50 protein-coding genes and 3 tRNA genes (1 of these 53 running past the window's edge) are annotated in these 56636 nt (G+C 65.9%); 31 read left to right on the forward strand and 22 right to left on the reverse strand.

From position 1 onward, the window contains the following. The coding region (locus BLS55_RS08445; protein ID WP_180365429.1) for a transposase at positions 1 to 203 on the forward strand (203 nt) is incomplete at its 5' end. Positions 204 to 469: 266 nt separating this feature from the next. Here BLS55_RS08445 and BLS55_RS08450 read toward each other — a convergent pair. From BLS55_RS08450 to BLS55_RS08520, 15 genes are all read right to left on the reverse strand, one after another. Next, positions 470 to 545: transfer RNA gene (locus BLS55_RS08450), tRNA-Ala, on the reverse strand. Between the two features lie 734 nt (positions 546 to 1279). Then, positions 1280 to 1606, reverse strand: coding sequence for a P-II family nitrogen regulator (locus BLS55_RS08455; protein WP_092154289.1), 327 nt, complete (start codon positions 1604 to 1606; stop codon positions 1280 to 1282). 27 nt (positions 1607 to 1633) lie between these two features. Further along, positions 1634 to 3004: an ammonium transporter gene (locus BLS55_RS08460; RefSeq protein ID WP_092154291.1), complete on the reverse strand. Its 1371-nt coding sequence runs from the start codon at positions 3002 to 3004 to the stop codon at positions 1634 to 1636. Positions 3005 to 3525: 521 nt separating this feature from the next. Next, on the reverse strand, positions 3526 to 4731 hold the full coding sequence (locus BLS55_RS08465; RefSeq protein WP_092154292.1) for an FprA family A-type flavoprotein: 1206 nt from the start codon (positions 4729 to 4731) through the stop codon (positions 3526 to 3528). Between the two features lie 181 nt (positions 4732 to 4912). Continuing rightward, positions 4913 to 5050, reverse strand: coding sequence for a rubredoxin (locus BLS55_RS08470; protein ID WP_092154294.1), 138 nt, complete (start codon positions 5048 to 5050; stop codon positions 4913 to 4915). Between the two features lie 30 nt (positions 5051 to 5080). After that, complete coding sequence (locus tag BLS55_RS08475) at positions 5081 to 5461, reverse strand: desulfoferrodoxin (protein WP_092154296.1); 381 nt, start codon at positions 5459 to 5461, stop codon at positions 5081 to 5083. A gap of 196 nt (positions 5462 to 5657) precedes the next feature. Then, positions 5658 to 6257 carry a 4Fe-4S dicluster domain-containing protein gene (locus BLS55_RS08480; protein ID WP_092154298.1) on the reverse strand — a complete coding sequence of 200 codons (600 nt, stop codon included), beginning with the start codon at positions 6255 to 6257 and terminating at the stop codon, positions 5658 to 5660. Beyond that, positions 6250 to 6633, reverse strand: a complete 384-nt coding sequence (locus BLS55_RS08485) for a hydrogenase maturation nickel metallochaperone HypA/HybF (protein WP_092154299.1) — start codon at positions 6631 to 6633, stop codon at positions 6250 to 6252. The genes BLS55_RS08480 and BLS55_RS08485 overlap by 8 nt, the downstream gene beginning before the upstream one ends. Positions 6634 to 6637: 4 nt before the next feature. Further along, a complete protein-coding gene (locus BLS55_RS08490) occupies positions 6638 to 7723 on the reverse strand; it encodes a hydrogenase large subunit (RefSeq protein WP_092154301.1) in 1086 nt (361 codons plus the stop codon). Continuing rightward, positions 7720 to 8256: an NADH-quinone oxidoreductase subunit C gene (locus BLS55_RS08495; protein WP_092154303.1), complete on the reverse strand. Its 537-nt coding sequence runs from the start codon at positions 8254 to 8256 to the stop codon at positions 7720 to 7722. Before BLS55_RS08495 ends, BLS55_RS08490 begins: the two co-directional genes overlap by 4 nt. 23 nt (positions 8257 to 8279) lie before the next feature. Next, positions 8280 to 8861 carry a 4Fe-4S binding protein gene (locus tag BLS55_RS08500; RefSeq protein ID WP_092154305.1) on the reverse strand — a complete coding sequence of 194 codons (582 nt, stop codon included), beginning with the start codon at positions 8859 to 8861 and terminating at the stop codon, positions 8280 to 8282. 2 nt (positions 8862 to 8863) lie between these two features. After that, positions 8864 to 9313, reverse strand: a complete 450-nt coding sequence (locus tag BLS55_RS08505; protein WP_092154306.1) for an NADH-quinone oxidoreductase subunit B family protein — start codon at positions 9311 to 9313, stop codon at positions 8864 to 8866. Positions 9314 to 9323: 10 nt separating this feature from the next. Then, on the reverse strand, positions 9324 to 10295 hold the full coding sequence (locus BLS55_RS08510) for a respiratory chain complex I subunit 1 family protein (RefSeq protein ID WP_092154308.1): 972 nt from the start codon (positions 10293 to 10295) through the stop codon (positions 9324 to 9326). After that, positions 10292 to 14026 carry a complex I subunit 5 family protein gene (locus BLS55_RS08515; RefSeq protein ID WP_092154310.1) on the reverse strand — a complete coding sequence of 1245 codons (3735 nt, stop codon included), beginning with the start codon at positions 14024 to 14026 and terminating at the stop codon, positions 10292 to 10294. Before BLS55_RS08515 ends, BLS55_RS08510 begins: the two co-directional genes overlap by 4 nt. Before the next feature lie 654 nt (positions 14027 to 14680). Then, positions 14681 to 15508: a nitroreductase family protein gene (locus BLS55_RS08520; protein ID WP_180365430.1), complete on the reverse strand. Its 828-nt coding sequence runs from the start codon at positions 15506 to 15508 to the stop codon at positions 14681 to 14683. Between the two features lie 272 nt (positions 15509 to 15780). Between BLS55_RS08520 and BLS55_RS08525 the strand changes: the two genes are divergently transcribed. From BLS55_RS08525 to BLS55_RS08535, 3 genes are all read left to right on the forward strand, one after another. Next, positions 15781 to 17961, forward strand: coding sequence for a hypothetical protein (locus BLS55_RS08525; protein ID WP_092154313.1), 2181 nt, complete (start codon positions 15781 to 15783; stop codon positions 17959 to 17961). Between the two features lie 235 nt (positions 17962 to 18196). After that, positions 18197 to 18373, forward strand: coding sequence for a hypothetical protein (locus tag BLS55_RS12110; RefSeq protein ID WP_092154315.1), 177 nt, complete (start codon positions 18197 to 18199; stop codon positions 18371 to 18373). Continuing rightward, on the forward strand, positions 18370 to 19128 hold the full coding sequence (locus tag BLS55_RS08535; RefSeq protein WP_373886025.1) for a ubiquinone/menaquinone biosynthesis methyltransferase: 759 nt from the start codon (positions 18370 to 18372) through the stop codon (positions 19126 to 19128). The genes BLS55_RS12110 and BLS55_RS08535 overlap by 4 nt, the downstream gene beginning before the upstream one ends. Here BLS55_RS08535 and BLS55_RS08540 read toward each other — a convergent pair. After that, complete coding sequence (locus BLS55_RS08540; RefSeq protein ID WP_092154317.1) at positions 19125 to 19319, reverse strand: DUF2065 family protein; 195 nt, start codon at positions 19317 to 19319, stop codon at positions 19125 to 19127. The genes BLS55_RS08535 and BLS55_RS08540 overlap by 4 nt on opposite strands. Before the next feature lie 45 nt (positions 19320 to 19364). Between BLS55_RS08540 and BLS55_RS08545 the strand changes: the two genes are divergently transcribed. The 4 genes from BLS55_RS08545 to BLS55_RS08560 all read left to right on the forward strand — a co-directional run bounded on the left by BLS55_RS08545 (position 19365) and on the right by BLS55_RS08560 (position 25522). Continuing rightward, positions 19365 to 20678 (forward strand): nucleotide sugar dehydrogenase, encoded by a 1314-nt coding sequence (locus BLS55_RS08545; RefSeq protein ID WP_092154319.1) that lies wholly within the window; start codon positions 19365 to 19367, stop codon positions 20676 to 20678. Positions 20679 to 20682: 4 nt separating this feature from the next. Further along, positions 20683 to 21435, forward strand: coding sequence for a futalosine hydrolase (mqnB, locus tag BLS55_RS08550; RefSeq protein WP_092154321.1), 753 nt, complete (start codon positions 20683 to 20685; stop codon positions 21433 to 21435). A gap of 8 nt (positions 21436 to 21443) precedes the next feature. After that, positions 21444 to 22409, forward strand: a complete 966-nt coding sequence (locus BLS55_RS08555; protein WP_092154323.1) for a polyprenyl synthetase family protein — start codon at positions 21444 to 21446, stop codon at positions 22407 to 22409. 116 nt (positions 22410 to 22525) lie between these two features. Further along, positions 22526 to 25522, forward strand: coding sequence for an AIR synthase-related protein (locus BLS55_RS08560; protein ID WP_092154325.1), 2997 nt, complete (start codon positions 22526 to 22528; stop codon positions 25520 to 25522). 422 nt (positions 25523 to 25944) lie between these two features. On the opposite strand, the gene BLS55_RS08565 is transcribed toward BLS55_RS08560, so the two are convergent. Continuing rightward, positions 25945 to 27090 (reverse strand): polysaccharide deacetylase family protein, encoded by a 1146-nt coding sequence (locus BLS55_RS08565; RefSeq protein WP_092154327.1) that lies wholly within the window; start codon positions 27088 to 27090, stop codon positions 25945 to 25947. A 236-nt stretch (positions 27091 to 27326) separates the two neighbouring features. Here BLS55_RS08565 and BLS55_RS08570 point away from each other — a divergent pair. Beyond that, positions 27327 to 27402, forward strand: a tRNA-Val gene (locus BLS55_RS08570). A gap of 9 nt (positions 27403 to 27411) precedes the next feature. Beyond that, positions 27412 to 27488, forward strand: a tRNA-Asp gene (locus BLS55_RS08575). Positions 27489 to 27681: 193 nt separating this feature from the next. On the opposite strand, the gene BLS55_RS08580 is transcribed toward BLS55_RS08575, so the two are convergent. Further along, positions 27682 to 30006 (reverse strand): heavy metal translocating P-type ATPase, encoded by a 2325-nt coding sequence (locus BLS55_RS08580; protein WP_092154329.1) that lies wholly within the window; start codon positions 30004 to 30006, stop codon positions 27682 to 27684. 84 nt (positions 30007 to 30090) lie between these two features. On the opposite strand from BLS55_RS08580, the gene BLS55_RS08585 reads away from it, so the two are divergent. The 3 genes from BLS55_RS08585 to BLS55_RS08595 all read left to right on the forward strand — a co-directional run bounded on the left by BLS55_RS08585 (position 30091) and on the right by BLS55_RS08595 (position 33129). Further along, the gene (locus BLS55_RS08585; RefSeq protein ID WP_092154330.1) at positions 30091 to 30288 is read left to right on the forward strand and encodes a heavy-metal-associated domain-containing protein; all 198 of its coding nucleotides are present in this window, start codon (positions 30091 to 30093) and stop codon (positions 30286 to 30288) included. Between the two features lie 227 nt (positions 30289 to 30515). After that, positions 30516 to 31835 carry a M14 family metallopeptidase gene (locus BLS55_RS08590; RefSeq protein ID WP_257243192.1) on the forward strand — a complete coding sequence of 440 codons (1320 nt, stop codon included), beginning with the start codon at positions 30516 to 30518 and terminating at the stop codon, positions 31833 to 31835. 292 nt (positions 31836 to 32127) lie between these two features. Next, positions 32128 to 33129 (forward strand): NAD(P)H-dependent glycerol-3-phosphate dehydrogenase, encoded by a 1002-nt coding sequence (locus BLS55_RS08595; protein ID WP_092154332.1) that lies wholly within the window; start codon positions 32128 to 32130, stop codon positions 33127 to 33129. Between the two features lie 304 nt (positions 33130 to 33433). Here BLS55_RS08595 and BLS55_RS08600 read toward each other — a convergent pair whose 3' ends face one another. Continuing rightward, entirely contained in the window at positions 33434 to 33910 is a 477-nt protein-coding gene (locus BLS55_RS08600; protein WP_092154333.1) for a hypothetical protein, read from the reverse strand. A 224-nt stretch (positions 33911 to 34134) separates the two neighbouring features. Here BLS55_RS08600 and asnS point away from each other — a divergent pair, with 224 nt between their 5' ends. Then, positions 34135 to 35499, forward strand: a complete 1365-nt coding sequence (asnS, locus tag BLS55_RS08605; protein WP_092154335.1) for an asparagine--tRNA ligase — start codon at positions 34135 to 34137, stop codon at positions 35497 to 35499. Between the two features lie 223 nt (positions 35500 to 35722). Here asnS and BLS55_RS08610 read toward each other — a convergent pair whose 3' ends face one another. Then, the gene (locus BLS55_RS08610) at positions 35723 to 36310 is read right to left on the reverse strand and encodes a Crp/Fnr family transcriptional regulator (protein WP_180365431.1); all 588 of its coding nucleotides are present in this window, start codon (positions 36308 to 36310) and stop codon (positions 35723 to 35725) included. 353 nt (positions 36311 to 36663) lie between these two features. On the opposite strand from BLS55_RS08610, the gene BLS55_RS08615 reads away from it, so the two are divergent. Continuing rightward, on the forward strand, positions 36664 to 38112 hold the full coding sequence (locus tag BLS55_RS08615; RefSeq protein ID WP_092154339.1) for an aryl-sulfate sulfotransferase: 1449 nt from the start codon (positions 36664 to 36666) through the stop codon (positions 38110 to 38112). Between the two features lie 254 nt (positions 38113 to 38366). Next, on the forward strand, positions 38367 to 38798 hold the full coding sequence (locus BLS55_RS08620; protein WP_092154341.1) for an OsmC family protein: 432 nt from the start codon (positions 38367 to 38369) through the stop codon (positions 38796 to 38798). Positions 38799 to 38896: 98 nt separating this feature from the next. On the opposite strand, the gene BLS55_RS08625 is transcribed toward BLS55_RS08620, so the two are convergent. Beyond that, on the reverse strand, positions 38897 to 40432 hold the full coding sequence (locus BLS55_RS08625; protein WP_092154342.1) for an outer membrane homotrimeric porin: 1536 nt from the start codon (positions 40430 to 40432) through the stop codon (positions 38897 to 38899). A 320-nt stretch (positions 40433 to 40752) separates the two neighbouring features. On the opposite strand from BLS55_RS08625, the gene BLS55_RS08630 reads away from it, so the two are divergent. The 11 genes from BLS55_RS08630 (at position 40753) to BLS55_RS08680 (ending at position 49765) form a co-directional block, all read left to right on the forward strand. After that, positions 40753 to 42087 (forward strand): MFS transporter, encoded by a 1335-nt coding sequence (locus tag BLS55_RS08630; RefSeq protein WP_092154344.1) that lies wholly within the window; start codon positions 40753 to 40755, stop codon positions 42085 to 42087. A 46-nt stretch (positions 42088 to 42133) separates the two neighbouring features. After that, positions 42134 to 42958 (forward strand): thioredoxin domain-containing protein, encoded by an 825-nt coding sequence (locus tag BLS55_RS08635; RefSeq protein ID WP_092154346.1) that lies wholly within the window; start codon positions 42134 to 42136, stop codon positions 42956 to 42958. Between the two features lie 101 nt (positions 42959 to 43059). Further along, positions 43060 to 44439: a dihydrolipoyl dehydrogenase family protein gene (locus BLS55_RS08640; protein WP_092154348.1), complete on the forward strand. Its 1380-nt coding sequence runs from the start codon at positions 43060 to 43062 to the stop codon at positions 44437 to 44439. Positions 44440 to 44449: 10 nt separating this feature from the next. After that, positions 44450 to 44830: a glycine cleavage system protein GcvH gene (gene gcvH / locus BLS55_RS08645; RefSeq protein ID WP_092154350.1), complete on the forward strand. Its 381-nt coding sequence runs from the start codon at positions 44450 to 44452 to the stop codon at positions 44828 to 44830. 159 nt (positions 44831 to 44989) lie between these two features. Next, a complete protein-coding gene (locus tag BLS55_RS08650; RefSeq protein ID WP_092154352.1) occupies positions 44990 to 46024 on the forward strand; it encodes a flagellar biosynthesis protein FlhF in 1035 nt (344 codons plus the stop codon). 29 nt (positions 46025 to 46053) lie between these two features. Continuing rightward, a complete protein-coding gene (locus BLS55_RS08655; RefSeq protein WP_092154353.1) occupies positions 46054 to 46866 on the forward strand; it encodes a MinD/ParA family protein in 813 nt (270 codons plus the stop codon). Positions 46867 to 46989: 123 nt separating this feature from the next. Further along, a complete protein-coding gene (locus BLS55_RS08660; RefSeq protein WP_092154355.1) occupies positions 46990 to 47763 on the forward strand; it encodes a FliA/WhiG family RNA polymerase sigma factor in 774 nt (257 codons plus the stop codon). A gap of 44 nt (positions 47764 to 47807) precedes the next feature. After that, complete coding sequence (locus tag BLS55_RS08665) at positions 47808 to 48188, forward strand: chemotaxis response regulator CheY (protein ID WP_092154357.1); 381 nt, start codon at positions 47808 to 47810, stop codon at positions 48186 to 48188. 120 nt (positions 48189 to 48308) lie between these two features. Next, the gene (locus BLS55_RS08670; protein WP_092154359.1) at positions 48309 to 48971 is read left to right on the forward strand and encodes a flagellar basal body-associated FliL family protein; all 663 of its coding nucleotides are present in this window, start codon (positions 48309 to 48311) and stop codon (positions 48969 to 48971) included. Between the two features lie 48 nt (positions 48972 to 49019). Then, the gene (locus BLS55_RS08675; protein WP_092154361.1) at positions 49020 to 49337 is read left to right on the forward strand and encodes a hypothetical protein; all 318 of its coding nucleotides are present in this window, start codon (positions 49020 to 49022) and stop codon (positions 49335 to 49337) included. Further along, a complete protein-coding gene (locus BLS55_RS08680; RefSeq protein ID WP_092154363.1) occupies positions 49334 to 49765 on the forward strand; it encodes a hypothetical protein in 432 nt (143 codons plus the stop codon). The genes BLS55_RS08675 and BLS55_RS08680 overlap by 4 nt, the downstream gene beginning before the upstream one ends. A 98-nt stretch (positions 49766 to 49863) precedes the next feature. Here the strand turns inward: BLS55_RS08680 and BLS55_RS08685 are convergent, their stop codons facing one another. Beyond that, on the reverse strand, positions 49864 to 51609 hold the full coding sequence (locus BLS55_RS08685) for a 3-phosphoshikimate 1-carboxyvinyltransferase (RefSeq protein WP_092154365.1): 1746 nt from the start codon (positions 51607 to 51609) through the stop codon (positions 49864 to 49866). A 525-nt stretch (positions 51610 to 52134) separates the two neighbouring features. Here BLS55_RS08685 and aprB point away from each other — a divergent pair. From aprB to BLS55_RS08705, 4 genes are all read left to right on the forward strand, one after another. After that, positions 52135 to 52623, forward strand: a complete 489-nt coding sequence (gene aprB, locus BLS55_RS08690; protein ID WP_092154367.1) for an adenylyl-sulfate reductase subunit beta — start codon at positions 52135 to 52137, stop codon at positions 52621 to 52623. A 37-nt stretch (positions 52624 to 52660) separates the two neighbouring features. After that, positions 52661 to 54649, forward strand: coding sequence for an adenylyl-sulfate reductase subunit alpha (gene aprA / locus BLS55_RS08695; RefSeq protein WP_092154369.1), 1989 nt, complete (start codon positions 52661 to 52663; stop codon positions 54647 to 54649). A 217-nt stretch (positions 54650 to 54866) separates the two neighbouring features. Then, the gene (locus tag BLS55_RS08700) at positions 54867 to 56102 is read left to right on the forward strand and encodes a CoB--CoM heterodisulfide reductase iron-sulfur subunit A family protein (RefSeq protein ID WP_092154371.1); all 1236 of its coding nucleotides are present in this window, start codon (positions 54867 to 54869) and stop codon (positions 56100 to 56102) included. 5 nt (positions 56103 to 56107) lie between these two features. Further along, a protein-coding gene (locus BLS55_RS08705) for an FAD-dependent oxidoreductase (RefSeq protein WP_092154373.1) crosses the window boundary here: on the forward strand, positions 56108 to 56636 show its beginning. It continues 1745 nt past the right edge of the window; the window shows 529 of its 2274 coding nt (coding positions 1-529); it begins with the start codon at positions 56108 to 56110; the stop codon falls past the right edge of the window.

Consider the following 56636-nt stretch of genomic DNA (forward strand, 5'->3'; position numbering starts at 1 on the left):
CCGCCGCGCACTGGCGGCATATTCGGACAAATAACCCGCTCGAAAGGCTGAATCGTGAAATTCGGCGGCGAACGCGGGTGGTGGGGAGCTTTCCCGATGGGCACGCGGCCTTAATGCTGGTAGCGGCCCGGCTGCGCTATATGGCGGGCCAGAAATGGGGCACACAGCGGTATCTGTGCATGTCCAGGGAGGAAGCAGAATAGCGTCGGCGCTGTCACGGCCCTTGCAGCCGCGGCATCTTTGAATGTACCGCTCGCAAGGCCCGCGCCAGCGCCTTAAGGCAGACCCAAAAATCCTGACCACGCGGGCCGCTACGAAATGTGCGAAAAATTCTGGACACTACCCTGCCGTTTTGCTAGCTGTTTTCATTTAGATAACTAACTGTTCGGGATTACTCACCATTGAAAAGTGATTATTTGCATAGCAAAAACCCCCGATCATTTTCCAATGATCGGGGGTTTTCGAAATCTGGTGGAGCTGGACAGAATTGAACTGACGGCCTCTTGAATGCCATTCAAGCGCTCTCCCAACTGAGCTACAGCCCCACGGCGAGAGAAACAATGCCCAAAAGGCGTCGTTCTGTCAACAAATTTTTGCAAAAAAATGTAATTCCCCTTTGAGGGCGGCAGGTTGGGAAATTGCCGCGAGCGGCGCAGGGCCGCAGCCCCAGGTGCGGGCAGGCCGTCTGCTGGTACTGTTCAGAATTTTTGGTAGTGTCCAGAATTTTTAGCATATTCAGTAGCAGCCGGTCAGTGTCGGTTTGGCGTTGCTCTGAGGGGGCGGCGCAGGGCTCCAAACTCGTATGGCGCAGGCAGGCGTCGGCTGCGCGCGCCGCGCAGGGCGCTTTACGGCCCTGCGCGGCGCGGCCCCCGCCGTTCCGTCCGCAAAAAAGGGGAGCCGGCAGATTTCCGGCTCCCCTTGCAAGGTGCCCCGGCTTGCGCCGGGGTGTAGGCGCAATGGTGGCGCAACTGCCGTTTGGGGGCGCTGTGGCAGGCCGCCTGTCTTCCCGCGCGATGGACGCCGCCCAGGGGGGCGTCCTGCTTGCCTTGGGGGCAGGCGTTCAAGGGAACAAGCCCTACGGCTTGCAACGTTGCAAGTCCCTGGCGGCTGCGTAGCAGAGGCCCGCCGTGCAGGCGTAAGCGCAATGTATTTGCGCTGTTGAGCGCCGGACCGAGCGTGTTGCAACCTTTGAGAATGCTATGCTCAAAGGCCATCTGCTTCTAGAAGGGCAGCCCCCTTACGCCTCGGTGAGAAGGGGGCTGCCGGTCCGCATGTACGCCTACATGCTTTCTCCTGTCCTGATGCGGTAGCTTTCCGCCATATCCAGGACAAACACCACGCCGTCGCCTTCCTTGCCCGTGCGCGCCCCGGTCATGATGGCCTCCAGGGCCGCCTTGGCCTTCTCTTCCGGCACGGCCAGCTCGATGCGGACCTTTTTCAGCAGGTTCACCTCGGTGGAGATACCGCGGTAGAGCTCCACATAGCCTTTCTGCCGGCCGGCTCCCAGGATGTTGGTGATGGACATGGCGTAGATTTCGTGTTGGTACAATTCCTGTTTTACAGCCTGGAGGCTTTCAGGACGGGTATAGACGATAATGAGCTTCATGGCGTTGTTCCTCCGCGTGCGCTGCGCTTATTCGTTGGAGAAGATCTGGAAGCCGCTGTAGGCGTCGGCTTTGTGTTCGGTGATGTCCAGACCCTTGAGTTCTTCCTCCTGGCTGACGCGCATGCCGAAGAGGGCGGAGACGATTTTGAACATGATGAAGCCCATGCCGAAGGCCCAGGCAAAATAAACGACCACGCCCAGCATCTGGATGAACAGAAGTTTGATGCTGCCGCCGTAGAGCAGGCCGGTGGCCGTGCCGTAGCCGGGGGCCGCAAAGAGGCCCACCATCAGCGTGCCGAAAGCGCCGCACACGCCGTGCACGGAAACCGCGCCCACGGGGTCGTCCACCTTGAGCACCTGATCGATGAAGAGCACGGAGTAGACTACCAGAATGCCCGCCAGGAAGCCGATGATGATGGAGCCCACGGGCGAGACTTCAAAGCAGCCCGCCGTGATGCCCACCAGGCCCGCCAGGCAGCCGTTGAGGGTCATGGAAGGATCGGGCTTGCCCGTCTTGAACCAGATGGTGAACATGGCGCCCAGGGTGCCCGCGCAGGCGGCCAGGCAGGTATTGACGGCGATGTAGCCGATGGTGCCGTCCGCCACGGTGGTGGAGCCGCAGTTGAAGCCGAACCAGGCAAACCAGAGGATGAACACGCCCAGGGCCGCCATGGGCAGATTGTGGCCGGGGATGGCGCGGGCCTTGCCGTTTTTGTCATACTTGCCCAGGCGCGGGCCCACCACGATGGCGCCGGCAAAGGCGATCCAGCCGCCCACGGAGTGCACCACAGAGGAACCGGCAAAGTCGATAAAGCCCATGTTGCCCAGCCAGCCGCCGCTGCCGCCCAGCAGCGAATTCCACGACCAGTGCCCGCTGATGGGGTAGATGAAGGCAGAGACCAGGGCGCTGCCGATGAGGTAGGAGCTGAACTTGGTGCGCTCCGCAATGGAGCCGGAAACGATGGTGGCCGAGGTGGCGCAGAACATGGCCTGGAAGAACCAGAAGGTCAGGTTCCACATGCCGTCGGCGGTGCTGGCGTCCGCGCCGCCCAGGAAGAAGAGCGAGCTGCCGATAAAGCCGCCGTGGGAGCTGCCAAACATGAGGCCGAAGCCGATGGCGAAGAACAGGATGCCGCCCATGGCAAAGTCCAGCACGTTCTTCATAATGATGTTGGCCGCGTTTTTGGCCCGGGTAAGGCCGCATTCCACCAGCGCGAAGCCCGCCTGCATAAACATGACCAGGATGCCGCCCAGCAGCGTCCATAAGGTGTTGCCCGCAGCCTGGGGCATGAGCGCGGGGGCTTCCTCAGCCGCGTGAGCCAGTTCCGGCAGCAGCAGGCACAGGCAGAGCGGAACGCCGATCCCCAGTTTCCGCCCGATGGTGCATAAACCCTTCATGACAGTCCTCCCGAATAGGTGTGATGGATGAGCCTCTGCCCATCCTTAAGCATAAAGGCTGCCAAAAAGGATTTTTTAAAAATATAATAATTTTATTTAGTTATATGTTTGTCTCCGGGCCCCATGAGACAATATTGTTTTTTGCGCGCAAAAAGTAGGATTTTTTTGTCCCGCTGCCGCGGCTTTGACTGGCCGCGCGCGAGCGCAAAAAAGCCCATTGCCGGGCAGAGATGCGGCGCGGGGCCGCCTTCTGACCGACAATGGGCTCTTTGCGCCCCGGGCTGTTCGCCTTTGTTGCCGCGCCTGGTTTGCGCGGGCCGCAAGGTCCACGGCCTCTGCGCATGACCTTGCCCAAAGGCGGGGCCATGCGCCGCCGGGCGGAGAGGCTGCGTGCCCGGTTTGCGCGGTCTGGGCAGAAAGCCTCCGGCTTCAGCGCGGGGGGCTGGGCGCAGCGCCTTGCCGCGCCGCATCCGGCCCAGGGCGGGGGCCGCGGCCGGTGGGACGTTTACGCCGGAAGCGCCTTAGCCCTGGCACTTCTTTTTGAGCGTCTCGCCCACGGTTTTGCCCAGCTGATGGCAGGCGGCCAGGGCCTCGTGGTCGGGCCGCCACATGCATTTGACGGGTTCGCAGGGCATTTCCATGTGCATGGCGGCCAGCTGTTCCTGCAGGAATTTGGGGCCCTCGCCGGACCAGCCGAAGGAGCCGAACGCGCCGCCCACGCGGTTCTGGGGCCGCAGGCCCTTCATGTAGGTGAGCTGCGCGGCCACCAGGGGCAGCACGGTGTTGTTGTGGGTGGGGGAGCCCGCCAGCACCGCGCCGCAGTCGGCGAGCTCCGTCATGACGGCGCTGTGGTGGTTATGCTTTACGGACATAAGGCGCACGGGCACGCCCGCCTCTTCCAGGCCGCTGCCCACGGCGTAGGCCATGGTCTCCGTGGATTGCCACATGGTGTCGTAAAAAATGAGGGCGCGCTGCTGGGGCTTCTGCTCGGCCATGGTGCGGTACATGTCGATAATGGCGCGCACGGCTTCGGGCCCGCGGTGGATGAGGCCGTGGTCCGGGGCGATCATGTCCACGTCCAGGCTTTCCACAATGGGCAGGGCCTTGAGGGTCATGGGGGAATAGGGCAGCACGATGTTGTAGTAGTATTCCTTCACCCGCCGCCAGAATTCGCCCATGTCGCCGAATTCGTCCACAAAACGGGCAGAGCTCGCGATGTTCTGGCCGAAGATGTCGTTGCTCACCAGGAGCTTTTCTTCAGGGATGTAGGAGACCATGCTGTCCGGCCAGTGGAGCATGCGGGTTTCCTGAAAGACCACGCTGCGCTTGCCGAGGCTGATGCGGTCGCCGGTTTTGACGGCCTGCACGGGCCAGTCCTTGGCATTGAAGTAGCCGGCCAGGGATTTGAGGCCCGTCTGGGAGACGAAGATTTTTTCGGGCTTGCAGCGCTCCACCAGAACTTCCAGCGAGCCGGAGTGGTCCAGCTCCAGGTGGTTGCAGATGATGTAGTCCACCTTCTGTGGTTCCAGCACCTGGGCCATGCGGCAGAGCAGCGTGCTGTGGCAGCCTGGGGCCACGGTATCCAGCAGGGCGTTTTTTTCGTCCTTGATGAGGTAGGCGTTGTAGGTGGAGCCGTCGGGCGAGCGGGAATAGCCGTGGAAATCCCGATGGTCATAATCCACAAAGCCGACCCAGTAAATGTCTTTTTTGATCTCTACCGGTTGCATCTAACATCCTCCGGGTATGGTCGCGTAACGAAAAAATCCCCCGCCGGGCCACAAGGGCAGGGCGGGGGGAAATGCCGGACAGCGATACGGCCCTGCGCGCCGTGCGGTACAAAGCGCGCATCCCCGCGCGCCGCCCCGGCGACCGGGGCGGGCATGCCGCACCGCGCGGGCTTCTGCAAGGCTAGGCCGGGTTGAACTGGTCTTTGCCCACGCCGCACACCGGGCAGCACCAATCTTCGGGCAGATCTTCAAAGGCCACGTTGTCGTTTTCGGCGGGGTCATACTCGTAGCCACAGACACCGCAAACATACTTTTGCATGGGGGTTTTCTCCTTCAAGCTCGGTCAGGCTCAGTTTTCGGCCTTCCAATGGCCGTGCAGGTTGCAGAACTCGCGGGCGGTCACCTTGGCGGCGTCGATGGCGAAGAAGGCCTCGGGCGCGTCGCCGGGATTGAGAAACTTGGTGTAGCTGCGGCCGTCGGCCAGCAGCTCGATCCATTCAATCCAGTGCTTTTCTTCCATGGGATGGGGCACGCTGCCCACCTTGACCTTGTAGCCGCCGTCCACCTTCTCGATGACCGGCACATGTTTTTCCAAAGCGCCGTCGGTGGCGCCTTCTTTCATGAGCTTCATGGGCTCGCCGCAACAGACGATGTCAGCGCCGCCGCCGTGGAGCACTTCCACAATGTTGCCGCAGTGAACGCACTTATACACTTCCAGATGCTTGGGCATGGTTTCCCTCACTTTGTTTGGGCCGCACGGGCCTGGTTGGGATGCCGTCGGCAGGGACAAGCGCCCGTTGGAGGCCTCGTCCGCCGAAGAACAGTTTGTATAAAGTCGCGCCTGATGTAAAGCCTTTTTTATGGGTATCAGTAACTATTTTTAATGGGCGCGCTTTACCCCGGCACAGTCGGCCGCAGGGGGCGGGCTAAGCCGCAGGCTGGGCTTCCCCGGCCGGATCCGCCGCTTTGGCGGGCGCAGGCTTGACCGCCTTGGCGGGCGCTGGCGCTTCCACTACGGAGCCGTCGGCCAGCACCAGAGCAAGCGCGTGGGCCGGGCAGGCTTCCATGCAGGCGGTGATCTTTTTGCCGTTTTCCATGCGCCAGGCCCGGCACATGTCGCAGCGCACGGCCACCTCGCGGCGGGAGCGCTGGGCAATGGTTTCGCCGCCTTCCGCATCCACGTCGGGCATGCCGATGGTGTCCATGCTGATGGTGCCGTAGGGGCAGGCGGCGATGCACATTTTGCAGGCCAGGCAGTACTGCACGCGCATGATGACGCGGCCTTCCTTGTCCTGCTGCAGGGCGCCCGCGGGGCAGACGTTGACGCAGGGCGCGGGGTTGCACTGGTGGCAGCGCACGGTGGTTTTGAAGCCTTCGGCCTTGACCACCTGCACGCGGGCCACCATTTCGTCGCGGTGCTTCATGGCCTCTTTGAAGGATATACCGTGGTGGGCGGCGATACAGGCCACCTCACAGCGCCGGCAGGCGCGGCATTTGTCTGGTATGACCTGGATGTGTTCAGTCATGGTCCGGTTCCTCGGCGGCGACGTGCAGAGCCAGGAGGGTAAGGCCGTGGCCGCCGTCGCAATGGATGTTTTCGCCACCGCAACGGGGGCAGGCAAAGCGCCGTTGCGTCAGGGTAAAGTTGTGGCCACAGGTCTGGCAGCGGCAGGGCAGGGGGGCTGTCTCCAGCGCCAGCCGGGCCCCTTCCGCCGGGGTGCCTTCGGCAAAAAGCTCGAAGCAGGCGGTAAGGGTCTGCGGCTCCACGCAGCTCAGCAGGCCCAGTTCGCAGCGCACTTCCTCCACGCGGGTCACGGGCGCTTCGGGGTGGGCCGCGTTGTGCTCCCGCACGGCGGTAAGGGTCATGTCCAGCAGCCCTTGCACCAGACTCGCCTCGTGCATGGGCTCAGCGTTCCGTGCAGGAAACGCAGGGGTCGATGCTGTTGGTGATCAGGGCCACGTCGGCCACCTTGCAGTCGCGCATCATAACGCCCAGGGCCTCCCAGTTCATGTACGAGGGCACGCGCCACTTGAGGCGGGCGGGGATGTCCGTCTCATTGGTGCGGATGTAGTAGAACACCTCGCCGCGCGGGGCTTCGGTGCGGGCGCAGGCCTCGGCCGTGCGGATCTGGCGCATGGGCGCGGTCAGCGGGCCTTGGGGCAGGCGCTCGATGCACTGGCGGATAAGGGAGAACGACTGGAATATTTCGTGCAGGCGCACCATGGTGCGGGCGTGGACGCAGCAGTCTTCCCGCACCACAGAGGCGAAGTCCAGCTCGCCGTAGGCGGCGTAGGGAGAATCCTTACGCACGTCGATGCGCACGCCGGAACCCCGGGCCACCGGACCCACCACGCCCAGGCGCACGGCGTCCGCCTTGGGCAGCAGCCCAAGGCCCCTGGTCCTGGCCAGCACCATGCTGTTGGTGTCGTAAATCTCGCGGATTTGCTCCACCTGGGGTTCGATTTTGTCCACTGTTTTGCGCATATAGTCCAGCAGTTCCCTGTCCACATCGTATTTGACTCCCCCGATGCAGTTGGCGGCGAGATTCATGCGGTTGCCGTAGACGGTTTCCTTCAGGTCTTGCATCACTTCACGCACTTCCATGACGTGCATGAACAGGGATTTGAAGCCGATGATGTGCGCCTGGATGGCCGTATTGAAAAGGTGGGAGGCCACGCGCTTGATTTCCTCGGCCAGCACGCGCAGATAGCGCGCCCTGGCGGGGATGGTGATGCCCAGCACGTTTTCCACGGCCATGCAGTAGGTAAAGGAGTGGCTGTTGGAGCAGAGGGAGCAGACCCGCTCCGTAAGGGTGACGTTTTTGACCAGGTTGCGCTGGCTGGCCAGGGCCTCCATGCCGCGGTGCACATGGCCGGAGGTCAGCTCCACATGGCGCACGGTTTCGCCTTCCACGGCAAGATGGAAGTAGACGGGTTCCTCCAGGGCCACATGCACAGGGCCCAGAGGCATGTCGAAGGTGGAGACGCTCATGAGTGGGCCCCCTTTTCTTTGAGGATGCGTTCCCAGAGATCGGTGGTGCAGGCCCCGTTCATCATAATGGAGAGGGGCACGGCCTCGTTGAGGATGCCGGCGTCCAGCTCTTCGTCCAGGAACAGGCGGCGCGGGTTGGGATGCCCGGTGACGTTGATGCCGTAAAGCTCCATCATTTCCCTTTCGTGCCAATCGGCGTTGGCGAAGAGGGGCGTGATGGAAGGCACGGTGGGCCATTCGCCGTTGAGGGTCACGGTGAGGTTGTAAACCACGCCTTCCAGCTCAAAGTGGTAGCAGACTTCCTGCATGGGTTCGCTCAGCTGGCGGCGGTTGTAGGCCGTGGTCATGCACAGGCGCGCGCCTGCGTTGTGCAGCAGGGCCGCGGCCTCCAGCAGGGTGCGCGGCGTGCCCAGGCGGAACCAGTGGAAGGCGTTGCCGAAGCTGTCGGCGCTGTGATAAACGGCCTCCGCCTCCGGGCAGAGGGCGCTGAGGCCCTCAATAACGGCGGCGTTGCCCTTGATGGTTTCTTGCATATGCTCTCCGCGGGTCCGGCCCGCTAGTCCTTGGTGGGTGCGGCTGACGTGACGGGAATCTCCGCCGGTGCGGCGTCCGTCCGCGGCGGCAGCCGGCAGGCGTTGCGCTTGGCGTCTTCAATCTGGCGGCACTTGGGGCAGAGGTGGCGCGTCAGCTCAGGGTCTATTTCGCTGTTCTGCGCGTAGAGGCGCTCGGCCAGCTTTTTGGGCAGGGGCCGCATGAGCGCGCCGCAGTGGGCGCAGGGTTCGTATGTGATGGTGTGCTGCTCCAGACGCCGGTATTTTTCCGACTCCGGATGGGCGGAGTGCCAGTCGTTGGTGATGCTCATGGCCCCGGTGGGGCAGTAGTGACGGCACGAGGCGCACAGACAGCAGGAATTCTGCCAGATGGTGATGGTAAAGCCCGTGCCATCGGGCAGCTGGGTGATATTGATGGCTCCGGCCGCGCAGTAGTGGCGGCAGGTGCCGCAGCCCATGCAGAGGTCCGGGTCTACCCTGGCCCGGCCGCGCAGACGCGGCGGGGTGAAGGTTTCGCCAAAGGGAAAGGGATCGGTGCTGGGGCCTTCCAGCAGGTTGTGGAAGAGCACTTTCAGAAAGCCCGCCATAACTATGCCTCCAGACCCAGTTTTTTCATCCAGATGGCCCTGGCCTGCACCACGCCCTCCAGGATGGCCTGGGGCCGCGGCGGACAGCCCGGCACATTGACGTCCACGGGGATGTAGCGGTCTATGGGGCCCTCAATGGAGTAGCCCTCGCGGAAAACCCCGCCCGAAATGGGGCAGATGCCCACGGCCACGGTAACCTTGGGATCGGGAATCTCGTTCCAGACCCGCAGCACCTTGTCCCGCACCCGCGTGGTCAGCGGCCCGGTAATGAGCACGATGTCCGCATGGCGGGGGCTGCCGCAATAGCGACAGCCCAGGCGCTCCACATCGTAGCGCGGGATGCAGGCGGTGGTGGCCAGCTCCACGTCGCAGCCGTTGCAGGAGCCCGCATTGATGCGGAAAAGCCACGGCGAACGCACCGAAAGTTTTTTGAGAATGTTGTCCAGGGACACGGGGGCCTCCTTACAGTACCCAGACCAGGACGAGGCTCAGCAGGGCCAGGCCCGTGGGCACCGTCACATAGAAGCGGAAGGCCTGGTCAATGCGAAAGCGCCCCGTGGCCGACTTGACCAGTGTGAGCGACAGCAGCATGAGGGCCAGACACTTGAGCAGGAACCAGAGCAGGTTCACGGGCCACAAATCAGAGATAGTGCCGGGAAAGAAAAGCGCTACCCCCAGCCCCAGCACCACAAAGGTCTTGAGGGCCGAAGTGATCTGAAACAACGCCAGCAGCGGGCCGCCGTACTCCAAAAGCGGGCCTTCGATGATTTCCGTTTCCGCTTCCGGGATGTCAAAGGGGGCCACGCCCATGGTGCCGGGCAAAAAGATGAGGTAGGCGAGCAAGGCGGGCAGCATGGCCGGGTTGAAGCCCAGGGAGCCCGCCTCCTGCTGCCAGGCCACAATGCGCAGCAAAGAGAATTCCGCCCCCCAGGCCCCGCCGTTGAGGGCCTTGCCCACCAGCATGGCCACAGAAAGCAGAATCATGAGCAGGGGCGTTTCATAGGCCAGCATGAGCAGCATCTCGCGCGAAAAGCCCACGGCCCCGAAGGGCGAGCTGGAGGCCGAGCCCCCCAGCATCAGGGCCATGGCCGGGATGGGCAGCAGGTAAAAAAGCACCAGCAGGTCGCCCATGTTGAAAAGACCGGCATAAACCCCCGGCACGGGAATGAAGGCCGCGCACACGGCCATGCCCGTGAAGCCGAACACCGGGGCCATAAGAAAGGCCGAACGGCAGGCGGTTTTGGGGATCAGCGTCTCCTTGGTGAGCAGCTTGGCGATGTCCAGCCAGGGCTGGACCAGGGGCGGGCCCACGCGGCGCTGCAGGCGGGCCTCCACCCGGCGGTCCAGACCTTTGAAGAACATGGCCACCAGCAGGGCAAAGGCCCCGCCGGGAAAGAGGCACATATGCACGATGGCAAGCAGGGTGTCGCTCATGAGCGGTTCTCCTCGGCGGGCGCGTTGCCGCCCAGCAGGCGGGGCAGCCCGCCGTAGATGCTGGAGGGCTTCATGCGGCTGGTGGCCGTTTCCGGCGGCATGCCGCAGGTGTGGACGTCAATTTCACGCAGGCGGGTAAAGCGCAGCACAAACCAGCGCCCGCCCAGAAAGGCCAGGGCCATCATCACGCACATGCCCGTGGCGTTCCACGCGCCCGTGCCGGAAAGCACGCCCGAAAGCCCCACGTTGAGCGGCGCAAGGCCGTATTCCAGCAGAATGCTGTTGATGGGGTAAAGCGCCAGGCCGGGGAATACGCCCGTCAGCACGCAGCCCGCGGCCAGAATGCCCATGGGCGCGCGCATGACGCGCGGCGCTTCCTCAATATGCTCCAGATCCGGGGCGGGCTGACCCAGGAAGGCCGCGTGCAGGAACTTGGCCACATAGGCCAGGGTCAGCACGCTGCCCACCAGAGAGAGCAAGGCCAGGAAGGGCTGGCCCGCGTTCATGAGGGCGTGGTAGATGAGCCACTTGGACGAAAAGCCGCTGGTGGGCGGCACGCCGACCAGAGAGAGCCCGGCAACGGCAAACATGCCCAGCGTGAAGGGCATCTTGCGGCCCAGGCCGCCCAGGTCGTCCAGGGTTTCTCTGTGGCTGGCGAACATGACCGCGCCGCAGACAAGGAAGAGCAGGTCTTTGAAGAAGACGTGGTTGACCACATGCAGCATGCCGCCCGCGTAGCCCAGGGCCCCGCCCGCGGCCACGGCCAGCACCATGTAGCCCAGCTGGCTCACCGTGGAATAGATGAACATGAGCTTGATGCCGTTGGTGCGCAGCGCCTGCACGGCGGCCATGATGATGGTGACCCCGCCGATCCACATGACCGCGGTGCTGATGACGCTCTGCTCAAAGCCGGAAAGGATCCCGGCCAGGGCAAAGCCGCCGCCCAGCAGCATAAAGAGCTTGATAAGGCCGAGGATGGCGCTCTTCAGCAGCACGGAGGAGATGTAGCCGGAAACGGGCGTGGGCGCGAGGGCCGGGTGCATCTGCCAGTCAATGCGGAAGGGCAGCTGCGCTGCCTTGAGCACAAAGCCCGCGGCCAGCAGGGCCATGCCCAGCCAGGCGGCCCAGGGCGGCAGCAGGGGCGCGCCGCCGGTCAGCAGGCTGGCGTTGAAGGGCGTGGCCGGGCCCAGCACGCACAGGCCCACGAACAGAAAGCCCGCGCCGAAGACGTTGAAGCTGAAGTATTTGAAGGCTTCCCGCAAGGAGGCTTTGTCCCCTTCATGGGCGATGGCCAGGTAGAGCGTCCAGGAGCTCATAATTTCCCAGAACAGAAAGAAGCTCAGCAGGTACTGGCTGGCCGCCATGCCCACCAGGCCGCCGCACATGCAGGTGAAGGCGCAGTAGAAGCGCCACTGGCGACGGCTGTGCTCCATGTAGCCCAGGGCGTAGACCATGTTCAGCGCGCCCAGCAGGGGAACCAGCAGGGCAAAGCAGAAGGAGAGCGTGTCCAGCTGGCGGCCGAAGACCGCCACCAGCAGGGCTGTGAGCAGCAGCACGCCTGCGCTGGCCTTGCCGGCCTTGATGCGGTCGCGCCGGAACAGGGCCGGCAGGGCCGCGCCGAACACGGGCGTCAGCACATATACGGGCCAGGAAACCCGCATGGCCAGCAGCGCGGCGGCGTCGCCCGCGGCGGGCGCAAAGACCATGGAGGCCACAGGGGCCACCAGCTGCGCGGGCAGCTGCGGGGCCAGGCCCAACACAAGGCTCGTGCCCGCCAGGGCGATCAGGGCGATCTGAATGCTGCGCGGGGCTTCGGTTACGGCGGGCAGGTGGGCGGGGCGCTCCTCAAAGACCAGGGTTTTGAGAATGCGCGTATAGTAGATCAGCCCCACCAGGGATCCGGCCAGAATGAGCACGGCCAGCCAGACGTGCCCGGAGGATACGGCCGCCTGGATCATCAGGTATTTGCTGTAGAAAGCGCCGAAGGGCGGCAGCCCCATAATGCTGATCAGGCCCACGCCCATGCAGGCCACGGTGACCGGCATCTGCGTGCCCAGGCCCTTGAGGTCTTCCAGCTTGCGGCTGCCCGCCCGCAGGATGAGCGCGCCCGCCCCGAGGAAGAGCAGATCCTTCATGACCGCGTGGTTGAGCATGTGCCAGAGCGCGCCCGTGGCGGCCAGCCAGGTGCCCAGGCCCAGGGTCAGGGTGATTTCGCCGATCTGCCCCAGAGTGGAGTAGGCCAGCATGCGTTTGATGTCGTCCTGGTACAGGGCCATGATTTCGCCGTAGACCAGGGTGGCCGCGCCCAGGGCCACCAGGCCCGTGCCCAGCCAGGAAAAGCCCAGAAGGCCGGGCATGTCCAGCGCGCCGGGCTGCACAAAGAGCACGGCCACAATGCCGAAGACGCCCATCTTGGTGATGACGCCTGACAGGGGGCCGGAGACGGACGAAGGCGCGGCGGGGTGGGCGTCGGGCAGCCAGGAGTGCAGGGGCACCAGACCGGCCTTGACGCCGAAGCCCGCCAGGCAGAGCAGCAGCGCGCCCTTGAGCAGCGCCGGGGAAAGGCCCTGCCCCAGCAGGAGCAGGCCGGGCAGCATGAGCAGCGCGCCGCCCGCGCACATGACGTAGTATTTGACGCCCGCGTCGTGGGCGGCGCGGGTGCCTTCATGCACTACCAGGAAGTAGGAGGCGAAGGTCATGAGCTCCCAGTAGCCGTACATGCCCGCCACGTCGGCGGAGGAAACAATGCCCGCCAGGGAGGCAAAGGTCAGCAGCAGGAAGAACCAGTAGCGGCCCTGGTGCTCCCCGTGGATGTAGCCCAGGGAGTAGACGGCCACCACCAGACCCACGCCGCAGAGCATGAGCAGAAAAAGTTTTGCCGTGGGCGGCGCGGGCACAGCCAGAACGGCGGCCAAGGCCAGGGCGGCGAAGGCCGCGCCTACCTTGGAGGCCCAGGGCAGACGCGCCAGAAAGGCGAACCCCGTGAGGAACGCGCCCAGATAATAACACCAGTAGGCCGGGTGCACGGGGCTGTGCGGGGCGGCAAACCCGCCGGAGGCGAAAAGCTCCGTTATCGGGCCGCGCCCCAGGCCCAGCAGGGCCACGGCGCAGGCCGCCAGCAGCGCGGGCAGGGCGGAGCCGCGCGCGGCGCCCAGGGGTTCCTGCGGCGCGGTTTCGGGCGCGGGCTCCAGAACCGCCACGCGCACGGCCGTCACATACAGCCAGATGAAGACCGTGGTGGTGGCCGCCGCCGCCAGCAGCACGACCAGACCGCCGGGCAGCGCGTCCAGAACGCCCGCGCTGATAAAGGCGCGGGCTTCGGGCATGAGGAAGGGCGAGCCGCCCACGGCGGCCAGCAGGCCCAGGCCGAAGGCCGCGCCCGTCCAGGGACGGCGCGCGCCCATGCCGCGCAGGTCTTCCAGTTCCGGACAGGACGGCGCGTCGGCCGGGTCGGGCCGGACCGGGACGACGCCGCTCTGCAGCCGGGTCAGGGCTGTCCAGGCCAGCAGCCGTGCGGCCAGCTGGAAGAGGACAAACAGCCAGAAGCCCGTGCGCGCGGCCCCGCCGCCGGCCAGAAGAGCCAGAGAGGCCAGGGCCGCGTCGTGCAGCGCGCCCCAGAGGATGAGCCGGCGCGGCAGGCGGCGCTGGCGCACGGCCTGCGCCGTGGCCCAGAGCATGAGGGCCGTGGCCGCCAGCAGCGGCAGCGCGACCGTGAACAATGATGCAGTCATACGTTTGCCCCGTGGGTTGCGGGTCTGTAGGCGTCCGCCGGCCTGGCCGGAAGCGCCGGGTTGACGGTATGGCAAGCATACCAGGTCGTGAAAAAAGTTACGAATGAACTGAGCCAGCCTTAGCGTAGTTTGTCAAACCTTGCAAGGGTCTATTTTGATAAATTTTTTAACGCGGTTGTTGTTGCGCGGACTGTTGTCCTCCCCAGGCGGTGCGGGGGCAGAGCTGCGTGTCCGGCCTTGGGGGCTGCGGCTTGAGTGGTGCATCTGTTCCTTTCGGAACAAATGTTTGAGCATACAGTCAATATAAAGCACATTGCTAAGAATAATGCAACTAATTTTTGAAATTCAAGGATATGAGCAAATTATGTGAACAGGCGTCATTCCCCTTCGGGGGGGGGGGCGGGTTTCATGGAGGTTTTCCCTCGCTGTCGGCCGTTGCGACGCGCGCGGCGGCGCAGAAACAACGCTGGGGCAACAAGCGGCAAATCCCGTACGCGGCGGCGCAGGAAGTCCGGGGCGCCGACCTCCTGCCCTGGGCCGGGCCGTCCTTACGCCGTGCGGCCTGATCCGCGGGGCCTTTTTTGCGGCGCGGCCTTCATGCCTGGCTTCCCCGGCCGGAATATCCGTATTCCAGCCAGGGAAGCTGCAGCCGGGCTACAGCCAGGTCAGGTCCAGGGGCTTGCGTTGGGGCCGGGCGCAGGGCCTGAACAGTGGGCGGCCCATGAGCTGCACGGCGCAGGCGGCTTCCTGGGGCCCGATGCCCAGGAAATCCCGCACGGGCCCGCCCGCCGGGTGGCGCAGGGCCAGGCAGACATAGCCGCCCCAGCAACAGCCCACGCCGTGGCCCTGGGCCGCCAGTTCCAGATATGCGGCGGCAATGGCCGCATCGCTCATGCCCCAGTTCCAGTCGGCCGGGGCCACGGCAATGACGGCCTGCGGCGCGTCGCGGACGATGACGTCCGTGCCTCTGTCCCAGGCGCGGGCCAGGCTCTCGGCGTGGCAGGCCTTGGCCATGGCCGCGTCTTCCTGGGGCAGGCGGCGCATCCAGTCGATAACCAGCTCCGCCAGGCGGCGGGTCTGGGGGCGGGCTTCCAGCACAATCCAGCGCAGGGCCTGGGCGTTTTTGGCCGAAGGGGCAAAGCGCGTGGCGTCCAGCAGGCGCAGCAGCAGATCGCGCGGCAGGGGGGCTTCCTTAAAGACGCGCACGGAGCGGCGGGAGAAGATCAGCTCCTCCACCTGTTCCGGGGCGGGCTGCAGGTCGCGGCGCAGGGGCGGGCACTGGGCCGGGTCCAGGCCGGGCGCGGCGCAGGCCCCGGTGGGGCAGAAGGCCATGCACTGGCCGCAGCCGATGCAGAGGCTTTCCTGGTGGCTGTTCATGGAGGGATAGTCGCCGGGCGCGGCAAGAATGATGTGCACAGGGCAGACCCGCGCGCAGATGCCGTCCTTGCGGCAGCGTTCCCGGTCAACGACAAAATGATTCATGGGGATTCTCCTGAAAGATTGCCGGACGCCCGTCAGCGCGGCGTCCGTGTTCTGGGTATAACGCCGCCCGGCACGGAGGGAAAGCCCCGCAACACCAGGCCGACGCGCTCCGCGCCGATACGCCCCCGGCGCAGGGGGAAAGCCCCGGCCCCGCGGCGCAATTTGCGTCTTTTGCCATAACCTGCTACGAAAAAGCGTCGTTTCAGGGTGCGGAGCGATGCTTCCCGCCACGCTTCGGCTTCCCGCCGGAGCCATACTCTATGAGGTTGCGCATGGCCGCCCAAAATTCCACTGCAAATACTGAAGAAATCATCGACCTCACCGAGCTGATCGAAAAAGGCGTTGTGCCGGAAAACGGCCCGGAAGGGGCCGCGCAGGCCCGCAAGCCCGCGCCGCACGCCCATGAGGCCGACGACCTGGAGGCCCATATGCGCGGCCTGAACGATCCGACCTTGCCGGCTGAAGCCGCCATCGACGATCTGCTGGCCCAGATGGAGGCCCACACGGAGGATACGCCCTCCGTGGCGGCGGGCGGTCCGCCCCCGGATCACCTCGTGGATCCCGATGAAAAACTGGATATGCCCGGCCTGGGCGATGTGGACCATCTGCTCCAGTCCCTGGACATGCCGCCCCAGCCGCCGCAGGAGGCCGACGCCCCCGGCGCGGCCAGCGCGGCTCCGGCCGCGGAGGGCCAGGACGCGGACAGCCTTATGGCCGTGGACGCCATGCTGGACTCCATGCACGGCCAGCCTTCCGGCGCGCCCGCAGGGCAGGCCCCTGACGCGGCGGCGCCGCAAGCGGCAATGCCCGACCTGGACGACCTGCTGGCCGCCGGAGCGGCCGGATCTGCCCCCGGCGTGCCGGGCGACCTCTCGGATCTGCTGGAAGAGGCCCTGTCTCCGGAAGGCCCGGCCTCTCCCGCGCCGTCTGCCCCCGCGCCCGCGGCTTCGACTGCTGCGGCCCCCGCGCCGGTCGCATCCCCCGCCGCCACTATTTCCGCGGGCGAGCTGGACGACCTGCTGGCCGCCGCCGCTGACGACATGGCGGCCGCCCCGTCGCCCGTCGTTCCGGCAGATGCCGTCCCGTCGCCCGCTGCACAAACGCCCGTTGCGCCCCCTGCCACCGCACAGGCGGACCCCATGGCGGATCTGGACGCGCTGCTGGCCGAGGCCGCCGCGCCTGCTCCGGAAGCCGCCGCGGCCGCCGCGCCCGGACAGGGCGCGGACCAGCCCCTGCCCCCCCAGGAGGAAATCCGGCCTGAGGCGCAGGCTGCGGACCTGACGGCAGACCAGGGGGCTGGCCTGGATCTGGATGCGCTCTTGGCCGAGGCCGCCGCGCACCTGGACGCCGCCTCTCCGGCCGCCGCGCCCGCGGCGACGGAACCGGCAGCGTCGCCCGCCGCGCAGGAATCTGTAATGCAGGAGCCCGCCGTGGCACCGGAGCCCGCGGCAACGGCAGCGCAGCCGCAGGCAGCGGCCCCGGCTGCGCCGGAACTGCCCGCCGCCGCGCCCGCGGCGGATGCGTTTGCCGCAGCGGAGGAACTGCCCGCCGCTGCAGCCCCGGCGGATGTGTCCGCCGGGGAGAAGGATCTGCCCGTGCCGGAGGCGGAAGCGCCCTTGCCCGCCGTGGAAGCGGCAACACTGCTCCCTGAACCGGAATCCGCGCCGACGGAACAACCGGCGGCCCCGGCTGCTCCGGATTCCACGGCCGCATTGTCGGGCGCGCCCGCCGCCGCGCCGTCCCTGGCGGCGGAAGAGGCGCAAGCCGTGCCGGAAGCTGCGGACCAGACGCAGGAAGTCTCACCGCCCCCGCCTGTGGGCGCCGAAGCCGCCGTTGTGGCCGTGGCCGCTACCCAGGCGGCGGAAGCCTCGGCCCATGCGGCGGAGGCTTTTGAGCAGGCTTTTTCGGCCTCTTCCCGCGCCGCGGAAGCCGCGGAAGCCGCCGCGGCCCTGGCCCAGCGCCTGGAGCAGTGCGAAGCGGCCCTTCAGGCCGCGCAGGAGCGCCTGGCCGCCCTGGAAGCGGCGGCGCAGCAGGCCCCGGTCGGTCTGGGCGAAGAACAGGTCGCGGCCCTGCTGGACGAGCGGCTGGCCGCGCAGGCTCCTGCGCTCACGGAAGGACAGGTCCGCGCCTTGCTGGTCGAGCGCCTGGCGGCCCTCAGGATGGAACAGCCCGCTCCGCTGACCGAGGCGCAGGTGAACGCGCTTCTGGACGCCCGTCTGGCCGCAACGCCGCAGGCCGCGGCATTGACCGCAGCGCAGGCCGACGCCCTGCTGGACGAACGTCTGGCCCCGCTGACGGCTTCCCTGCGCGGGGTCGACGCCCGGCTGGACGCCCTGGAGCGGCGGCTGGACGCGCTGGAGCCCCAGTTCAACGAGCGGGTGGAAAAGGCCGCCGCGGCTGCGGCCGCGCGCATTTTGCGCGAAGAGATTGCCCGCCTGCTGGCCGAGGCCTGAGGGCGCGGCGGCGGAGCGGGCGCGCCGCCCGGCCTTGCCAAGGTCGGGCGGAACGCATATGCTCCAGCGCGTTCCGGCGCATTTTTGTCGCGCGAGCGTTTTTTTGCACAAAAGGGCGGGGGCTTGTGTTTCCGTTCTTTTACCCGTCCAGGCAATACCCGTTGTGGGTCTCGGCCATTCCCCGGAGGACGGGGTTTTTTCCGGCGCGCCCCGTGGGGCCGTAAGCCGAGGTGGTATGGACAAGGATCGCAAGGAAGCCCTGCAGGTGGCCAAAGAGCTGACCGCCAAATTCATTGAGACGCGCACCGTTTCGCCCGGCAATTTTGCCGAGGTCTTTCCGGCGGTTTATAAGGTGGTCTGCGCCGCCATTGGTGTGGATGCCGGCCCGGACAACGGCGGGAAACGGGCGTGAGCGGCGCGTATCCTCACGAAGCGCGCGGCGGCGATCCGCGCGGGGCTGCCCCCGGCACGCCGCACGATGCGGCCGTGGCCGGCATGTTCGGCCGCATTGTGCCCTTCTACGATCTGCTCAACCGGGTGCTCAGCCTGGGGCTTGACCGCTACTGGCGGCATGTGCTGGCGCGCAACGTGCGCCTGGGCGCAACGGGTTTGGTCCTGGACCTGGCCGCGGGCACCCTGGACGTGGCCCTGGCCGTGCGCCGCCGCTATCCCGGGGCCTGCGTGCCGGCCATGGATTTCTGCCCGCCCATGCTGGCGCGGGGCCGCCGCAAGCTCCGCGGGGCCGACGCCCGCAACATCCTGCCCGTGGCTGCCGACGCCAAGCGTCTGCCCCTGCCGGATTCCTGCGTGGACTGCGTGACCATGGCCTTCGGCATTCGCAACATCCTGCCGCGCGAGCGGGCTTTTGCCGAGATGCTGCGCGTGCTCCGGCCCGGAGGGCGGGTCTGCATTCTGGAGTTCGGGTCCGGGCGGGAACGTATCTGGGGCGGCCTGTACAATCTGTACCTCAACCGCGTGCTGCCGCGCGTGGGGCGGATTTTTTCCAAAGATCCCGCCGCGTATGCCTATCTGGCCGCCACCATCCGCCAGTTTCCCCCGGCAGCGGCCCTGGAGCGCGAGCTGCGCGACGCGGGCTTTGCCCGCGCCTGGCACGAAAAGCTCACCTCAGGCATCGTCTGTCTGCATGTGGGCGAAAAAGGACGTTAACGCGCCAGGGCCGTCAGCAGCAGGCCCACGGCCACGGCGGCCAGGCCTGCGGCGCGCAGTCGGCTTTCGGGCTGGCTCATGAGCGTGCGCAGGGCGCGGCGCATGCCGCCGGGAAACAGCGCCCAGCACAGGCCTTCCAGCACAATGGCCAGGCCCAGGGCGCGCAGAAAAAGGGCAAAATCAAACCGCATGCTTCCGTGGTGACGGAAAAGCGCGGATTTGTAAAGGACCGCACTATGGTGACATTCGAGGATCTTTGCGCGGGCAGGGCCACCCTGGCCGTGGTGGGCCTGGGCTATGTGGGCCTGCCCTTGGCCGTGGCCTTTTCCCGCCACATGCCCGTGCTGGGCTATGACTGCAGCTCCCGGCGCATTGCCGAGCTCAAGGCGGGCCGCGACCACACCCGCGAGGTGGACCACGAGCGCCTGGCCGCCGCCGCAGTGCGCTATTCCGCCGATCCCGCCGACCTGCGCCAGGCCGACGTGGTGGTGGTGGCCGTGCCCACGCCCATCGACACCCACCGCTCGCCCGACCTGACCCCCGTGGTGGGGGCCAGCGCCACCGTGGGGCAGAACCTGCGCCCCGGCTGCGTGGTGGTCTACGAATCCACGGTCTACCCCGGCCTGACCGAGGAGATCTGCGTGCCCATCCTGGAGCGGGAATCCGGCCTCAAACTGGGGCGGGACTTTACCGTGGGCTACTCGCCGGAGCGCATCAACCCCGGCGACAAAGTCCACACCGTGGAGACGATCGTCAAGATCGTTTCCGGTTCGGACGCGGCCACCGCCGATCTGCTGGAAAAACTCTACGGCTCCGTGGTGCGGGCGGGCACCCACCGCGCCTCCAGCATCAAGGTGGCCGAGGCCGCCAAGGTCATTGAAAATACCCAGCGCGACCTCAACATTGCCCTCATGAACGAGCTGGCCCTCATTTTCGACCGCATAGGCATCGACACCCTGGAGGTGCTGGAAGCCGCGGGCAGCAAGTGGAACTTCCTGCCTTTCCGTCCCGGCCTGGTGGGCGGGCACTGCATCGGCGTGGACCCCTACTACCTCACCTATAAGGCCGAGGAGCTGGGCTTCCACCCTGAGGTCATCCTGGCCGGCCGCCGCATCAACGACAATATGGGCAAGTATGTGGCCGAATGCGCGGTAAAGCGGCTCATCAGGAGCGGCCGGGTCATCAGCGGCGCGCGCGTGGGCATCCTGGGCTTCACTTTCAAGGAAAACGTGCCCGATCTGCGCAACACCCGCGTGGTGGACGTGGTGCGCGAGCTGGCGGACTACGGCGTTACCGTGCTGGTGAGCGACGCCGAGGCCGACCCGGAAGAAGCCCTGCGCGAATACGGCCAGACCCTGCTGCCGCAGGAGGCCCTGTGCGATCTGGACGGCCTTATCCTGGCCGTGGGGCACAAGGCCTATGCCGGGTTGACCCCCGCCGCCGTGAAAAGCCTTTTTGCCGCGCCGGACAACGCCGTGGTTCTGGACGTGAAGTCCTTTTTCGACGCCGCGGCCATGCGCGCCGCGGGCATAGACTACTGGAGGCTGTAGCCACGTGACCCTGCTGCTCTGCGCCGCCACGGCCCGTGAACTGGCGGGCCTTGCGCCGGGCTTTGCCCCGCCGGGGCTGCCGCCCCTGGAGCGCACGGGCGCGGGGGCAGCTGCCGCCCCTTGGCCGGAAATGCGCCTCTGGCCTCTGCCGTTGCGGCGCGGCCGCGCCCTGTGCTGCCTTACGGGCGTGGGGCCGCTCAACGCGGCGCTGGCCCTGGGCCTGGCCCTGGAACGGGCCGCGGCCGAGGGCACGCCCATAAGCGCGGTGTGCAACGCCGGGCTTGCCGGGGCCTTTGACCTTGCGGCCGCGCCTTTGCGTTCGCTCTGGCTGGTGCGGGAAGAAATCTGGCCGGAATACGGCCTTAACGACGGCCGCTCCGTGGTGGCCGGGGCTTTTGGCTTTCCTCTCTGGCAGCCGCCTGAGGGCGCGCCCGTGCGCGACCGCCTGCCCCTGGCCGGAGCGGACGCCCTGGGCACGGGGGCGGAGGCGGCGGTTTTTCCGTCCTGCCGCTCCGTGACCGTGGCAGGGGTGACGGCCAGCCACGAGCGGGCGGCCGGCTTGCGCCAAAGCTATGGCGCGGAGCTGGAGAATATGGAAGGCTTTGCCGTGGCCTATGCCTGCGCCCGCGCGGGCCTGCCCTGCGTGGAGGCGCGCTGCGTTTCCAACAAGGCGGGGCCCCGCGCCGGGGATGAAAAAGATTTTGCGGGAGCCCTGCGCGCCCTGGCCCAGGTGCTGCCCGCCCTCAACTGCAACTGAGTAGCGTCATGATCCAACTGAAAGCGCGTCTGGCCCTGGAACTGCCCGCCATCAACCGGGCCCTGGGCCGGGCGGTGGAAACCCTGCCCGCGTCCGTGCGCCCTGTGGCCCGGCACATTTTCGACGCCGGGGGCAAACGCCTGCGGCCTGTGCTTACCGTGCTTACGGCGCGGCTTCTGGGCTGCAGGCGGGACGACCTGCAAGACCTGGCCGTGACTCTGGAAATGCTCCACGCCGCCACCCTGCTGCACGACGACGTGCTGGACAATGCCGTGAGCCGTCGGGGCCAGCCCGCCGCCCACACAGTCTATGACGTGGGCACGGTCATTCTGGCCGGGGACGCCCTGCTGGCCGGGGCCAACGCCATGGTGGCGGGCTATGGCGACACGCGCCTGACGCGCTGTTTTTCTGAGGCCACCAGCCGCACGGCCGCGGGCGAGATTCTGGAAATCGAGGCCCAGGGCCGGGTGGACGTGGGCGCGGCGGAGTATGAGGAAATTATCCGCGGCAAGACGGCCTGGCTCATCCGCGCCTCCTGCGAGATGGGCGCGCTGGCCGCCGGGGCCGAGGCCCCTCTGGCGGCGGCGGCCGCAGCCTACGGCGAAAACTTGGGCATGGCCTTCCAGATGGTGGACGACGCCCTGGACTTCGCCCCGGAGAGCGTCACCGGCAAGCCCACGGGCGGCGACGTGCGCGAAGGCAAGCTCACCCCGCCCCTGCGCCTTTACCGCGAAAGTTTGGCGGAAACGGAACGCGCCGCCTTTGACGCGGCCTTCTGCACGAGCCTGATGACGGAGGATGACGCCGCCGCCATTGCCGCGCGCATCCGCGAGGCGGGTTTTGACGCCCAGGTGCGCTGCCAGGCCGAAGGCTTTCTCCATGCGGCCCGCGAGGCCCTGCACGCCCTGCCGGATCGGCCGGAGCGCGGCCTGCTGCTGCAGATGGCCGACTATGTGCGGGACAGAAAAAAGTAGGCCGGGCCCAATTTTTGCGGGGCTGCCTCCGGCGGCCGGGGGGCCGTGCCCCCTTGCCCCCTTCCCCGCAACACGCATCCAACAATTCTTTTCCTGCATTCACGAGGAAGCGAGCCATGCTCTACAGGGTGGAAACCGGCCCCCACGCCGGAATGGACGACACGCAGGGCCGCAAGACGGCCCAGCGCTTGCGTAAGGATCTCAACCTGGCCGTGGCCGAGGTGCGGCAGACCAAGGTCTTTACCGTGGACGGCCTGGATGCCGCCCAGGTGCAGCGGCTGCTGGACGAAGGCGTGTGGCACGACCCCATCCTGCAGCAGGCCGCGCTCACGCCCCTGCCGTTGGCGCAGCCCGCCCAGTGGTTCGTGGAAGTGGGCTTCCGCCCCGGCGTCACGGATAACGAGGCCCGCACGGCGCGGGATACGGCCGCCCTGGTGCTGGGCCTGCCGCGCGAGAGCCTGCGCGTCTACACCTCCGTGCAGTACCGCCTCAGTTCGGACGCCGCCGCGCCCCTCGGGCGCGAGCAGGTGGAGGCCCTGGCCCGTGATCTGCTCTGCAATACGCTTATCCAGCGCTACCGCATCAAAAGCGCGGCGGAGTGGGCGGCGGAGCCCGGCTTTGCGCCGCAGGCGGCTGCTGTTACCGGCACGGCCGACGCCACAGTGGAAACCATCGCTCTTTCGGGCATGGACGACGCGGCCTTGCAGCAGGCCAGCCGGGAAAACACCTGGGCCCTGAACCTTGCGGAGCTGCACCGCATCCGCGCGCACTTCACCGGGCTGGAGGAAGCCGCCCGCCGCGCGGCCCTGCAACTGCCCGCCGACCCCACGGACGTGGAAATGGAAGTGCTGGCCCAGACCTGGTCCGAGCACTGCAAGCACAAAATTTTCGCCGCGCGCATCGAGTATACGGATGCGGATACGGGCCGCCGCGAGGTGGTGGACAACCTGTACAAGACCTGCATCCGCGACGCCACGGCCATTCTGCGGGAGCGCATGGGCGCCAATGACTACTGCAAATCCGTGTTCAAGGACAATGCGGGCGTCATTGCCTTCATCAACGGCTACGATGCCTGCATCAAGGTGGAGACGCACAACAGCCCTTCGGCCCTGGATCCTTACGGCGGGGCGCTCACGGGCATTGTGGGCGTGAACCGCGACCCCATGGGCACGGGCATGGGCGCGGAGCTGGTCTGCAATACGGATGTTTTCTGCTTTGCCTCGCCCTTTTACGACCAGCCCCTGCCCCCGCGCCTGCTGCACCCCCGCCGGGTGCTGGAAGGCGTGCGCGAGGGCGTGGAGCACGGCGGCAACAAATCCGGCATCCCCACGGTCAACGGCTCGCTGGTTTTTGACGAGCGCTTTCTGGGCAAGCCGCTGGTCTTCTGCGGCACTGTGGGCCTGCTGCCGGCCGAGATCAACGGCCGCGCCGGCTGGTACAAGAAGGCGGAGCCGGGCGACGTCATCGTCATGACCGGCGGGCGCATCGGCAAGGACGGCATCCACGGGGCCACCTTCTCCTCCGAGGAACTGCACGAAGGCTCCCCGGCCACGGCCGTGCAGATCGGCGATCCCATCACCCAGCGCAAGATGTACGACTTTATCCTGCGCGCGCGGGATATGGGCCTTTACCACGCCATTACGGACAACGGCGCGGGCGGCCTTTCGTCCTCCGTGGGCGAAATGGCCGAGGATACGGGCGGCTGCGTGCTGGACGCGGCCAAGGCCCCCCTGAAGTACGACGGCTTGCGGCCGTGGGAAATTCTGCTCTCCGAGGCGCAGGAGCGCATGACCCTGGCCGTGCCCCCGGACAAGCTGGAGAGCTTCCTGGAGCTGGCCGCCCGCATGGATGTGGAAGCCACCGCCCTGGGATATTTTACGGAGTCCGGCTACTTTGAAGTGCGCTACGGCGAGCGGGTGGTGGCCTCCCTGGATATGGACTTCATGCACAACGGCGTGCCCCAGCTGCGTCTGGAAGCCCAGTGGCGCGCGCCTGAGGCGCGGGACGTCCGCGTGGATGTGGCCCAGGTGGAGCAGGGGGCCTTTCTGCAGCGCATGCTGGGGCGGCTGAACATCTGCTCCAAGGAATACATCGTCCGCCAGTACGATCACGAGGTGCGCGGCGGCAGCGTGATCAAGCCCATGGTGGGCGTCAAGCGCGACGGCCCGTCGGACGCGGGCGTGCTGCGGCCCCTGCTGGAATCGGACGCCGGGCTGGTTGTTTCGCACGGCATCTGCCCCAAGTTCAGCGACTACGACGCCTACTGGATGATGGCCAACGCCATGGACGAGGCCATCCGCAACGCCGTGGCCGTGGGCGCCAACCCCGACGCCCTGGCCGGGGTAGACAACTTCTGCTGGTGCGACCCGGTGGCGAGCCCCGCCAATCCCGACGGCCGCTACAAGCTGGCCCAGCTGGTGCGGGCCTGCCGCGCCCTGCGCCAGTTCTCCCTGGCCTTCGGCGTGCCCTGCATTTCGGGCAAGGACTCCATGAAGAACGACTACACCGGCGGCGGCGAGCGCATCTCCATTCCGCCCACGGTGCTCTTCTCCGTGCTGGGGGTCATGGGCAATGTGACGGCCGCGCAGACCTCGGACTTCAAGCGCCCCGGCGATCTGATCTACCTTTTGGGCGGCACCTGGCGCGAAATGGCGGGCAGCGAGGCCGCCGACGAGCTGGGCCTCAAGGGCGGGCGCGTGCCCCATGTGGACGCGGCCGCGGCCCTGCCGCGCTACCGCGCCGTCAACGCGCTTATGGGGCAGAAAGCCATTGCCGCCTGCCACGACTGTTCCGACGGCGGCCTGGCCGTGGCCCTGGCCGAAATGTGCATCGGCGGCCGCCTGGGGGCCGAGGTGGATCTGAACGCCGTGCCCGCCCTGGAGACCATGAACCTCACCGAGCTGCTCTATAGCGAATCGGCCAGCCGTCTGGTGGTCAGCGTGCGGCCCGATCTGGGCATGATTTTTGACGCCCTGGGCCAGTGGCAGCTCTGCGCCCGCATCGGCACGGTCACCGAAGACGCGCGCCTGACCCTGCGCAGCGGGGACAGCGCGCTCTGCGCCGTGCCCGTGGAGGATCTTACCAAGGCCTTTAAGCGTACCCTCGACTGGTAGTCCGTCCCAGAGGCGCAAACGCAGCCTTGCTGCGCGGGCAGCGCTGCAGTAAGCCCTTTGCTTGCCCTTGAGAACGCAGTTCTCAAGGGCAAGCAGCGTTTATACGGCATTTGCTGCGGCTGCGCGGCAGACGCCCGACGTGGAGACGTAAGCGCAGTTTATTTGCGCTGTTGCGCGCTGGAACGAGCGTTTCGTAATCTTTGGGCACGCCTGTTCTCAAGGGCAATCTGCTCTCAAGGGCCGTCCCGCCGGCAGGCAGGGGGCCCTTCTGCGTGGGCGGGCTCCATCCCCCGACCGGGCCTTGCCGCTGCAGCGGATGCGGCGCTGCCAGACAGCAGGAGCGCCCCGGCCACAATGGCCGGGGCGCTCGGTGGTGCTTCCCTGTGGGGGGAGGAACAGCAAGAACTGTTACAGAGAAAAAATCAGGAAAGGGAACCGCTTGCGGCGTGCGCGGCGGGCAGGGTCAGGCCTGAGGCCGGGGTGGAAGCCGGGTGCGGGTGGAGATCCAGGGGCCGGGCCTGGCCGGAAGACCCGGCAGGGCTTTGCCCAGGCCTGGCGGGGCCGGCCTGCGCGGCGGAATCGGCCTGACCCGATGCCTGGGGCTTATCCGCCTGGGGCGTTTGCGTCTGGGGCGTTTGCGTCTGGGGTTCTGCCGTCTGCGGGCCTTCCGCAGCGGGGGCGTCGCGCCACGGCCAGGGGCGGCTGCTGCGGGCCAGGGGCACGGGCGTGGAGCCGGCGGGGTAGCTGGACGTGGGAAGCTCTTCGGCTTCGCGCACGCCGCGCACCTCGTGGGCGGCCACGGGCATTTCCGTGCCGCCGGGCAGCGCGTGGGGCGTCTGCCTGGTCATGAGCAGGCCCGGTTCCGGGTCCAGCAGCCCCTCCAGGTAATCGCTCACCGTGACAAAGCGCTGGCAGCCGCCGGCGCGCAGGTCGCGGATGATGCGGGGCAGATCGTCCACCGTGCGTTTGTGCGTGTCGTGAAACAAGAAAACGCCGCGCAGGGTTCCGGGCTGGTACACGGTGCCCAGGGTGGAGCGCAGGGTGGCGTAGTTGGCGGGCAGGCGCTGCCAGTCGCGGCTGTCCAGCGACCAGAGCAGCACCGTCAGGCCCTGCTCCGCGGCCACTTTTTCCGTATAGGCGTCAAAGGCCCCGTAAGGCGGGCGCAAAAAAACCGGGGCGGCCCCCAGGGAGCGCAGGATGGCGTCGGTGCGGCATATTTCCTCGGTCTTGCGCTCCGGGGAAAGCAGACGCAGGTTGGGGTGGGAGTAAGAATGGTTGCCCACCTCATGCCCTTCGGCCAGGATGCGCCGCACAATGTCCGGGTGGCGCTCCGCCTGGCTGCCCAGCAGAAAAAACGTGGCGGGAATGCCGTATTCCGCCAGCATGTCCAGCAATTGCGGCGTATTGACGGAGGGGCCGTCGTCAAAGGTGATGGCGCAGAGGTTTTCGCGCATGGGCTGGCGCATAATGACGACGCCGTCCACCACCTTGGCGGAGGCCGCCTGTGCGGTCAGCGTCAGCAGCCCGAAGCAGGCCGCCATCCCTATATATTTGCAAAGCGCTCGCATACCCGGCCTCGAAAAAAAAGCGTCGGGCGGGGGAAAACCCGCCCACGGGGCAGGTCTAGCACTCCCCACGGCGCTCCGCAAGGCGGTGCGGTGTCTTTTGGCCGCCTGCGGCGCAGATCGGCCCGAAATAACCTGAAAAATGAAGGGAATAAAACGGCAAAAAAGTTTAAATTTTTTTACTTGGCAAAATTTTCTTGACGGCAGGGGTCTTTTTGCATAGAAATCGGTCTCCGGGCGGGCAGTTAGCTCAGTTGGTAGAGCATCGCCTTCACACGGCGGGGGTCACAGGTTCAAGTCCTGTACTGCCCACCAGCCCACTACGGAGCGGTAGTTAAGACGGTTATAACGCCGGCCTGTCACGCCGGAGGCCGAGGGTTCGAGTCCCTTCCGCTCCGCCAGAAGTCAAACGCGGCACTGCGATCACATCGCGGTGCCGCGTTTTTCGTTTGTCCGCCGCCTGCTGCCATGCCGAAGGTCGGGTCTACACCAAAGACCGGGGCAGGCGCTTTCAGCGGGCCCTTTCCCGACACTTTTTGGCTCTGCCTCAAAGACCGGGGCATAGTGGTCTTTGAGGCAGAGCCGCAATCCCCGCTACCCTTGGATGCGGAACCAGCGCAGGCGCAGGGCGTTGCTGACCACAGAGACGGAGGAGAGGGCCATGGCGGTGCCGGCGATCATGGGGGAAAGCATGGGCCCGCCGAAGGCGTGCAGCAGCCCGGCGGCCACGGGCAGGCCCAGGATGTTGTAGCCGAAGGCCCAGAACAGGTTCTGGCGGATGTTGCGCATGGTGGCGCGGGAAAGGGCCAGGGCGGTGAGCACGGCTTCCATGCCGTCGCGCATCAGCACCATGTCGCCAGCTTCGGCGCTCACGTCCACGCCCGTGCCCACGGCCATGCCCACATGGGCCGCGGCCAGGGCCGGGGCGTCGTTGACGCCGTCGCCCACCATGCCCACAATATTGCCTTCCCCTTGCAGGCGGCGCACATAGTCCGCCTTTTGCGCGGGCAGCAGGCCGGCGGCCACCTCGTCCACGCCGGCCTTGGCGGCCACGGCGCGGGCCGTGCGTTCGTTGTCGCCGGTGAGCATGACCACGCGCACGCCCATGCGGCGCAGGCGGCTTACTACAGAGGCGGATTCGGGGCGCAGAGCGTCTGCCAGGGCCAGAACGGCGGCCAGGCGGGCCTCCGCCCCTGCGCCCAGAGCCAGCAGCAGGGGCGTCTGCCCGGCTTCGGCCAGGGCCGTCAGGCGGTCCAGGACGTCCTGGGGCACGCTCAGGCCGCGTTCTTCCATAAAGGCGCGGTTGCCCACGGCCACATGTTCCGCGTTCACCTGCCCGGCAATGCCCAGGCCGGGGCTGACCACAACGTCGTCCACCAAGGCGGCGGGGAGGTTACGCTCCTTGGCGGCGGCCAGAATGGCGTGGGCCAGGGGGTGTTCGGAGCGGGCTTCCAGGCTGGCGGTCAGGGTCAGCAGGGCGTTTTCGTCCTTTCCTTCCGCGCCGGGCAGCGCGTCCAGCCCCGTAAGCACGGGTTTGCCCGTGGTGAGGGTGCCGGTTTTGTCCACGGCCAGCACGCTGATGCGCCCGGCCTGCTCCAGGGCCGCGCCGTTCTTGATCAGCACGCCCAGTTGCGCGCCCCGGCCCGTGCCCACCATGATGGACATGGGTGTGGCCAGGCCCATGGCGCAGGGGCAGGCCATGACCAGCACGGCCACAAACACGGTGAGGGCAGTGGTGACGGGTTCGTTGCTCAGAATAAGCCAGGCCAGGGCCGCCAGCACGGCCAGCAGCATGACCGCGGGCACGAAGTAGAAGCTCACTTTGTCCGCCAGGCGGGCAATGGGGGCCTTGCTGCCCTGGGCTTCGCGCACCAGGCGGATGATGCGGGCCAGGCGCGTGTCGCGGCCTACGGCTTCGGCCCGCAGGGTCAGGGAGCCCTCGCCGTTAACGCTGCCCGCCACCAGCTTGTCGTCCGGGGCCACGGGCACGGGCATGGATTCGCCCGTAAGCAGGGAAACGTCCACGGCGCTGCGGCCCGTAAGCACCACGCCGTCCACGGGCACGCGCCCGCCGGGCTTGAGCAGCAGGGTGTCGCCCGCCCGCACCTGGGCCAGGGGCACCTCCCGCGGGGGCTGCGCCGCGTCGGCGGGATCCAGCAGCAGGGCCGTCTGGGGGGTAAGGCTCATGAGCGCGCCCATGGCGTCCCCGGCCTTGCGCTTGGCCGTGGCCTCAAGAAACTGCCCCAGCTCGATCATGGTAAGCAGCACGGCGCAGGATTCATAATAGAGATTCATGGCGCGGGTTACGGGCTCCGAACCGGCCAGGCCCAGCAGGGTATTGCCCAGGCTGAACAGGAAGGCCGCGCCCGTGCCCACGGCCACCAGGCTGTCCATGGCCGGGGCGCGACGCAGCAGGGCGGCGATGCCGTCCTTGTAAAAATGGCGGCCCAGCCAGACCACGGGCAGGGTCAGAAAAAACTGAACCAGCATGAAGGTGCGGGGCGCGCTGTGCGGCGCAAGCCAAGCGGGCAGGGGCAGGCCCGCCATGTGCCCCATGGAGACCGCCAGCAAAGGCACGGCAAAGCAGGCCATGGGGATGAGGCGGCGCAGCCGGGCCTGGATGTCGGCCAGGGTGCGGGCTTTGTTGGCGGCGAACTCGGCGGCGGCGTTGTCCTCGGCGGCGGGAGAGGCCGTAAAGCCCAAGGCGGCCACGCGCTCCACAAGATTTTTGCTGACGGCCTTTTCTTCGCCCGGTCTGGCCCAGACCTCCGCTTTGGCCGTGGCCAGGTTGACGCTGATTTTATCCACGCCCTCCATCCGGCCCACCACCCGCTCGATGCGGGAGGAGCAGGCCGCGCAGTGCATGCCCCCTATGTCGAAGCGCAGGGGGCAGGCCCCCGTATCCTTGCTGGCGCTCATGCTGACCTCCGGCTTGTCATTGGCTGTGGCGGCGCGTACACTGCCGTCATCTGAAAATGAAAATTGTTTCCCAAGGAGGATACGATGAAAACCCTGAAAGTCAATGGCATGCGCTGCGGGCACTGCAAGGCCTCGGTGGAGGAAGCGGCGGGCAAGATCGCCGGCGTGAAGAACCCCCAGGTGGATCTGGAGGCCAAGGAACTGCGCTTTGAGGAAAGCGCGCCCGTGGATATGGCCGCCCTGCGCGCCGCCATCACTGACATCGGCTTTGATCCGGAATAGCCGCCGTCTTGCCGTTTGCCGCCGAATATCGTAGGTATCGGCAATCACCACCGGGCTCGGCGGCCGCGTTGCCGCCGGGCCGCAACCACGGCGACGGCATGCGGCACTTTTGGCACACACGGTTGCGCGGCGCGCGCACGGCGCGCGCACGGCGCGTTCTTCCGGCAGCGGCGGCGCTGCTGGCATTTTTTTGCTGTCTGTGGGCCCGGCCCCTTGCGGCGGCCCCCGTGCCGCCGCTGGATTTTACGCTGACGCGCCTGGGCGATGCAAGCGGGCCTGTGGCGCTGGTGGTGGGCGGCATCCAGGGCGACGAGCCCGGCGGCTTTTCCGCCGCCACCTTACTGACCACCCACTACACCATCCGCAGCGGCGGCCTGTGGGTAGTGCCCAATCTCAATTTTCCCAGCATCATCAAGCGCTCGCGCGGGCTTTACGGCGATATGAACCGCAAATTCGCCCGCCTGGACGACCGCGACCCGGAATACGGCACCGTGCGCCGCATCCAGGACCTTATCCGGCACCCCAGGGTGGTCCTGGTGCTCAATCTGCACGACGGCAGCGGCTACTACCGCCCCGTCTATGAGGACAGGCTGCGCAACGCCGCGCGCTGGGGGCAGTCTGTGATCATTGATCAGGAGCGCCTGCCCGGCGTCTTCATGGGCGATCTGGCCCGGGAGGCGCAGGAGGCCGCGGCCGCGGCCAACAAGGGCCTGCTGGACCCCGCCCACCGCCTGCATGTGCACAATACCCGCACGGCCGAAGGCGACCGGGAGATGGAAAAGAGCCTTTCGTACTATGCCGTGCGTCAGGGCAAGGCGGCCTTCGGCCTGGAAGCCAGCAAGGAATTTCCCGTGGAGCTGCGCGCCTATTACCACCTGTGCATGGTGGAATCCCTGCTGCGTCAGGCCGGGGTGGCTTTTACGCGCGGCTTTGAGCTCAGCCCTGAGGGCGTGCGCGGGGCCCTGCTGGAGAATCTGGGCGTTTCTTTTGCCGACAACAGGATTTTTCTGCCCCTGGAGGACGCGCGCCCGACCATCAATTATCTTCCCCTGCCCAAGGAGGCCCAGGCCACGGCCGTGCCTTCCAAGCCCATCATGGCCGTGCTGCCCTGCGAGCGGGACGACGGCCAGTACTGCGTGCACTACGGCAACCGCATGATCACCCTTATCCGGCCCGAATGGCGGGAGGTGGACACCAGCCTCAGCGGCGTGCGCGCGCGGGTGGACGGCAAGGATGTGGACGTGCCCTTTGGCCGGGTGCTGGACGTGCGCGCGGAATTGCTGGTGCAGCCGCAGGAGGGCGTGCGCGTCAACGCCATCGGCGTGGACAGCGGCGAAAAGGACGAAAGCGGCCTGACCCTGCGGCGCAAGGATTTTCTGCCCCGCTTTTCTGTGGACCGGCAGGGGCGCATCTTTCGGGTGGAGGTTTATCGGGGCCAACGCTGCAGCGGCATGTTCCTGGTGCGCTTTGCCGCCGACGCCCCCCGGCAGGCGCGCGCGGCCCCGCTGCCCGACAGGCCTGGGCCGGAATCCGCTTTGGGCTTCTGAACCGGCGGCAGGGGCAGGGCGGGCGGCCGGGTTTCCGTTGCGGAGTCTTGGCCAGGTAACCAATTATGGCGCGAAATCCGCGCACGGTCCCGCATTGCGGGGCTTGCGGCGGGGCGCAGGCCGCGCTGGGCGCGCTGCGCGCCGTTGCGGATGCACCTTTGCAAAGGCAGTATGCTCTGCGGTCGCGGTCCGGAAGGGCCGCCACCGTTCCATCAAACCAGACAAGGTCGGGGGCGGCGTGGGAAAGGGGCCTCCTTTCCCCGAAGCTGCCTCCGCAACGCTACAAATCGCCATGAAAACTACTGTGCAGCGCATCTGCGTGGCCGGGGGCGGCAGCTGGGGCACGGCCCTGGCCCATCTGCTGGCCGTCAAAGGCCACAGCGTCACCCTCTGGCTGCGGGACGCGGCCGTGGCCCAGGCCATCAACCAGCGGCATGAAAACCCGCGCTATCTGCCTGGCCGCGCCCTCAGCCCGCGCCTGACGGCCGGAACGGATCCGGAAGCGCTGGGGGCCGACCTGGTGGTGCTGGCCGTGCCCACCCAGCAGTTGCGCGCCTGGCTCACGGAGCGGGCGGGCTTTTTCCGCCCCGGCGCGGTGCTGGTCAATGCGGCCAAGGGCCTGGAAACCGAAACCCTGTCCGCCTGCTCCGAGATCGTGGCCACCGTGCTGGCCCGGCTGGAGCCGCGTTATGCCGTGCTTTCCGGCCCTTCCTTTGCGGCCGAGGTGCTGGCGGGCCTGCCCACGGCCGTGGTGCTGGCTTCGCACCACCGGGCCCTGGGGCGGCGGCTGCGCGAAATTTTTGCCGGGCCCGCCTTCCGCTGCTATTCCAGCACGGACGTGACGGGCGTGGAGATGGGCGGGGCGCTCAAAAACGTCATGGCCATTGCCGCGGGCATCTGCGACGGCCTGGGCCTGGGGCACAACAGCCGCGCGGCCCTCATCACCCGTGGCCTGGCCGAAATGTGCCGTCTGGGCGTGGCGCGGGGCGCGCGGGCCCGCACCTTCATGGGGCTTTCCGGCCTGGGCGATCTGACCCTGACCTGCACGGGCGACCTTTCGCGCAACCGCCAGGTGGGGCTGCGCCTGGGGCGCGGCGAAGCCCTGGAGGCCATTACCGCCAGCCTGGGCATGGTGGCCGAGGGCGTTAAAACCACGGCCGCCGTGTACGCCCTGGCCCGCCGCACGGGCGTGGACGCGCCCCTGACCGCCGCCGTGCACGCCATCCTCTATGAAGGGCAGCGCCCGGCCGCCGTGCTGCGCAACCTTATGGACCGCGATCTGCGGGACGAATAGGCCGTTGCCGTTGGTCTGGCGGGTAAGGCGCTCTGCCCCGCGAGCTGCGGGAGGAGGGCGGCTGTCTGCCGGGCGTTCTGCCCTGGGGCCCTGCCTGCGGGACGAAGAAAAGCGTCTTCGGGAGGCGGCCGCGTCGGCGCATGTGCGCCCCACGGAACGCGCCAGGGGGCCGTTGCGGCAAAAAATTTGGCGGGAGGCCCCGTGCCGGGGTTCCCGCCAAAAAAATGCGCGCTGCGCCCGGCAAAAGGCCACCGGGCCGGGCGTCCGTTCGCGCGGCCGCCGAGCGTTTCAAGGATGCGCGGCCCTACTTCCAGAGACTGGAATACTTGGCGGCAATGCCGTCCGTGCGTTCCGCCAGCTTGTCCACCAGGGCGTCAATGTCCTCCGCGCCCACGGCGCCCAGGTCGCGCGCCAGCAGGTAGCCCAGATAGCCCTTGCCCTGCTTGAACACCCAGCTTACGGCATAGATCGATCCTACGGTCGGCCGGCCGGGAAACTCCGGTTTGGTGTCGAGCATAAGGTAGAGCTTGGGCACGTCTTTGTCTTCATCGTCGTTGAGGGTAAAGAGGCTGCTTTGGTTGAAGCGCTCCTTGAGCCGCATGCCCAGGCGCGCGCCGATGCTGTCCGAGCCGTCCAGGGCCACGCTCACCGTGGTCACGCGGTCCAGGCTTTTTTCCGGTTTGTCCTGCACGGGTTTGCCCGTCTGGGGCTGGGCCGCCGTTGCCGCGCCGGCCAGGGCCAGCGCGCAGATGAGGGTCAGGATGCCAAAAAGTTTTTTCATGCCGCTTTCACTCCACTGCGCTGAAGGTGCCCGGCATCCGCGCCGGGGTGGGTGCCGCACGACGCCGGGGGCGTCGCCTGAGCCGCAGTCTATATAATCTTTAGAAAAAGGCCAAGGGGGCAGAGGCGTCCGGCCTGGGCGGCGCGCTTTTCCGGCCCCTTGAGGCGCGCGCCCAATGGGGCTACACTAGCCAGCACATTTTGCAGCAAGCGAGGATAACCGCCATGCAGCGCACCCTTATTGTGGATCTGCTGAACGCCGCCGCGCCCGCGGATAACGTTGCCCTCTGCGGCTGGATCCGCACCCGCCGCGACGCCAAGGAATTTTCGTTTGTGGAGCTTAACGACGGCTCCTGCCGCGCCAACCTGCAGTGCATTGTGGACGCGGGCACGGCGGCGCAGGCGGGGCTGGGCGAGGCGGCCACGGGCGCGGCCGTGCGCGTGCGCGGCGCGTTGGTGGCTTCGCCGGGCAAAGGCCAGCGCTGGGAGGTGCGGGCAACGGCGGTGGAGGTGTTCGGTTTGGCCGATCCGGAGACTTTTCCCTTGCAGAAAAAGCGCCATTCCGATGAATTTCTGCGCACCATCGCCCATTTGCGGCCGCGCACCAACAAATACGGCGCGGCCTTCCGCATCCGGGCTGAAGCCGGCTACGCGGTGCACGAGTTTTTTCGCTCGCGCCGCTTTGCCTGGGTGCACACCCCGGTGCTCACGGGCGCGGACTGCGAAGGCGCGGGCGAGATGTTCCGCGTCACGGCGCTGGAACCGGGGCAGACGGATCTGCAGCGGGATTTTTTCGGGCGGCGCTGCAACCTGACCGTTTCCGGCCAGCTGGAGGCCGAAGCCCTGGCCATGGGCCTGGGCCGGGTTTATTCCTTTGGGCCCACCTTCCGGGCGGAAAATTCCAATACCCCGCGCCACGCCGCCGAATTTTGGATGATCGAACCGGAAATGGCCTTTGCCGATCTGGACGACCTCATGGACCTGGGCGAAGACCTTACCCGCTCTGTGGTGGAGCACGCCCTGGCCCACTGCGCCGAGGATCTGGCCCTGTTTGACAGCTTTGTGGATAAAGGCCTGCTGGCTCGGCTCAAAGGGCTTTTGGCCGCCCCCTTTGCCCGCGTGCCCTATGCCGAGGCCGTGGAGATTCTGCAGAAAAGCGGCAAGGATTTTGCCTACCCCGTGGCCTTCGGCACGGACCTGCAGACCGAACACGAGCGCTACCTGGCGGAAGAGCACTTTGGCAAGCCCGTGGCTGTGTATAATTATCCAAAAGAAATCAAGGCGTTTTATATGCGTCAGAACGACGACGGGCGCACCGTGGCCGCCGTGGATATTCTGGTGCCGCGCATTGGCGAGCTCATCGGCGGTTCGCAGCGCGAGGAGCGCCTGGACCGGCTTACGGCCCGCATTGCGGAGCTGGGGCAGCGGCCTGAAGACTACTGGTGGTACCTGGATCTGCGCCGCTTCGGCAGCGTGCCCCACGCGGGCTTCGGCCTGGGCTTTGAGCGGCTGCTCATGCTGCTCACGGGCATAAGCAACATTCGCGACGTCATCCCCTTCCCGCGCACGCCGGGGAACCTGGAGTTTTAGGGCATTTCAAAGTTGAAATGCCCTGGCGGCTGCGTGAGCAGACGCCCGCTGTGGAGGCGTAAGCGCAAGTTATTTGCGCCGTTAAGCGCCGAAACGGGCGTGTCGCAAACTTTAAGCAGGCCTGTTCTCAAAGGTAATCTGCTCTGGAGCACGCGCAACGACCAGATGGCCCTGAAAAAGATTGCGGCAAGACCGTCTTTGGCGGCCTTGCCGCTTCTTGCCGTCAGGCCGGCTGCCCGTAGGCCGTGGGCGCGAGGTGCGCCTCCTTAAAAAACTCTTCAGGCCGGAGGATAAAAATATCCTCGCAGCTTTTGTCAAAGCGCAGCAGCCCCCGGCTTTGCGCCTGGCGCAGCACCTTGTAGAGGGAAATGCGGTGCATGCCCAGAAGGTCGGCCATTTCCCGGTAGGAGATGTCCCGACGGGCCCGCAGGGGCTGCGCGCCGGGCACGATGCGCGAGGCCAGGAATTTGCAGACCCGGGTCGTCTGCGATTTCAGGCTCAGGGAAATCACCTGCTGCGAGAGCAGCGTGACCTTAAAGCTGAAGCTGTGGCAGAGGTTGAGCAGCAGTTCAGGTTTCTGCAAGCCTATTTTACGCACTTCTTCGCCCGTAAAAGAGCATATATAGCTGTCCTCAACGCATTCATGATAGTACCGGGCATCCCCCATGACTAAGGGATTGTCGTGGCCCAGCAGAATGAATGAGGGCGTTTCGTTGAAGCAGCAGCCTTCCCGCAGGTACCAGAGCGTTTTTTCGCTGCCTTCGGCGGCCAGGGCCATAAGGCGCACCCTGCCGCTGACTACAAAAAACATGTGGGGTTGGTCGTCAGCAAATTTCTGGCCTTTTTTCCACAAGCGGGGCCTGGAAGGCGCCACCGCCCGCCAGCAAATATTCTGACCCACAAGCTCGGTAAAGGACATACGCACCTCCGCGCCGTTACGGCGGAATCACCCCCAGTATATGTGAAACAAACAACAATACCAAGCCAACGGCGTCCAAAGCCCCACCCGGGGCTTCCGCCTCCCCTGAAAACACCTTAGCGCCGTCTTTTTGTGAATAATGTTGCTACCACAACATCCCCGGCAGCTTTCCCGCCCTACCATTCCCCATGCAGCATCACCGTCGCGGCGCGCAAGGCCTGCGGCGTCACCAACTGGAGGTTTTTATGGGGCATCCCACTATTTATCCCACCGGCGTCACGTTGTATAATCCGGACAAGGCCTGGAACGGCTTTACCATCCTGCAGGCTCCCGACAACGGGGCCCTGCTTCTGGGCATGAACGGTCATGAAATCCGGATGTGGAAGGACGTGCACGGCTTTCCCAACAAGATGTTCCCTGGCGGCATGCTCATGGGCAGCACCGGCACCCGCCACCCCAAGTTCGGCCTGCAGGACCAGCTGGACCTGGTGCAGATCGACTGGGACGGCAACATCGTCTGGAAATTTGACCGGGCGGAATTTATCGAGGATCCGGGCCAGGAACCGCGCTGGATGGCGCGCCAGCACCACGATTTTCAGCGCGAGGGCAGCTCCGCAGGCTACTATGCGCCCGGCTCCGAACCCAAGATCGATTCCGGCAACACCCTGGTGCTCTGCCACCGCAACACCGTGCAGCCGTACATCAGCGACAAAACCCTGGTGGACGACGTTATCTATGAAGTGAACTGGGAAGGCGACATCCTTTGGGAGTGGGCCTGCTCCGACCATGCGGAAGAGATGGGCTTTTCCGAGGAAGCCCGCAACGCCATGTGCCGCGACCCCAACTACCGCGGCGGCACCCTCATGGAAGACGCGCCCGGCGTGGGCGACTGGATGCACGTCAACTCCATGTCCACCCTCGGCCCCAACAAGTGGTTTGACGCCGGGGACGGCCGCTTTCATCCCGACAACATCATCATCGACGGCCGCGAAACCAACGTCATTCTGATTCTGGACAAAAAGACCGGCAAGGTCGTCTGGCAGCTGGGCCCCGACTACAACCGCACACCTGAGGCAAAGGGCATTGGCTGGATCATCGGCCAGCACCATGCCCACATGATCCCCCGCGGCCTGCCCGGCGAGGGCAACATCCTGGTCTTTGACAACGGCGGCTGGGCCGGCTACGGCGCGCCCAATCCCGGCGCGGCCCACGGCGTTAAAGCCGCGCAGCGCGACTACTCCCGCGTGCTGGAGATAGACCCCGTCAGCCTCAAGATCGTGTGGCAGTATACCCCGCACGAGGCGGGCTTCCTCATCCCCCTGGACGCCAGCCGCTTCTACAGCCCCTTCATCAGCTCGGCGCAGCGGCTGCCCAACGGCAATACCCTGATCTGCGAAGGTTCGGACGGCCGCGTGTTTGAAGTCACCAGCGAGCATGAGATCGTCTGGGAATACCTGTGCCCCTACAAAGGGCACATCGGCATGCCCATGAACTGGGTGTACCGCGCCTACCGCCTGCCCTACGCCTGGGTGCCGCAGGCCGAAGTCCCCGCCGAAAAGGCCATTGAACCCTTGAGCGTCAAGGACTACCGGGTGCCCGACGCGGCGCCCTTTGGTCCCTTGAGCACGGTTTCGGTCAAGGGCACCGTTGGCTACTACAGCGGCGCGGGCCATTGCGTGGCCGCCACCGAATAGTCTCGGCGTCGGCTGCCTCCTCCACAAAAGTGCCCCGTTGCTGCCGACGGGGCACTTTTGCCTGCTGCGCCAGGCCGCAAACGAGGAGAGCAGACTGCCTTTGAGAACAGGCCGTCCAAGGGTTACGATACGCTCGTTCCGGCGCTTGCCGGCGCAAATACATTGCGCTTCGCCTGCACGGCGCGCGTCTGCGCACGCAGCCGCCACGGCATTGAACGTTGAAATACCCTATTACCCGTCAAACAGAGGATCTTATGGCCACCGTTACTGAAACGTATTTGGGCAATCTGCGCGTGGAATGCGTCCACACCCTGAGCGGCACCAAACTCTGCACCACGCCCACCCCGGACCACGGCGGCGCGGGCGACAGTTTTTCTCCCACCGACCTCTGCGCGGCGGCCCTGGGTGCCTGCGCCTTGAGCGTGCTGGCCACCTATGCCGAAAACCACGGCCTGGACGTGAGCGGCACGCGGCTGGAGATCAATAAGTCCATGACTTCCGGCAGCCCCAGCCGCATAGGGCGGCTGGAGGTCACCTTCCACATGCCCGCCAGGCCGTACAGCCAGAAGGAAAAAACCGTTATGGAGCGCGCCGCCAAAACCTGCGGCGTACACCACAGCCTGCACCCGGACGTGGAGCAGGTTTTTATTTTTGACTGGCCGGATGCCGCGCCGGGCGCTGCATAAAAAAGCGGACAGGGGCCCCCTTACGCCGGGGCGGGTGGACAAAAGAGCGGCGCAGGGGCAGGGCCCCGCGCCGCTCCGGCGTCAGGTCGGGCGCCCGCTCAGAACAGGTAACGGAAGGAGAGCGAAACGCGCCAGTTGTCGCGGTACTGCGAATCTTCCACGCCGTGCCAGGTGTCACCGTCCAGGTGCAGGTTCACATAGGCGGCTTCCAGGTTGACCAGCAGATTTTCGTAGATCTTGTAGGTATTGGAGATGCTGTAATCCCAGGCATGGTCCGTGGTGGTCAGATAGGCCATGGGGCCGTCCGCGCGGCTGGGATAGCTGACCATGTTGGCCTTGCGGGGCATTTCCGCGCTGTTGGTGCCCTGAAAATAGCCCACCTTGACAGTGTGGGTAAGGTCTTTGACGAAGCTCAGGTCTTTGATGCCGATCACACCGCCCGCCAGGCCGCTGGGGTTGTGGCCCAGCACCTTCCAGGTGTTCAGGTCAAAAAAGCCGCCGCCGAAGCCCAGAGGCGTTACGGGCCAGGCCGTATTGAACTGGGGCAGGCGCTCGGAGCCGTTGTAGGGGTTGTCGTCGTCGCCACTGCCGTACCAGGCGGTGAGGCCGGGCGTGCCCCAGTCGCACTTGTAGTCCACCCGCAGGGCCGCGTACCAGCCGCGGCGGGTGAGCTCAAAGGTCCGCCCCTGGGCGGCCGTAGCGCCAAAGCCCGTGTAGTTGTGCAGCTCGCCCATATCCACCGCGCCGTAGCTGAATTCGGCGGCGATGTTGAAGGGGGCCCAGAGGTTGAGCTCGGAGGTCAGGCCGCCCCAATAGCCGTTACTCCAGGTGTTGTGGGCGCTGCGGTAGACTTTTTCAAAGGTGCTCACATAGGTGCCGCCGCTGCCCAGCACAGGCATAAGGCCGCCGCGCGGCGCATAAATGGCGGGCTCGCGCTGGGCGGTGTTGTCGTTGATGCCGCGCAGGCTGTTTTCGCCCATCAGGGCGTACATGCCCCAGGGGGTAACTTTGAGGCCGGGGGCGGTGATGGGCACGCTCAGGCCGAACACGTCCAGGTTGTCCAGATAGCCTGATTCGTCTTTGTTGTATTGGGTCAGGTTCGAGTTGTCGTTATAGGGGCGGCCCCAGAAAAAGGCGGCCTCTATCCGCGCGTCGCCCAGCTGCACCTGGGGCAGGCTCAGGTTGACCCCCGCGGTAGACTGCCCGTAGACGGCGTTCCAGCCCGTGACGTAGCCCGGCAGCAGCAGGGGCTGCATGCCCATGCGCACCTTGAGGTCGGTTTTGGGCAAGGTCCAGTCGATGTAGACATGGCGCACACCCAGGTTCTGCGTGCCGTCCGCGCCCAGGGCCGCGCCGTCCTTGGCGGAGCCCCAGTTCATGGTGCCGGTGCCCACCGTAAACATGACGCTGCCTGAAAGGTTTTCGCTGGCCACGGCGTCGATCTGGGCACGCAGGCGCTCAATGGCGCCGAAGGTGTCCTTGCCGCTGACGCCGCGCGGCAGCACGTTTGAGGTTTCAAAGCTGATGTCAAAGGCTCCCTTGACCTTAAAATCCACCGCTTCGACCGGCTGCCGGCCCGCAAGAAGCGCGCAGACCGCAACCGCAAGCGCCAGGGCATGGCGGGCGTAGTGCATGTGTCCTCCTGTGATTTTTTGAACAATCCTTCCATATCCTCCAGCCATAGCTTTTTCATGCCCGTTGCTGTTGTTGTCTGACGTTGCGGCAACAACATTTTTGAGAATTATGCAATTTTTCACATGGCGTTGGATTCTTGTAAAAAATGATTATTTTCAAGGTAATATTGTGTTTCTGTGAAAAAAGACGCAAAAAGGTTGCCGCCACAACATTGCCGGGTCCGCTGCTGGCCTAGGTGAATAGGTGTATGCCTTGTGCATACGCTCTCTTTCACAACCGACCACAGCCCGCTGCCAAGGGCGCATATTCAGGAGGGGTCATGCAGGACGCACCACGCATCAGCAACAACTACTTTGATGGGCTCAAGGTCAGCGGGCGTCATAAGGTAGTGTTTTTCATCATCATGATCGCCTACTTCTGCGAGCAGATGGACAACTGGAATTTCGGCTTCATCGCCCCGGCGCTGATGCACAACTGGGGCCTGACCATGAAGGACCTGGGGCACGTTACCTTCTGGTACTTTGTGGCCATGACCTGCGGCGGTCTGGTGGGGGGCGTCATTTCGGACGTCATCGGCCGCCGCAAGACCTTTCTTATTGCCATCACGTTGTTTTCCACCGCGTCCATCATCAACGGTCTGACCAACAGTTTTCCCGTGTTTGTGGCCTCCCGCGCGCTGACGGGCTTTGGCGTGTTCTGCCTTATGGTGTGTTCGCAGGCTTATATTGCGGAGATGGCCCCGGCGGAAAGCCGCGGCAAATGGCAGAACACGGTGGCGGCCGTGGGCTTTTGCGCCGTGCCGGTCATTGGCATGCTCTGCCGGGCCGTTATCCCCCTGCACGAGGAGGCCTGGCGGTATATCTTTTATATGGGCGGGTTCGGCTACCTGGCGCTGATCATTGCCTGGAAGTACCTGGACGAATCGCCCCGCTGGCTGGTGGCGCGCGGCCGGGTGGCCGAGGCCGAGGCCATTATGCTCGACATCACCCACCAGAACATCGATCTTTCGGCGGTAGCGGCCAAGCAGCCGCCCCGCAAGGCTCCGCTCAAGGAAGTGCTGCTGAGCATGTGCAGCAAAAAGTACCTCAAGCGCACCATCGTTATTTTTTTGCTGGTCATCCTCACCAATCCGGCCACCTTCCTGGTCACCAACTGGACGGCCACCCTGCTCAAGGCCCACGGCTTCAGCCTGGAGGACTGCCTCATGGCCACCACGCTCATTTCCATCGGCGTGCCCCTTGGCTGCTATGTTTCGGGCTTGTTTTCCGATATGGGGGGGCGCAAAATCCCCATCGTCTGCATGCTGGTGTTCATGGCCGTGCTGGCCCCCATCTTCGGCAATGTCAGCGGCTACTGGCTGGTGGTGGTCATCGGCGGGCTGCTCACGGCCGGCGTTATGGGCATGGGCTTCACGGTGTTTTCGTACACGGCGGAGTCTTACCCCACCATGTCGCGCAATACGGCCACCGGCTTCCACGCCGCTTCCGGCCGCCTGGCCGTGGCCTTTTCCCAGCCCTTGATTCCTGTTGTCTACGCAGCATACAGCTTTGACGGCGTGTTTTATATATTCACCGCGCTCTGCGTCGCCGCGGCGCTCATTCTGGGCATCTGGGGCGCGCGCACGGGCGGCAAGTCGCTGGAGGACATCGCCTGAGCCTTTGGCAGCATTCCGCCCCCCACCTTTTCCGTACGAGGTTTGTATGAGCATCACACTGTATACTGCACCGGAGTGCATCCGCTGCAAAATCGTCAAAGCCTTCCTGGCCGAACGCGACATCCCTTACGCCACGGTGGACTTCAAGGCGGACGCCCCGGTCTTCAACGCCTTTTACCGCGCCAATCGCAAGGCCATTTACCGCAACCCCGAAGGCGTGGAGTTCCCTTTGTTTGACGACGGCCAGGTCATCAAACAGGGTTCCGGCGAAATCATCGCTTACCTGCTCTCCGGCCATGTGCTGGAAGCCTGCGTCACCAGGAGCGACCTGCTCCACGGCAAGATCGGCGGCATCTATCCCTCGCAGTGCCCCGATGGCCAGGAGGAGAACCTCTGCATTCTGGTGGACCGCCTGGCCGCGGGCGGCCTGGAGGTCTGGCTGCAGGCGGACGGCCGCAAGCCTGCGCTGCTGGAACGCCTGCTGGCGATCAAAGGCGTGAAGGCCGTGCTCAACGTGGCGGGCGGCCCGGCCGCCGCGGCCGCGGTGTACGGCGGCGCGCCCGACGCGGCCTCCCTGGCCGCCAGCATCAAGCTGGTGCAGGATATCCCCGGCGGGGGCGTGCGCTTCCTGGCGCGGCCCCTGCCGGGGGCGGACGGGCAGTGGGCCTGGCCTGGACGCGAAGACGCCAGAGACGCGGCCAAAATGGTGGCCGAAGCCTGCGGGCAGCCCACCTTGCCCTACCGCATTGAGGCGCTGCCGCCCGATACGGCCGTGGACCTGCACGGCCTGGATCCCTTGCCGGAGCAGAACCTGCTGATGTACCGTTCCGCTGCCCGGCAGTTTTTGTTCAAGGCCGAAATCGGCAAATAGGGCTCTTCGCGCGGACGACACGGTTTTGCCGCGCCGTCCGCGCGGCGGCCCGACCAAGATAACATCCGGCGTCGGCAGGCGTCGGTTCGGGAGGAATATCCGTGCAGACTTTTGACGTTCTTATTCTGGGCGGCGGCCCCGGCGGCACGTCGGCGGCCCGCCTGCTGGCCAAAGGCGGCAAAAAGGTGGCCCTGGCGGAAGACACGCACTGGGGCGGCACCTGCCTCAACTGCGGCTGCATTCCCACCAAGCTCCTGCTGGGGGCCGTGGCGCCGGCCGCCCTGCTGGCTGCGCAGCAGCGCCTGCGGGTGGCCAAGGGCGAAATTACTGTGGATTATGCCGCCCTGCAGACCCGTGTGGGCCGCTTCACCAAAGGCAGCAGCCAGGCCCTGGCCAAGGAGCTGACCGGCCTGGGCGTGACCCTGGCGGAAGGCCGCGGCGTGTGCGTCGGCACGGCGGAGGGCCTGCACCGGGCGCGCGTGGAGGGCAAGGACGGCGTTACGGAACTGACGGCCGCGCAGGTGATCCTGGCCTGCGGCACGTCTTCCGCTGCCTTCCCCGGCCTGACCCCGGACAACGACTGCGTGCTGGACAGCACGGCGCTGCTGCGCATTGCGGCCGTGCCGGAGAGCCTGATCATCGTGGGCGCGGGGGCCATCGGCCTGGAGATGGGCGACTTTTTCCGCGCCATGGGCAGCAAGGTGACCATTGTGGAGGCCGCCCCCCACATCGCGCCGCTGGAAGATGCGGATATTGCCAAAGAAATGCTCCGCGCTCTGACCAAGGGCGGCGTCGTCTGCCTGGAAGGCGCGCGCGCCAAGGAGCTGCGCACCGTGGACGGCCAGGCCCGCCTGACCCTGGAGGACGGCCGGGAAATCACGGCCGCCAAGGCCCTGGTAGCTGTGGGCCGCACGCCCAATACCCGTGGCCTGGGGGCGGAAAGCCTGGGCTGCGCCCTGAACCGCCGCGGCTATGTGACCGTGGACGCACACCTGGAGGCGGCCCCCGGCGTCTACGCCGTGGGCGACGTCAACGGTCTGACCCTGCTGGCCCACGCGGCGGAGCACCAGGCGGGCTATGTGGCCCGGCGCATTCTGGGGGGGGAGCCCGGCGCATACGCGCCGGGGGCTGTGCCTTCCTGCGTTTACGGCAGCACGGAAATCATGCGCGTGGGCCCCACGGCCGGGGAGCTGCTCCGGGCGGGACGGGCTGTGAGCGTTTCGCAGGCCCCCCTGACCATGAACCCCATAGCCCAGGCCAGCGGCCACACGGCCGGTTTCGTCAAGGTGGTCTGGGAGGGCGAGCGCCCGGTGGGCATGGCGGCTGTGGGCGGCGGCGTTTCACACCTGGTGAGCGTGGCCGGGCTGCTGCTGGCCGGGGAATATACGCCCGAAAAGCTGCACAGCGTCATGATCGCGCACCCCACGCTGGACGAAATCCTGCCCCTGGCCCTGAACGCGCCCCGCGCCGTCCCCCAATAAGGAGTTCTCCATGAATTTTCCAGAGGATAGACAGTACCACGCCGGGCACCTTTGGGCGCAGCAGCGCCCGGACGGCGTCTGGCGCATCGGCGTCACCGATTTTGCCCAGGATCAGCTGGGCGGCGTCATCTTTGTGGACCTGCCGGAAGTGGGGGCTGCCTTTGCCCAGGGCGAATCCTGCGCCTCCATTGAATCGGTCAAGGTGACGAGCGACGCGCTCATGCCCGTCTCCGGCGAGGTCACGGCCGTCAATGCCGCCCTGGCCGACGCGCCGGAACTCTGCAATGACGATCCCTACGGGGAGGGCTGGTTTGTGGAGGTGCGCCGCACGGCTCCGGACGAGGACGGCGCGCTTACGGCGGCGGCCTACGCAGCCCTGGTGCAGCATTGATTTTTTAGCGCTTTATCCTTATCTTAGGCGGCTTTCGGGCCGCCTTTTTTTTGGCTTCCGGCGGCCTGCAATTTTGGCCTGTAACTTGCATATTTTATCGCGTCGTCAGACAAACGGCACAATCGACACCGCAAGACGTGTGCGGCAAAGGAATACGACATGCAGGTCAAGACATTTACCGGAGCCACAGCGCAGGAACTGCTTGCCAGAATCAAGGCCGAAATGGGGCCGGACGCCGTTATTCTGGGCAGCCGCACCTTCCGCAAGAACGGGGCCGTCTGCCACGAGATCACCGCCGGGCTGGAGCGCCCGGAAGCCGCGGCCCAGCCCGCGGCCGCGGGCTGGAACGAATGGCGCAAAGACTGGCAGCACGTCAAAGAGCAGCTTTTTGCGCTTATGAAGCCCGCCATGCGTCTGGACCGCCTTACCCCCCGGCAGCGGGTGGCCCTGGAGTATCTGCAGCGCGAGGGCGTTTCCGACGCTGTGGCCGTGGATCTTTACCAGCGGCTGGCCGACGCGCCTGGCGCTTCGGTGCTGGAGTGCCTCTGCCGCATGGTGCCGGTGCGGCCCTGGGGCAGGGAGCAATGGCCCCAGCGCCTGCACCTGCTCACGGGCCCTTACGGCGCGGGCAAAACCTCCACAGCCCTGCGCCTGGCCCTGCACTGGCGGCGGCAGGAGCCGGAGGCGCGCATCGCCTTTATCAACGCGGATTGCCTGCGCGGCAACGGCCGCCTGGTGCTGCGCCACTGGGCCGAGCTTTCGGGCTTTGCCTATATGGAAGCGCCGGACAAGGCCGCCATGGAGCAGGCCCTGGCCGCCTGCGCCGGGGCGAGCGCCGTGTTTGTGGATGCGCCCGGCCTGGACCGCAAAGATACGCTGGCCGCCTGGAGCGAGCGCATGGGCCTGGACCTTGGCGACGCGGCCACCCATCTGGTGCTTTCCCCTTTTTACGACGAAATGCAGGTCCGCGCCCTGCTGCAGCGCTACCGCCACGACGGGCCGGGATCCCTGGTCTGGACCAAGTTGGACGAAGCCGTTAGCTTTGGTACTATGGTCAACGTGGCCTGCGCCGCAGGACTGCCGGTTTCGGCCCTTTCTTTCGGCGCTGAGCTGCAGCAGAGCCTTGCCCCGGCCACGGAGCCGCTGGTCTGGCGCCTGATTTTCAAACGGCAGTTGCCCGGCCAGGCGGCCTGAGCCCTGGCTGAAACATACGGAGCACTCAGATGAGCGGCACTTTCCCCCTGGTTTTTTCCGTCACCTCCGGCAAGGGGGGCGTGGGCAAAACCAATATTTCGGTCAATCTGGCCATCTGCCTTGCGCAACTGGGCAAGCGGGTGGTGCTCATCGACGCGGACCTGGGTCTGGCCAACGTGGACGTGGTGCTGGGGCTGACGCCGCAGAAAAATCTTTTCCACCTTTTTCACGAGGGCGCTTCCATCCAGGAAATCCTTTTTCCCACGCCCTACGGCTTTTCCATCCTGCCGGCCTCATCGGGCATGAGCGAAATGCTCACCCTTTCCACCGGGCAGAAGCTGGAGCTGCTGGAGGCCGTGGACGAGCTGGAGGACGACCTGGACTTCCTCATTGTGGACACGGGCGCGGGCATCAACGACAATGTGCTCTATTTCAACATGGCCGCGCAGGAGCGCTTGGTGGTGCTTACGCCGGAGCCCACCTCCCTCACGGACGCCTACGCCCTCATCAAGGTGCTCAAGACCAACCATGGGGTGGAGCGGTTTGAGGTCTGCGTCAATATGGCGCCGGACGCCAAAACGGCGCGGGAAATGTTTGTGCGCCTGCACCAGGCCTGCGACCACTTTCTGAGCGGGGTTTCTCTGGAGCTGGCGGGCGTGATCCCGCGCGACACGGCCGTGCGCAAAGCTGTGGTGCAGCAATTGCCCTTCTGCGTGAGCGATCCGCAGAGCCCAGCCTCCCGCGGCGTGCTGGAGATGGCCAAAACCATCACCACCTGGGAAGTGCCGGAAAACCTGGACGGCAACATCAAATTTTTCTGGAAAAAACTTTTATTCCGCTAGGCATTGCGCCTGTGCGGCAGAACGCGACGTCGCGCCCGGGCGGGCCGGAAGCGGCGGCGCACAACCGGCGCGGCACGGGCCTGCGCCACTGTGCGGGAAGAGGCGGCAACTGAGGGAACGGCCATGAAAACCGCCACAGCGCGGACGCAACCCTGGGAGGCGCTGGAAAGCGGCGCTACCGCCTGGGAACACTTTTCGCCGCCGGAGCAGGAAGCGGTGGTGCGGCACTACGCCCCCAAAATCCGCTTTCTGGCTCTGCGCCTCAAGGCCAAGCTCCCGCGCAGTGTAGAGCTGGGCGAGCTTATCAGCTCCGGCACGCTGGGGCTCATGGAGGCGCTGGGCAAGTTCCGGCCGCAGCTCGGCATCCGCTTTGAAACCTATGCGGAAAGCCGCATCCGCGGGGCCATGCTGGACGAGCTGCGCCGGCTGGACTGGTTTCCCCGTTCGCTGCGGCAGCGGGTGCGCGTCCTGGACGAAGCCATGCGGCAGGTGGAAAACGTGGAGGGACGCCCCGCCACGGAGGAAGACCTGCAACGCCTCACCGGCCTGGAGCTGCACGAGGTGCGGCAAGGGCTGGAGGCGCTGCAGAATCAGCTCTGGGTTTCGCTGGACGCCATCCAGGATACCCTTGCGGGCGACGGACAGCGGAGCGACGGCGAACCCTACCGCAATACGGCCATGCGGGAACTGGTGGAGCGCGTTGCGCCGCTTATCGACACCTTGACGCCAAGAGAAAAGTTGGTACTCTCGCTTTACTATACGGACGAGTTGAATATGCGCGAAACCGCCGAAGTGCTGGGCATCACCGAAGGGCGCGTTTCCCAGCTCCATTCGCAGGCTTTGAACCGTCTGCGGAGGGAATTCGTCAGCCGCTACGGGGAAGGGCCGGAAATCTAATATAACAACGGTCCTTGGGGGACCAGTGGCGGAAGGAGTTTCTCATGCCTTACGATCCCAATATGCGCGTTCTTGTGGTTGACGACTTTTCCACCATGCGCCGCATCGTTCGCAACATTCTGCGCCAGATCGGCTTTCAGAACGTGGTGGAGGCCGACGACGGCACCTCCGCGTGGGATGTGCTCAACAGGGAAAGGATCGACTTCATCGTTTCCGACTGGAATATGCCCCAGATGACCGGCATAGAGCTGCTGCGCAAGGTCCGCGCCAGCGAGCAGTTCGCGCATATCCCCTTTCTCATGGTCACGGCGGAGGCGCAGCAGGAGAACATCATCGAGGCCGTGCAGGCCAAGGTCTCCAATTACATCGTCAAGCCGTTCACTGCCGACACCATGAAGCAGAAGATCGACAAAATTTTTGCCTGATCGCCGCGCGCGCAGCGCTAAGGCAGCCGTGCGGCCTTACGCCCGGCGCGCGGCCCATGCGGCGTTCGGGCTCCGGGCTTTGGCGCGCGGCGGCAGCGGCGCAGGGTTCGGGAGGAACGCGTGGCTGAAAAAACTGCCCTGAAAACCGATCCGGATACGGACGCCCTGCGCATGGACCTGGGGCCGGACCCGGCCCGCCGCAAGGTGGAGCTGGACCTGGACGACGCGCCCTTCCTTAAGTCGGAAGCCGCCACACCGGCCGTGGCCGAGGGCGCGCCCACGCCCGCCGTGCCGGAAGAGGGCAAACCCGTCGCCAAAAAGCGGCTCTGGCGTCTTGTTGCCGCCGTGGGGCTGCTGGTTTTTGTGGGCGCGGGCAGTGCCGTCTGGTGGTTTTTGCTGCGCACCCCGCCCCCGCCGCCCCCGCCCGCCGTCAAGCCCGAAGTGGTGGTGGTGCCCCAGGCCCCTGCCGCCCAGCCGCCGCAGGAGCAGGTCAAGGAGCTGGCGCCCTTTGTGGTGCCGCGCGCCGTGGGCGGCGACGCCGCCTTCCTTATCTGCAAGTTCTCCGTGGTTTACAAAAATCCCGTCCTGGGCGCGGAAATGGACCGGAAAATGGTTTCCCTGCGCGACGCCCTGTACTTCTACCTGGGCAGTAAAACCGACGTCTTTCTGCTGGACGCGGGCAATGCCGCCGTCATCAAGCACGACCTGACCGAAGTGCTCAACGATTACCTGACCCAGGGGCAGGTTACGGATATTTTGCTGGAAAGCTACCTGAATTCATAAGCCCTTGCCGCGGCCGCACGCGGACCGGCGGCAGGGCGGGAGGCCGGCATGAGCGTTGACGCTACTGTGGCCGTGCTGTATGCCCAAACCGGTCTGGCCACTTCCATGGCCAATGCCGCGGCGGTGGCCCCGCAGGCTTCCGCCGCCATGGCGCGCGTCCTGGCTGCTGAAATGGCCCGGCAGGAACAGCGCCAGGTCAGCAAGAGCGAACCCGGCGGCAAAACCTCGCTGGAGGCAGACGGCCACGCGGCCGGCGGCGAGGCCCGCTTTGCCACCCGCCGGCGGGCCAGAACCGCGTCGGAAGAAGAAGCCGAGGCGGCCCCCGTTTCGCCTCTGGTGGGCAATCTGTTGAATATCAAAGTATGAACGCAACCCTGCTGTTTGTCCTTTTGGGCGTTTTTTCCCTGCTGGAGCTGGCCATTCTGGGCGGCGTGCTGTTTTTTTATCTGCGCCTGCGCCGCTCGGAAGCGCTTGTCAACGCCCTGCAGGGCAATCAGCAGAGCCTGCTGCAGCGCATTGAGATGAACGCCCGCCTGGAGCGCGAAATTGTGGGCACTTTTGCCCAGCGGCAGGCCGAGCTGCGCGACCTGGACGCCAAGCTCGAAGCCCGCGCTCAGGATCTGCGCCGCCTGCTGGAACAGGCCGAAGGCATCAGCCGCTCCCCCCGTTTTTTGCGCGAGATCATCCTCAACGGCCGCAAAAAAGGGCTTTCCCCGCGGCAGATCGCCAAAAACGCCGGGCTGAGCCTGGACGAGGTGGAGCTTATCCTGGCCCAGGAGGCAGCAACGGTCTGACGACCGCTTGTTTTGCCGTGCAAAAGCGGCGCGGACGGAGAGCCTCCGTCCGCGCCGCTTTTTGTTTTTTTATGCCGGACGCGCGCCGTCGCGGGCTTTTACCACTCTTCGTCAGGCGGCAGCTCCGGCGGCACGGCCACCACAGCGGTGTGGATGCGCCGCCGCTTGGGGGCGTCTGGCGCGGGGGCGGCAGGCTCCCGCCGCAGAACAGGCTCCGGCAGGCTGTTGTACAGCATCCAGAAGGCCGGGTAGAGCCCGGTCATGACGCCAGGGTTGCCCAGCTTGCGGTGGGGCCGGGCGCAGGCGGCCAGGGCCAGCCCCATAGCCCAGACCGGGCTGGGGGCGTTCCAGGGGGTTTCCGGGCTGCCTTGTTCTTTTTTGCACAAAAGGCCGTCTTCGCCCAAGGCGCAGCCCACGGCGTGCAGAAAACTTTCCGCTTCGGCAGGGGCCACTTCCGGGGGCAGCGCGGGCAGGCGCACAGGCTCGCCGCGCAAAGCCGCGCAGGCGGCCAGGGCCAGGGGCAGGGCGGCCCAGTCGGCCGGGAAGTGGGCCGGCAGCTCCGGCAGCGGAAAGCGCTGCAGCGGGGTTGCGCTTTTGGCAAGAATTTCGCCTTGTTCTTTGCGGGTATCCTGGCGCAGGTCCAGGCCGAGGTCTTGCAGCAGTTCCCAACCGGCCAGGGCCGCGGGCCAGCGCGGCCAGAGGCCCGTAAGGCGGGCGCTGCCGCCCTGCACCAGGGGCAGCGCCAGCAAAAATACGGCCAGTTCCGGCTCCAGGGGCAGCACCGGGGCCTCGGGCAGGGCCAGGGGGCCTGGGGTCACGCGCACCTTCCCGCCGTCCGCCTGCACCTGGGCTCCGGCGGCGCGCAGCACGGGCAGCACGCGGGCCAGGGCCGTATCCCGATCCGGGTGGGCGGCAAGGTCCACGCTTAGGGCGCGCTCATAGCCGGGCGCGGCCAGCAGCAGGGCTTCGGCCAGCTCCACAGGCGCATCGGCGGGCAGGGTGAAGGCGTCCGGCAAAATGCCGGAGCACTCCAGCCGCACGGGCAGGCCGACGCTTTTGGGCACGGCGTGCACCAGCCGCGCGCCCAGAGCGGGCAGGGCGTGGCGCAGGGCCGTGAAGTCGGCCAGCTTCAGGCCTGGGCCGCCCGTGATTTTGACCCGCGAGGGCCGCCCCAGATAGTGCCCCAGCAGGAGGAAAAAATTCCAGGCGCTGTCGCCCGCGTGCAGCACTTTGTCCGGCGCGCCCAGGGGGGGCGCTTGTCGGGCCAGCACGCCGTCGTCGGTGCGGGTCAGCGCCGCTCCGGCCTGGACGAACATCTGCACGCAGTCCGCGATGGGGTCGTTCATCAGGCAGGGGGTCAGACGCAAGGGGCGGCCCGTGGCGGCCGCCAGGTAGAGCCAGGCCCGGGTGACGCGGCAGGCCAGGGGCGCGGTCATCTCCAGGCGCACGGGGCGGGCGGGCGGGGCCAGGTTGAAGGCCGTGCGGGGCGGTTCCGGGCGCAGCTCGGCGTCCGCTTCCCTGGCGTCCGGGGCCACGGGCCGGGGTTGGAAAACGACCTCCTGCATAAGGGCGAAAAAGTGGCCGGTAAGCCGGGGGTCGCGGCTCACGCGGGCCGCGGCGGCCTCCCACGATTCGCGCAGGAACTTTTCCTCCGCGGGCTCCAGGCGGGGCTTATCCCCTCGCATGCGCGCAAGCAGGTTGTGGCGGCGCAGCAGAAGGCGCAGGATGTCGCGGTCAAGGTCGCTGACCACTTCGCGCAGGGGGCGGCGGGGCCGCGCTTCGCGCTGGTCGCGGTGCTGGCGCGGCGCGCGCGGTTCACGCGGTTCATGAGAGTGCTCGGTCATATGTCGTTGTCCAAAGGATGAAGTGGGGTGGACGCCGCACGCAGAGGCCCGCGTCGGCTTTCGGCCGCGGCGCACCCAGTAAAAAATCGGGGCGTGAGGGCTTCCCTTGTCTGTGCAAGCGTGTTAGCCTGAATCGACTTCTCTGGCAAGGGCGGAAGGCCTGTGCGGCCCGCAGGGGCGGCCGCGCCCTGGCGGTTTTGCGCAACCCTGCGCAGTTGCGGCGCTTTTCGGCGGCTTTTGTGCCGCGGCGGTGACAGTGCGGCGGCAAGACTATTAAATTTTTTTTCACAAGATTTATAATATGTTGTTTTAAAAGCATTTTTTTAGACGGGTAGGAGAAGTTTCCACGAATTTTTCCCAGGGGGTCTTGACGTGAATGCCAGGGGCTTGTTACTAATTGCGCAAGCCATACGCCCTACCTTCGTTGCGGAGGCGCTCGGCTGACCCCCGGCGTGACGGATTTGCTTTGCGCCTCGCCGAACCCGGCGGGTTTTCTGTAACACTTTTACGAGTTGGAGGACACATATGCCGACGTTTGTCGATCCGTCCAAATGCGACGGCTGCAAGGGTGGCGAAAAGACGGCCTGCATGTACATTTGCCCCAACGACCTCATGATCCTCGACCCTGAGGAAATGAAGGCCTACAACCAGGAACCGGACGCCTGCTGGGAATGCTATTCCTGCGTTAAAATCTGCCCGCAGGGCGCCATCACGGCCCGCCCCTACGCGGACTTCGCGCCCATGGGCGGCACCTGTATCCCCATGCGTTCGGCCGACTCCATCATGTGGACGGTCAAGTTCCGCAACGGCAACGTGAAGCGCTTCAAGTTCCCCATTCGCACCACGCCTGAAGGCTCTATCAAGCCTTACGACGGCCGCCCCGAAGGCGCCAATCTGGAAGACGAGCTGCTGTTCACCGAGACCGCTCTGGCCGCTCCCAAGGAAGCCATGGGCAAGAAGTTCGATGTGGCGGAAGCCGATAAGGTCTTTACCTGCAAAGAACACGGCCGCTAGGCTTTTGCAACAGCAAGTGCGATAAGGAGAAATCACTATGCCTATGATTCCCGTGAAGGAAGTGAACAAGGGCGTTGCCATTGCCGAACCCGAAGTCAAAGAACATGCGGTTGACCTGCTCATCGTGGGCGGCGGCATGGGCGCTTGCGGCACGGCCTATGAGGCCGTGCGCTGGGGCGACAAACATGGCCTGAAGATCATGCTCTGCGACAAAGCCGCGCTGGAGCGCTCCGGCGCTGTGGCCCAGGGCCTTTCGGCCATCAACACCTACCTGGGCGAAAACTCCGCCGACGACTATGTGCGCATGGTCCGCACCGACCTCATGGGCCTGGTGCGCGAAGACCTCATCTTTGACGTGGGCCGTCATGTGGACGACTCCGTGCATCTGTTTGAAGACTGGGGCCTGCCCTGCTGGATCAAGAGCGACGACGGCCACAACATGAACGGCGCTGACGCCAAGGCCGCCGGCAAGTCCCTGCGCAAGGGCGACAAGCCCGTGCGTTCCGGCCGCTGGCAGATCATGATCAACGGCGAGTCCTACAAGTGCATCGTGGCCGAAGCGGCCAAGAACGCCCTGGGCGAGGACCGCATGATGGAGCGCATCTTCATCGTGAAGCTGCTGCTCGACAAAAACACCCCCAACCGGGTGGCCGGCGCCGTGGGCTTTAACCTGCGCGCCAACGAAGTGCACATCTTTAAAGCCAACGCCATCATGGTGGCCGCCGGCGGCGCGGTGAACGTGTACCGCCCCCGCTCCACCGGCGAAGGCATGGGCCGCGCCTGGTACCCCGTGTGGAACGCCGGCTCCACCTACACCCTGTGTGCGCAGGTGGGCGCCGAAATGACCATGATGGAAAACCGCTTCGTGCCCGCCCGCTTCAAGGACGGTTACGGCCCCGTGGGCGCGTGGTTCCTGCTCTTCAAGGCCAAGGCCACCAACTCCAAGGGCGAGGACTACTGCGCCACCAACAAGGCCATGCTTAAGCCCTACGAGGACCGCGGCTACGCCAAGGGCAACGTTATCCCCACCTGCCTGCGCAACCACATGATGCTGCGTGAAATGCGCGAAGGTCGCGGCCCCATCTACATGGACACCAAGACCGCCCTGCTCAACACCTTCGCCAGCCTGAGCGAAGAGCAGCAGAAGCATCTGGAATCCGAAGCCTGGGAAGACTTCCTTGACATGTGCGTGGGCCAGGCCAACCTGTGGGCCGCCACCAACACCGCGCCTGAAGAACGCGGCTCCGAAATCATGCCCACCGAGCCTTACCTGCTGGGTTCCCACTCCGGCTGCTGCGGCATCTGGGCCTCCGGCCCGGACGAAGCCTGGGTGCCGGAAGACTACAAAGTCAAAGCCAGCAACGGCAAGGTCTACAACCGCATGACCACCGTGGAAGGCCTCTTCACCTGCGCCGACGGCGTGGGCGCTTCCGGCCACAAGTTCTCCTCCGGCTCGCACGCCGAAGGCCGCATCGCCGGCAAGCAGATGGTGCGCTGGTGCCTGGATCACAAGGACTTCAAGCCTGAGTTCAAGGAATCGGCCGACGAGCTCAAGAAGCTCATCTACCGTCCTTACTACAACTACATGGAAGGCAAGGCCGCTTCCACCGACCCCGTGGTGAACCCCAACTACATCACGCCTAAGAACTTCATGATGCGCCTCGTCAAGTGCACCGATGAATACGGCGGCGGCGTGGGCACCTACTACACCACCTCCAAGGCCCTGCTGGACACCGGCTTCTGTCTGCTTGACATGATGGAAGAGGACTCCGAAAAGCTGGCCGCCCGCGACCTGCACGAGCTGCTGCGCTGCTGGGAAAACTACCACCGCCTCTGGACCGTGCGCCTGCACATGCAGCACATTGCCTTCCGTGAGGAATCCCGGTACCCCGGCTTCTACTATCGTGCGGACTTCATGGGCCTTGACGACAGCAAGTGGAAGTGCTTCGTTAACTCCAAGTACGATCCCGCCACCGGCGAGACCAAGATCTTCAAGAAGCCCTACTACCAGATCATCCCTGACTAGTCGGGCGGCACTGGAACGACACTGGGGCGGCCGCAAGGCCGCCCCAGACTGCTGACGGGTCGGCGCATCGCGTGCCGCCGGCCCGCGCCGCCGGGCGGTCGCAAGACCGCCCCTTTTCTCGGCGCAGCGGGGCCTCACGGGCGGCGTTTCCACTTTCCGCGGCGGGAGGCCGTACCCTTCTTCAGCCGCTATGCAACAACGCAGGAGGATATCCAGGATGTCCAATGCCATTCTCGTCGTGGGCGGCGGCTTTGCGGGCCTCACAGCCGCCATTGAAGCGGCGGAACTGGGGCACGACGTCTTCATCGTCGAAAAGTCGCCCTGGCTGGGCGGCCGCGTGGCTCAGCTCAACAAGTATTTTCCCAAACTCTGTCCCCCCTCCTGCGGGCTGGAAATTCAATTCCAGCGCATCAGGAAAAATCCGCGCGTCAAATTTTTCACCCAGGCCCAGGTGGTGGGCTTCATGGGCGTTAAGGGCGATTACAAGGTCAAGGTGCGCATTGAGCCGCGCCACACCGCGCCCCACAACGTAGACTTCAGCCTGCTGGCCTCCAGCCTGGAGGGCCAGGCCCCCAGCGAATTCGACCTGGGCCTCGGCAAGCGCAAGGCCCTGTACAAGGCCATGCCCTTCGCCTTCCCCGCCCGCTACACTCTGGATATGCGCACCCTTTCCAAGGCCGACACGGCCCGGGTGGCGGGTGCCAAATTCCTGGATCTGACCGAAAAGCCCCACGAGGTGGAGCTCAACGTGGGCGCTGTAGTGGTGGCCACGGGCTGGAAGCCCTATGACGTGACCCGCCTGAGCAACCTGGGCGCGGGCAAGGTCAAGAACTGCATTTCCAACATGCAGATGGAGCGGCTGGCCTCGCCCTTCGGGCCCACGGGCGGCCGCATGGTGCGCCCCACAGACGGGCGGCAGCCTCTGCAGGTGGCCTTTGTGCAGTGCGCGGGCTCCCGTGATCAGAATCACCTCAACTACTGCTCCTACATCTGCTGTATGGCCACGCTCAAGCAGTGTCTGTACCTCTCGGAGCAGAGCCCCCAGACGCAGATCACCGTCTACTACATCGACCTGCGCGCCCCCGGACGCTACACAAAGGTGCTGGAGAAGGTCCAGGCCCTGCCCAACGTGCATTTTGTCAAGGGCAAGGTGGCGGACGTGGTCCAGGCCCCCGGCGACGCGGTGCGGCTGACGGCGGAGGACGCCGTGCGCGGCGAAAAGATGACGCTGGACTACGATATGGTGGTGCTGGCCACGGGCATGCAGCCCTCGCTGGCCGGCGAGGACGCGCCCCTGCCCTTGCCTCTGGATGAAGACGGCTTTATTGCGGGCGGCGAAGAGGCCGGCATTTTCGCCGCCGGTTGCGCGCGCATGCCCCTGGATGTGATGCGCTCCGCGCAGTCCGGCACAGCCGCCGCCTTGAAGGCGGTGCAAACGGTGAAAGGGAGGTAGGCGGCATGGCCGGTAAAATTGGCGTCTATTTTGACCAGCAGAACATCGGCGGCGGGCTGGACGTGCCCGCCCTGGCCGCGCAGACGGGCGAAAAGTGGGGTGACCTCACGCCTGTGGTCAAGGTTGTTCCTGTGCTGGCCGAGGCCGTGGAAGAAATCAGGGCCGACATCGAGGCCCAGGGCCTGGACGGCGTGCTGCTCTGCGGCGCTTCGCCCCGGGTGGATGCGGATCTCTACCGCCTGCCCGTGCAGGTGGAGCATGTGAACCTGCGCGAACAGTGCGTGCTGTCCTATAAAAACCCGGACAAAAGCCCGGTGGACCTGAGCCAGGGCGCGCCCGTGCTGCTTGCCCTTATGGCTCGCGACTATGTAAATATGGGCGTGGTCAAGCTGCAGAAGAGCTCCGTGCCCGATTCCGCGGCCGTCACCGGCGTGCAGCGCGTGCTGGTTATCGGCGGCGGCTGGACAGGCCTGACGGCGGCGGCTGAAGCGGCGGCCACGGGCTACGAGGTGGTCCTGGTGGAAAAGAGCGACC

This window comes from Desulfovibrio legallii (genome assembly GCF_900102485.1).
In the GTDB taxonomy this organism is placed as follows: domain Bacteria; phylum Desulfobacterota; class Desulfovibrionia; order Desulfovibrionales; family Desulfovibrionaceae; genus Desulfovibrio; species Desulfovibrio legallii_A.

Bases quoted from the DNA above. Each gene is read 5' to 3' on its own strand.
- BLS55_RS08455 (WP_092154289.1), bottom strand. From the start codon at position 1,606: ATGAAGCTCATTATCGTCTATACCCGTCCTGAAAGCCTCCAGGCTGTA.
- BLS55_RS08460 (WP_092154291.1), bottom strand. From the start codon at position 3,004: ATGAAGGGTTTATGCACCATCGGGCGGAAACTGGGGATCGGCGTTCCG.
- BLS55_RS08465 (WP_092154292.1), bottom strand. From the start codon at position 4,731: ATGCAACCGGTAGAGATCAAAAAAGACATTTACTGGGTCGGCTTTGTG.
- BLS55_RS08470 (WP_092154294.1), bottom strand. From the start codon at position 5,050: ATGCAAAAGTATGTTTGCGGTGTCTGTGGCTACGAGTATGACCCCGCC.
- BLS55_RS08475 (WP_092154296.1), bottom strand. From the start codon at position 5,461: ATGCCCAAGCATCTGGAAGTGTATAAGTGCGTTCACTGCGGCAACATT.
- BLS55_RS08480 (WP_092154298.1), bottom strand. From the start codon at position 6,257: ATGACTGAACACATCCAGGTCATACCAGACAAATGCCGCGCCTGCCGG.
- BLS55_RS08485 (WP_092154299.1), bottom strand. From the start codon at position 6,633: ATGCACGAGGCGAGTCTGGTGCAAGGGCTGCTGGACATGACCCTTACC.
- BLS55_RS08490 (WP_092154301.1), bottom strand. From the start codon at position 7,723: ATGAGCGTCTCCACCTTCGACATGCCTCTGGGCCCTGTGCATGTGGCC.
- BLS55_RS08495 (WP_092154303.1), bottom strand. From the start codon at position 8,256: ATGCAAGAAACCATCAAGGGCAACGCCGCCGTTATTGAGGGCCTCAGC.
- BLS55_RS08500 (WP_092154305.1), bottom strand. From the start codon at position 8,861: ATGGCGGGCTTTCTGAAAGTGCTCTTCCACAACCTGCTGGAAGGCCCC.
- BLS55_RS08510 (WP_092154308.1), bottom strand. From the start codon at position 10,295: ATGAGCGACACCCTGCTTGCCATCGTGCATATGTGCCTCTTTCCCGGC.
- BLS55_RS08515 (WP_092154310.1), bottom strand. From the start codon at position 14,026: ATGACTGCATCATTGTTCACGGTCGCGCTGCCGCTGCTGGCGGCCACG.
- BLS55_RS08520 (WP_180365430.1), bottom strand. From the start codon at position 15,508: ATGAATCATTTTGTCGTTGACCGGGAACGCTGCCGCAAGGACGGCATC.
- BLS55_RS08525 (WP_092154313.1), top strand. From the start codon at position 15,781: ATGGCCGCCCAAAATTCCACTGCAAATACTGAAGAAATCATCGACCTC.
- BLS55_RS12110 (WP_092154315.1), top strand. From the start codon at position 18,197: ATGGACAAGGATCGCAAGGAAGCCCTGCAGGTGGCCAAAGAGCTGACC.
- BLS55_RS08540 (WP_092154317.1), bottom strand. From the start codon at position 19,319: ATGCGGTTTGATTTTGCCCTTTTTCTGCGCGCCCTGGGCCTGGCCATT.
- BLS55_RS08545 (WP_092154319.1), top strand. From the start codon at position 19,365: ATGGTGACATTCGAGGATCTTTGCGCGGGCAGGGCCACCCTGGCCGTG.
- BLS55_RS08555 (WP_092154323.1), top strand. From the start codon at position 21,444: ATGATCCAACTGAAAGCGCGTCTGGCCCTGGAACTGCCCGCCATCAAC.
- BLS55_RS08560 (WP_092154325.1), top strand. From the start codon at position 22,526: ATGCTCTACAGGGTGGAAACCGGCCCCCACGCCGGAATGGACGACACG.
- BLS55_RS08565 (WP_092154327.1), bottom strand. From the start codon at position 27,090: ATGCGAGCGCTTTGCAAATATATAGGGATGGCGGCCTGCTTCGGGCTG.
- BLS55_RS08580 (WP_092154329.1), bottom strand. From the start codon at position 30,006: ATGAGCGCCAGCAAGGATACGGGGGCCTGCCCCCTGCGCTTCGACATA.
- BLS55_RS08585 (WP_092154330.1), top strand. From the start codon at position 30,091: ATGAAAACCCTGAAAGTCAATGGCATGCGCTGCGGGCACTGCAAGGCC.
- BLS55_RS08595 (WP_092154332.1), top strand. From the start codon at position 32,128: ATGAAAACTACTGTGCAGCGCATCTGCGTGGCCGGGGGCGGCAGCTGG.
- BLS55_RS08600 (WP_092154333.1), bottom strand. From the start codon at position 33,910: ATGAAAAAACTTTTTGGCATCCTGACCCTCATCTGCGCGCTGGCCCTG.
- asnS (WP_092154335.1), top strand. From the start codon at position 34,135: ATGCAGCGCACCCTTATTGTGGATCTGCTGAACGCCGCCGCGCCCGCG.
- BLS55_RS08610 (WP_180365431.1), bottom strand. From the start codon at position 36,310: ATGTTTTTTGTAGTCAGCGGCAGGGTGCGCCTTATGGCCCTGGCCGCC.
- BLS55_RS08615 (WP_092154339.1), top strand. From the start codon at position 36,664: ATGGGGCATCCCACTATTTATCCCACCGGCGTCACGTTGTATAATCCG.
- BLS55_RS08620 (WP_092154341.1), top strand. From the start codon at position 38,367: ATGGCCACCGTTACTGAAACGTATTTGGGCAATCTGCGCGTGGAATGC.
- BLS55_RS08625 (WP_092154342.1), bottom strand. From the start codon at position 40,432: ATGCACTACGCCCGCCATGCCCTGGCGCTTGCGGTTGCGGTCTGCGCG.
- BLS55_RS08630 (WP_092154344.1), top strand. From the start codon at position 40,753: ATGCAGGACGCACCACGCATCAGCAACAACTACTTTGATGGGCTCAAG.
- BLS55_RS08635 (WP_092154346.1), top strand. From the start codon at position 42,134: ATGAGCATCACACTGTATACTGCACCGGAGTGCATCCGCTGCAAAATC.
- gcvH (WP_092154350.1), top strand. From the start codon at position 44,450: ATGAATTTTCCAGAGGATAGACAGTACCACGCCGGGCACCTTTGGGCG.
- BLS55_RS08650 (WP_092154352.1), top strand. From the start codon at position 44,990: ATGCAGGTCAAGACATTTACCGGAGCCACAGCGCAGGAACTGCTTGCC.
- BLS55_RS08655 (WP_092154353.1), top strand. From the start codon at position 46,054: ATGAGCGGCACTTTCCCCCTGGTTTTTTCCGTCACCTCCGGCAAGGGG.
- BLS55_RS08660 (WP_092154355.1), top strand. From the start codon at position 46,990: ATGAAAACCGCCACAGCGCGGACGCAACCCTGGGAGGCGCTGGAAAGC.
- BLS55_RS08665 (WP_092154357.1), top strand. From the start codon at position 47,808: ATGCCTTACGATCCCAATATGCGCGTTCTTGTGGTTGACGACTTTTCC.
- BLS55_RS08675 (WP_092154361.1), top strand. From the start codon at position 49,020: ATGAGCGTTGACGCTACTGTGGCCGTGCTGTATGCCCAAACCGGTCTG.
- BLS55_RS08680 (WP_092154363.1), top strand. From the start codon at position 49,334: ATGAACGCAACCCTGCTGTTTGTCCTTTTGGGCGTTTTTTCCCTGCTG.
- BLS55_RS08685 (WP_092154365.1), bottom strand. From the start codon at position 51,609: ATGACCGAGCACTCTCATGAACCGCGTGAACCGCGCGCGCCGCGCCAG.
- aprB (WP_092154367.1), top strand. From the start codon at position 52,135: ATGCCGACGTTTGTCGATCCGTCCAAATGCGACGGCTGCAAGGGTGGC.
- aprA (WP_092154369.1), top strand. From the start codon at position 52,661: ATGCCTATGATTCCCGTGAAGGAAGTGAACAAGGGCGTTGCCATTGCC.
- BLS55_RS08700 (WP_092154371.1), top strand. From the start codon at position 54,867: ATGTCCAATGCCATTCTCGTCGTGGGCGGCGGCTTTGCGGGCCTCACA.